The sequence below is a fragment of the Bacteroidota bacterium genome (assembly GCA_016722375.1).
Lineage (GTDB): Bacteria > Bacteroidota > Bacteroidia > Chitinophagales > LD1 > Bog-950.
The window spans coordinates 346029-403699 of record JADKJG010000002.1 but is presented as its reverse complement, the minus strand read 5'-3'; the positions used below and the strand labels follow the sequence as shown (position 1 = coordinate 403699).

The following is a 57671-nucleotide window of genomic DNA, read 5'->3' as shown; positions in this document are numbered from 1 at the left end:
ACGCATTTTCTCTTTCGGATAGCGCATGCCATTCCATCGGCTGCCATCAAGGAATACAGCTTCGATTTTCCAAACGTACACATCTTGTTGGCAATCCTTGCCCTGATATTTTCCGTCCCAGCCTTCGGCCGGTTCAAAATTTTCATCAAGCAAGTATGACTCCCAAAGCAATTCGCCCCATTTATTAAATATCTGGGCATGATATTCCCTCATTCCAACACCGGCAGGTTTCCACACTTTTACTAGGTCATTACCTGAATTGAAGTCCGGAGCAAAGGCATTGGGTACAAATAGTGTTTTCTTGATTACATCTATATTTTTATAGGCGGTGTCGCTGCATCCGTGAGGAGTGGAGGCTACCAACATCACATCAAACTGGTTCACATCAGGGAAAGTATGCGCCGGATTTTCTTCAGTCGAGGTAAATCCATCACTGAAATTCCAAAGGTATGAAGTGCTATGCAGTGAGGAGTTAGTGAAGTTTACGGTGCCGGTAGCAGGTTGTTGGTTTTCGTCTGTTTCATAATCAAAGTCGGCAACGGGACGGATATAAACCTTTACGGTATCGGCCATTGAGAGCGTATCGCCACAATCGCTATAAGAATAGGCACGGATAACGATGGTGTAAGTTCCGGCGTCTTCATAAAGATGAGCAACATTAGGTGATGTTCCCTGCACAGAAGTTCCATCACCAAAATCCCAAACAAAAAGTTTAGCGTTGGCTGCTGTCACGTTTACGCGAACATTAACAGGCTGACAACCACTGTAAGGAAGAATTTGAGCCGATTCTATAGTTGGAGAAGGATGAATGGAAACGGGCAATTGTGTGGTGTCGGAACAGTTGAAATTATTCGTGGCTATTAATGAGATTATATAAGCTCCTTCTGCGACATAGGTGGCTATAGGTTCAGGGAATGTAGAACTATTTCCATCGCCAAAATCCCATTGGTAACCTATGGCCCCTTTAGAAGTGTTTTTTAGTGTGAGGTATGCTGGCAAACCACATCCGAATTCAACCGGTATAGTAAAAGAAGCTTCAGGAAGAGGATAGATGGTAACACTACGTCTTACAGTATCGCTACAAGTTTGGGTGGAACCAACCAACATGACGCTGTAAGTTCCCGCAACTTGGTATGGATGCAGTGGACTAACAGCCGCAGACGAGGTATTATCTCCAAAATACCATTGATAAAACTCGGCACCGGAACTCAGGTTCTGAAAAGCCTTGTCTTGGGTATTCACACAGAGATTTTGCATCTCGAAGTTGACCTCCGGTCGATTAACAATCGTAACCGGTTGACAGATAGAGTCATAGCAACCGGAACTGGAGGTAGCAGTTAGACAGACGTTGTAAGTTCCTGCCATTCCATATTCATGAACTGGATTAATAGATAAAGAAGAGGCTCCATCACCGAAATTCCACTGATACTGACTGAGGAAAGATCCTGGGGGCGAAGTAGAGGAACTGGTGAAACTAATTTCAGTTTGAGCACAAAGGTTATTAGAGGGGATAAATGAAGCCACGGGCGAGGGACTAACGTAAATGGTTTGATAAATAGTATCCTGCGCACAACCTGCACCCTGTGCTGCATAGAGAGCTATTGTATGTGTACCTGCAGCAAAAGTATGGGAGACTGCTGATCCTGCTGGAGTCACTTTCCCTCCGCTGTTACATTGTTTATTCACCAAATCATAATCGAAACACCAACTGAGGAGGGCTCCATTAGATGATTGGTCTTGAAAGGTAACGGTTAAAGGCTCACAGCCGGTGCTGGGGCTTGAGGTGAAAAATGCGTTCACGCTACCCGGAGAAACCGTAACGGGGCGACGAATGGTGGTGTCTAAACAGGCCGAATGCACAATCATAGATACTTGGTAAGTCACTGGATCGCTGTTGTTGTTATAGAATGAATGTTGCACAGGTGACCAGATCGGCTTATTGAGTTTCGGATATATCACCGCATTGGATGTCCCATCGCCCCAATTGATTGTCAATGAGTCGGCGGTTGAAAAATGAGATGTTTTAGGAAGAATATAACTATTCAATGGAGAACAACCACCGGTGCCGGTAATGTCAAAATCAATCTGAGGTATTGGCCTGACTCCTATAGAATAGGAACTATTCGTTGTGCCACATCCCGAAATATTTGAGAGGATGGAAATAGAATATTGAATATACAGTATGCTCGACGCGGAGTCCGCAATGCTGTTGAAAAGAGTTTGAGCAGGAATCACTCCACTTCCTGAATGAATGGCTCCGGTAATATTATCAGGAACAAAGGCCTGCCATGTTACACTACTTCCAACAGATGTTGATGTGAGGTTAACCGGTGAAGTGCTTTGCCCGGAACAAATAGTTTGAGTGGCCGGAGGGGTTGTTAAAACAGCTTTAGGATTAACAATCACCAGATAGTTTGTGATAGAACCTTCGCATCCATTGACCGATGGAGTGATATGATAGATAACCGTATCTGCCGTTGTCTTATTGTTTTGAAGAATATGGGCCGGAATATTACCGGTGCCCGAAGCGATGTTGCCCAAAATATTGCTGTCATTTGATGAAGTCCAACTAAAAGAACCACCGGAAGGTGTAGATGACAGATAGATTATTGTTGTGGTATCTCCTGTGCAGATAATCTGCGGGGCGGGAAGCGACAGAGTTGGAATAGGATTAACTCGGATGGTAAAAGTTATTGGTATTCCTCCACAATTGCTGGAAGAAGAAGTAATGGAATAAAGAACAGTTGCAACAGCGTTCCCGTTGTTAACTAATCTTTGTGCCGGTATGATGGAGTCAGTTCCACTAGAAATAAATCCAGTAACACCGCCTGAGGAGGTAGCCGTCCAAGTATAAATCATCCCCGTTGTTGATGAAGAGAGCGTAACAGGATCTGTGCTGTCTCCGCTACAGATTGTTTGGCTATCTATATTAACGCTTACTACAGGAGGTGAATTAACTGTGATTTGCAAGACAACAGTATCAGCCGGACAAGGCCCCAGCGGATTATCTGTAATTAAATAAGCTAAGGCTATACCGGATGAAACAGAAGGCGTAAAGTTGGTATTCAGAGAATCGGGAGAAGCGAAGGTTCCGCTTGTGGAATGCCAGGTAGCATAAGCGGCAGACCCGGAAATACTACCGGTAATATTTATAGGCGTTCCCGCACAGGTACTAACCGGAGCAACGACCTGAGCCAAAGGAGCAGGATAAACAGATACCGTAACACTATTTGTATCAGAACAGCCCACCGCACCGACCGTTAACAGGTATGCTTGCATAATTACTCCATTCGTTGTGTTATTAATGGTTGCTACTGGATTAGAAATAGTTGAGTCGCTTAATCCAACTGTTGGAGCCCAGGTATAAGTATATCCGTTTTGTGACTGCGTCCCGATTTGAACAGAGGAGCCGCTGCATATAGCCACATCATTTCCTGCATTGGCTGTTGGTGGAGCGACCATCGTAAGGTTCATACTGTGAATCGCCGCCGGACAAGGCCCGGTGGGATCGTTGGTGGTTATGGTAAGTGTTGCCTGACCGGTCGTAAAGAGCGGTGTAAAAGAAGATACTATTGAAGATGAGTCTGAAAAGGTTCCAGCATTATTGGATGTCCAAGTGATGGATGAAGCGACCCCTCCGAAAGCTCCATTTAAAGAGATGCTTTGACCGCTACAGATGCTTACATCTGGCCCAGCGTTTACCGTAGCCGCCGGATATACGGTTATGACTACAGAGTCTGTGGAAGAACAATTGCCCGGATTTGATACGGTTAAATAGTAAGTCTGCGAAATAGGTGCTACTCCGTTGTTGATTATAGAAACCACCGGATTCGCAACCGAAGAGGAACTCAAACCGACAATAGGACTCCAGGAGTAGGTCAAACCGTTGAGCGGTGTTGATCCGATTTGTGTATTAGCGGCGGAACATATCTGCTGATCATTTCCCGCCATAGCCATAGGGATGGTATCTATGTTGACGGATTTATTGGTACTAACAATACCACATTCATTTTGTGCAGAAAGCGAAACTGCATATTGACCAGAAACGGGATAGTTAATCATTCCTGGATTTTGGCTCGTCGAACTTGCCGGAGTGCCGCCCGGAAAACTCCAAGTGTAGTCTGAAATGTTTCCGCCGCACGACAGCACGTTGGCTGTAGGTGCTACAGATTGTCCGAAACAGGTCGTTGGAGGAATCGTAATTCCTATTTGTGGCTTCGTCTTCACCACTACAGTTTTGATGGATGAATAGGTGCCGCAGACGTTTGTCGCGTTCAATTGTATGTTGTACGTCCCTTCGTTATTAAACCTGAGATACGTGGTGGAAGAATCCGGATTCGTTCCATTGAGGTATTCAAAATTTAGGCCGGAACCGGTGCAAGTGGAATTATTCTGGACAATAGACCATTCAAAACTTGGCACACTGCAACCTGGCGGAGGCGGGGTAATATTTACCACCGAATCAAACAAAGGCGCGCAACCGGTTAAAGTGGAAAGACTAAAAGCTGTTTCGGCGGGAGCAGAGACACAAACAAGTTTACCGGTGGTATCCGTGCTGCACTTATTCCCGGCAATAATCTGAAACTGATAATTACCTGCAGCAGTAAAAGAAACCGAAAGCGTATTGGACCCCGAAGTCCATAACGCCGGATTGAAATTATTATCAACATACCCATTGTCTTTTCCCATATTTCCGGAGGTAACCGTCCAACCGGTATCGGGTGTGATGCTCCAGATAATAGGGGTTTGTTGATTACAGGCGCTGTTGCCTGCTGCCATTCCATTCTGCGACGTATTGGTGAAGACGCTGGGCGAATTGACACAAACATTTCCATAAGAAAAATCTGCCTCTGGGCGAAGTGAAACATAAATTGGAACGACTGATCCCGCAGTCAGTCCACAGGGGTTTTCAATCGTTAAGGAGGCGGAGAATGAGTTGGGGAAATTAGTAATACCGTTGGAACTGGAGAACCCACAAGAAGATCGTTCAAAGTAGTGAGAAATACTGTCTGGTGGGGGATGATTAAAAATAAGCGGTGGAGTAGAATCACTGAATGCCACGGTATAGATAGTTCCCGCAGTATTATTTTGAAAGTTGTAAAGAGAAAAAGTAAGCCAGTCCGGTCCGCAGATGTCCGTATTTCCGGGCGAGGCAATTCCTCCCGCAGGGTTGCTGCCATAAAACACTTTATAAAAAGTGGTATCGGTACAACCGGTAATGTTGTTGCTCACGATATACACCAGATTGAAAATACCTCGTCTGTAAATATGGCTGACGTTCGTCCATCCGGTGCTGTTCACGTAGGGAGCAGAAGTATCGCCCCAAATTATTTTTGTGGTATAATCTGCTGAAGAAGCCGAGCCATTTACAAAACTAAACATCGCTGCTTGTTGTGCGGCGGCAGCACAGATGAAAAAAGTTAAGGCACCGTTGAATGTGGATGAATCTACTCCGGCACCCGGTTGAAGCAAAGCAGCAGTATTCTGTGGTATGCTGATTACTATTGTATGACTTTCCGTACAGCCATGATTTCCGGTGGCAGTAACGACAACGGTAAAGGAAGAAGGACCATTGCCAACGGAGTGGTAGCTGTGTGAAACGTTATTCCCGGTTCCAGATCCTCCATCTCCGAAACTCCATGTGAAACTTACACCGCTTTGAGCAGGAGTCGAAAAGTTAACCATCGTGCCCGAGCAGGAAGTATCCATGCTATAAGTAAAGACCGGCTCGGCAGGAGGGGAGTAGATAGAAACCTGAACCGTGTCATAAGAATTGCAACCGTTACCGGTAGAGTGCAGCATATATTTGGTGGCCACCGAAGGGCTGACCGTAATGTTCTTAGTGTTGGCTGTGAACCCGGCAGGGTTTGAAGTCCAGGAATAGCTGCCCGGATTGCCATTGTTTGAAACGGCCTTTAGAGTGACGCTTGCGCCTGGGCAAATACTTTTGTTAGAGCCGGCACTCACGGAACATTGCGAGAATACATTCTTCCCAAAAGGCAGAACGAAACTTAGTATGATTAATAAAATTGATTGACGTAAATGTTTTGTTTCCATAGTTGCTTGTTTCTTCCTATTTTATTTTACGTATTTCCCTTTGCTATTGTTGTTTGTATTTTACCATGTGGAGTAAGGCTTTTTACCTGTTGGTTTAGCAACAAAAACACCGCCCTTGTGTGATACAAGAAAGCCGATGAGATGTGCCGGAATAGAAAATGGAGCGAGGGAAATCAAAATGCCTCAAAAGGACATTTCATCACGTTTCGTTTGCGATAAGGGATAGATAATCCCAACGAAATTTCATAAGCACCTGCGGTTTGCATTCCCAATCCCATGTAGGGAAAATCAACCGAAACACCCACCGAATAGCCCAGCGCATTTTTGCTGGATGCAAAACTACCCCGGTGTGTGATGGCCAGAATAACGGCACTGGTGTTGATTTTACTTTCGCCGGTTATTGAATTCTTCAGGATGAAAGAAAAGCGATTATACAACCCAACACTTAAAGGAATCAATTCCTTTTTCGATTTGAATTTCATGTAGAAATCAATCCCTGCATTCACCTCAAAAAACTTTGCCTGATTTTCGAAAAGCACAGTCGGGCTGATGTAGAAATTCTCATCGCGCAGCGAAATAGTGCTTCGGTAACTCACCACATACTTTCGCGGCAGCTTAGTTTTATCGCCGTTGGAACCGGTGATAGAAATAGCCGGTCGCAACACGTGGCCCATCGAAAAACCAATTTCATTATACCATTTGCTTTTGGCCTGAAAATTATTTCGCAACAAAATTCCATAATCAAAATCCACATAGTGGCGGCTCGAAATAGTTGTCTGATCAAAAGAAGAGCCGCCCGTCAGGCCGTAGGTAGCGTTCAACTGGTCAGAAAAAACCAGGCGACTCCAATCCAGATGAATATTGTTGTAATACACTTTAAAACCGAGATAAATATTGAACCGATCCACGTGGTCGTTTCGGGTGCGAATGCCGGGCATGTGTTGCGAATAAGTAATGCCGACCGAGGTGGTGGTTAAAAAACCTTCCCCTTCGGTGCGTTGCACCACAAAGGCGCCGCCGCCGGCATTAAACTTGTTGTGAATAGACAAATAGGCATCGGCCATCACTGCATAAATTGAGAGTGGCCCAGGAACGCTCTTGCCCGGTACATTGGGCCACAGGTTTCGGTAGCTGGTTTTGACCCGCATTTCTTTTTTATATCCGGCATAAGCCGGGTTATAATAAAGCTGGTTGGCGTCATACTGCGAAAAGGCCGGGTCTTGTGCCTGCAAATCTGCAAGCGACGAGAGAAGGAAAAAAAGTATGGAGCAGCGTAGAAGTAGAACCATGTATGATAAGCGTACGCGATAATCCAATACATGGTTTCGATAAAAGTGGCAATCGGGGGCCGCACTTGTTTTATACAATTCAATCCGTAACAAAAAAACGCCCCGCATTTCTGCGGGGCGTTTGACGTACAAAGTTTGACCCGAAGGGTCTATTATGAAAAAATTTACGGCACCATCACATCCGAAACCACATTAGAAATAGGCCCCATGCCTGCGGCATTAAAGCCTACCATATACACTTTCGGAACTTTGAACTGCGGCAAATTAATCATCGTGCCCCGATGCTTAGTGGTGGTCATTACTACTATTTTGATTCCGCCTATTTCAATTTCTATCTGCCGGTCACCTATCACAGTCGGAACCGGAAGAACGCCGTCTCCGAAAACAGCAATGCTCAAAATCCCTTCTGAATTTGTCACCGTTTTTGTTCCAACTTCCAATGTTCCGTGAGCGCCTTTACTAGCAAACGCATCTACCACCATTTGAATCGGTTTGGTGTGTTTATCAAAATCCACTTTAGTAACCGCATGACCGCTCGACAACATAATCTCAGCATTTCCTTTTGCTATGTCTTCGACGTAATCTGCATTGTCGTCCATAATCTTAACCCATTCTGCCTCTCTTTCGTGCATGATGCGGATTTTGTCCTTGTCGCCGTCGCTGGCGGCCATCGCAGCCGCCTCCAAAGCATCGGTTGCCGTAGTTTTATCGGCTAGTGTGGGCAAAGGATCGAGGAAATTTACGTTTCCCGTTTCATGAACGATTACGTTACGGCTATAGACAAGCTTACCGGGAACGCCGAGTCCGTGGTAGCTTCTAAGTATTGCATTTCTTTTCATAGTTAGTTATATTTTATAGTGCAATAATAACTATTTTTTGGGAAATACAAACTTTTACAAAAATAATTTACCAATGATAATTTAGAAACTTAGACTAACAGAATATAGTTTTAAAATCAGCATGTTAGATTGTTTACTTAGTGCAACATAAATGATTATGTAAAAATAAATTGCCTTTTCTCACTTAAACAATTTTATAATCCTTCTGAAAGATTGAATTTCGGCTTCAAAACCGCTTGAAAACCAAAATATCAGGTTGGTCAGATCAAAAAATACTTTTCCGAGCTGAAAAATCTTTTTGGCAGAAATTTGGAGCTTTTGTCCGTTGATTTAGCGCGTTTCCGTTCCAAAAACTTTTTTTGGTGAGCGAAAAGGAGTTTTTGGCGGCTGAAAACTCTTTTCAGCGCTCAAAAAGATTTTTTGACCACTCAAAAGCGCTAAATTTTTCTCAAACGCACTTTTCAGCCCGGAAAAGTATTTTTCAGCTCGGGAAAGTATTTTTTAGCTAATCCACACTTTTTTTACGAACGCCACGCTCTTTTTTCAAGGGAAAAAGATTTTTTCTCGTACAAAAACTTTTTTTGAGGCGATAAACAAGCAACCCCTGATTAAATGCTGAGTTTTGAATGAGGAATGCTAATAGGAAATTCCACCTCGTCTTCGGTTTAAATAGGAACTGAGAGCGGCGGGGGGAAAGAATCTCTGTTTGACTTCACCAAATTTAAAGTAATGAGCCAGAACGCCGAGGATAAAAAGGAAGCGACTAAAAAACCAATTCACCACAACTGGCTCTTTTGGGTCGGGGTTGTTTTAATGGTAATTGCAATTTTTATTTACGTTTCTACCTTAGATTTAAGAATGTAGATCGCTTTTAATGCTGAGTTTTGAATGAGGAATGCTGAATGAAAATTCCTCCTCCATCTTTTTTTGCTCAAAGCACTTTTCGGTACGAAGGATTCCTGTGGAGGATAGCGTCTATTATTTTTCGCAGAGGGCGCAGAGCAGCAGGGAAAAAAAGAGAAGGGATTGTTTGATTAAAAAAACCGGGACTTTAGTTTATATTTGCAGTCTCTCCTTAGCCCGTCAAGGGCAATTGTTAGTGTGTCAAGGCCCCGCAGCAATGCGGGGCTTTTTTTTTGCTACCGGTAGATGTCTCCCCACAACGTTCGGAAGATGTTGTAGTTGCTTTGTAGTAAGCATATTAATACCATGTTCCAACAGCGTTCTCTGGAGAAATTTACCTTAAAAGGCATACTATATTTCACGCAGGGAGCGCAGAATGGCTGGGAACGCAGAGGAAATGCAAAAATAAAGACTCAATACGCTGCATCTCTGCGCTCTCTGCGTGAAATTTTTTGCATTATTTGAAAGGGCTAGCTGAACATAAACCACTGTAAACTAATCCTTTATAAAGTCTTCCGAACTTTGTGATGTCTCACTTACTGGAATTTTTTCATCGGCGAGGAGCGCGAAATTTTATTTAAAATCTATATTGCAATCAACATAAAGGCATCATGGAAGAAAATCGAAAGGAACCGAACCGAGTTATATGGTGGAGGTGTATTTTGAAAACGGTAGCGGCGCCTGGAAATGGCGGGTGAGATATGGGGAGCGCATTGTGGTGACTTCCTATGGTCTCGGCTATGAAGACCGCGATGAATGTCTGGCAGAAATAGCCAAACTGAAACAGACCTTGGGTGATTTTCTTGATAAGAATTCCTGATGGGTTCTTTTGTTTTTGGAAAAAGAAAAGCCGGTGGAGAAACTGGCAAACAAGTATGATTGGTTTTGAATGGAGGGGAGCTTGTATGCCCATCTTTAAACTTTATCTTTGATAACAAATAGAACACCATGAAATTAAGTCTGACCGCAGCGTTTAAGAAAGTAAAGCAAGGATATATAGCTTGGATAGAAGAAATTCCCGGGGTCAATACACAGGGAGCTACCAAGAAAGAAGCCACAGAAAATCTGGAGGAAGCGTTGCAAATGATATTGGAAGCTAATCGCGAGCTTTCGCGCAAATCGGAGAAGGGACAAACCCTGAGCCGCAAAAAATACGAACTGGCAGCATAAATGAAACGCAAAGATTTGCTAATCCATTTGAGTAAGCATGGTTGTTTGCTGATGCGCGAAGGAGGGAATCATAGCATCTATTATAATCCTTCAAAAAATAAAACGAGTTCCGTGCCTCGACATAATGAGGTAAACGATTTTCTTGCGCGGAAAATTTGTAAAGACCTCGAAATTCCTAAACCGTAGTTTTTTTAATTGGTGTTTCTACGCCGCCGGAATAATTATCCGGAAGGTAGTTCCCTTATTGGGTTCGGAATGTTTTACAAAAATCTTTCCGCTGTGATATTCTTCTACGATGCGTTTGGTGAGCGAAAGGCCGAGTCCCCATCCGCGCTTTTTGGTGGAGTAGCCGGGTTCAAAGATGGTGTTGAACTTGCTTTTGGGAATTCCTTTTCCGCTATCGGTTATATCCAGGATGATGTGGTTGTTCTCATGTGTAGTAACGATCGAAATAGTTCCTTCGCCATCCATCGCGTCTAAAGCGTTTTTCAAAAGATTCTCCAGCACCCAGTCGAACAGCGGACGGTTGATTAGGAACCGGCACGGGCCATCGCAAGAAAAGGTCATGGTTACCTTTCCGCTGGCACGACGACGCATGTATTTCACGTTTTCTTCCAGCGTTTCGCGCACACTCTCGGGCTGAAGTTGGGGAACCGAACCTATTTTTGAGAACCGTTCGGCCACTAAAGAAAGGCGCTTGATGTCGCCTTCTAACTCGTGGAGTATCTCCTGCTTGTTTTTCATTCCATCTTGCTCGCGCAGTACTTCTACCCAACCCTCGAGCGAAGAAATAGGGGTGCCTAATTGATGGGCGGTTTCTTTGGCCATGCCTACCCAGACCAGATTTTGTTCTGCTCTTCGCGCATTGTTGAAGGCGAGATAGGCGATGAGTAGAAACGTAGCGAAGATGGCGAGTTGTACATAGGGAAAGAAGCGCAGTTGGCGCAGCGTGGCCGAGTCGTCGTAGTAGATGTAGCGAAGCACTCCTTCTCCCAAATCGGCGACGACGGGGTCATGTACATTCTCCATGCTGTTGAGTGTTTTCTTTATTTCTACGCTGTTTTTCATTTTGGCAGAATCTATGTTGCCGAAGGCGAGGATGTTCAGCTTTTCGTCGGTTAGAATGACCGGTGCCGAGGCGGTATTGACCACTACTTCAGAAATAAATGTTTCGACCAGATCGTTCAGGGTAAGTTTGAGTTTGGCAAAAAGGTTCGAGTCTTTATAATAGATATAGTTCTTGCTGGTTTTATAGTTCACCACAATGGGCGGATACAATGAAAACTCTTTGCGGATGGAGGCGGGCAAATCGGAAAACTTTTTGGAGGTAGGAATTTCAATGTTGCGCGCATCAATAATGTTTCCATTGGCATCTACCAGGATAGCGGGGATGTCGTCGTTGGAGTTGATGATGTCAATAAAAAAGGTGAGCAGGTCGTTGTTCTCAATGGTGAGCATAAACTCGGTGGATCTGGCGTAAACGCTCAACTTCTTTCTTTCATCTGCAGCGAGCTTGGTGAACAAATCTTTAGTGTATCGCACCAACCGGGCCTTTCGCTCAATGGCCTGTGCCCATAGCCGGGCTTTGTATTGCTCTTCTGTCGCCATTTGGTTGGCGATGTGGCTGGTGTAAAGCACGGTGGAAATACCAATAAAACTACCGATAAGCAGTAGGATAAGTTTGAGGTTAGATTTGTTGGAATAGAAGTCCATAGCAGGTCAACTGAACGACCAAATTAGTTAATCGTTAATGGTATCAAAATCAAAGAACTCGGGCTTTTGATTTAGGTCGAAATATTTTTCTTCCTTTTTATGTTCGACATCATCTACCTTCTTTGAATTTTTATTAAAAAGCTGCCGAAGGTTTTCTTTTTCCTTTTTAAAATCATTCACTAATTTTTTTCTGGAAGAAGCCTTGTCGTATTTGAAAACCGGATGGCTGAGGTTTCCGGCAAGCGAGAGATAGATATTTACGCCTTCATAAGGGTCGTTTTCGATGTATTGAATATCGCGCCCTCGGCGGTTAAACTTTTGAGCCAGCAGTTTGTGCAGGTTAATCTTGAAATGGTAGTCCACGTCGTTATTAAAATAATGATAGCCGGAAATCATCAGGTTTAAGGCCGATGTTTTTAGCTCAAATTCAGGAATGTCTATCCGCTGGTCGGCTATTTTGATAGTATGAGATAAGTCGCCAAACCGGATGTCATTCAATTCGTCCACCCGAATGAAATTGGAGGCGGCCCGAATGGGTTCAAAATTAATCAGCCGTCCATTGTGGATGTTCAATTCTATAAGCGCAGTAAATGATTTTGGATCAAATTCGCTGTAATGATTCCAGGTGGCGTTTATGGAGGTGGAGGTGGTGAGATTGCCTTCGAGATGTTTATCGGTTAAAGTGGTCTGTCCAAAATTCTCACATTGTTTAAATATCTCGGTGATGTTTAGGTTGATGGCGCTGAGATCTGATTGAATGTTGAGTTTGTTGTCAGGAGTAAAACTGAATAATCCGCTGCCTTGCAATTCCCCTTTCATCGTTTGGGCGTTCAACTTGTTGATACGAAGTAGAGCCGGAGCCGCCTGGATGTTGCCTTGAATATTTTCAAAAACAGTTTTTCGGAAAAGAAATTTATCAATTTCAATATCAAGGTTTCCGCTCAGGTTGAAAATGTCCCGAACATTGACCGGCTTCCCTTTTGATTTATTCTTTTCATCGGAGGCGCTTTTGAATCCTTCAATAATTGAAGTGAGATCAAATAGTCGGGTATGAATTTTGCCATTGATGTTTAGCGTAGCAACCGATGACTTTTTCTGGTCGGCAAGAGTATAGATATAGGCTAGCAGATTTTTAATGTTGCCGTTAAAGAGGAAATCTGTTTTCAGAAACCTGATGGAAAAGTCCTTAGCCTCTATAGAATTGGAATTATAAGAAAGCTTTCCACTGATATTGTCGTAAACAATGCCTCGCGAGGATAAAGACACCTGCATCAAGGTAAAATCTCCGGAACCATTTAACGTGGAATGTTCAATGTCGGTGAAGTCGCGCTTTCTGCCTCGCAGTCTGAACTGATTAAACTTCACCGCACCATTGAAATCTTTTGCTGCCGATTCAGGGATAAAGGTGGAGAGTTCGGATAGGTGCATTACACCATTTGCATAAAAATCAAAATCAGGATCTGCCAGATTGCTAAGACGTAAGGTGAAATGAAATGGCAGGTTATTCAAGGTGCAATTGAAATTACTGATGGTCAGCCGGTCCTTGCCCGAAGCATCCATTTCATATTTAGCCGTTGCGTTGACCTTCTTGAGCAGTTTATTGTATTTGCCCAGTTTCAATTCGCTGTCTTTGAGGTCGGCATTTATATTCAAGGTGGGAGAGGAGGTAGGGCTAAAGATGCCCTTCACATCTGCCACAATGGAATATTGCCCACTTCCTTCGGCATGGACTAGGTTGGCTTTGTATTCGTCTGGAAGTAATTGGAACAATTTCAGAATGTCCTTTCCTTCGCTCAGCAACTGGATATTGATGTCCATGCCCTTTTGAAGCGAGGCAAAATATCCAGAGATGCTAAACCGATTGTCGTCTATTTCTATCACTCCCTTCTTGAAATGAAATTTATTTTCTGCTTTATCTACCGCTAAAAGCATTTCTACTCCTACATTTTTATTAACCAGAAAATCTTCCTTGCCGGTGTTAATGCGGTACACCAGTAAATTGGCATTGGTGTTTAGCTCAAACTGCTTCTGATTGAAGTTGCCATTCAGTTCGGCATCTTTAACTTTTAGTACTACATTTATAGAACGAGATTTGTCGAGATAAACCAGGCCTATATCCTTTATTTCCGCTTTCCGGAGGCTCAGGGCAAGTTTGGTTTTAGTTGTGGTGTCTTCTTTGAGTATTTCAAAATTGTTTTTACCGCTTTCGTCGGTATATAAGTTTATCTCTCCTCCTTGAAGTAAAACTTTCGAAAACTCAACCTCTTCTTCAAACAGACTGAGGATATTGCAGATGAAAGAAAATTCCTTTACCCTAAGAAGATGGGTATCTTTTCTAAGTCTATCACCAATCAATACATCAGAGAAGGTGAATGAGGCATTAGGAAAATGTTGAAACAGAGAGAGCTTCATCCCTCCACGAACTTCAACCGGAACAGTAACCTGACGATTGAGCTCACTAACAATCTGTTGCTTGATTTTGTTTTCGACAATGAAAGGCACGAGTAAAGCAGCGAGCAAGAAAAAAACTATAATGCCGGTGAAGGTGAAGAATATAATGCGTGCGGGGCGGTTCATGTTGTATTAACGCGATTTGTAGTTTGCTATTTTATTTTCGTTTAGCCTTATACCGGTTGAATTCGGATAATTGAAATTCACGGAAAAGTTAACTTTACTGACTATTATTATAACCCTTATGTTTAAAAGACTCATTTTAATTACCGCTCTATTTGTTGGCTTTCAACACCCGATTGTAGCTCAAATAGATGAAACCATACTACCCAAAACGTCCACATGGAAGGCTTCACTATTCAGCAAATTGGACGAAGTGCTGTTGCCTGCTTTTTCAAACGCTCTTGCCGGTCAACGTGATGAGGCGGATGTTAAGAAGGGGAAGGCTCCCAAATTTGCCCGCTCTCAACCCGTAAACATCAATCCATATAATGCCGGATCATGGACGGAACTGCCGGATGGAGGCGGTGTTTGGCGAATGCAAATCACCTCCGCTGGTGCTCTGGGACTGGTTCCGGTTTTTGAAAAATTATATCTCCCTGCTGGAGCCAGTTTGCATATTTATATGCCTTCCGGCGAAGAAACCATTGGGGCGTTTACTCATGCAAATACTCCTGAGCCTAGAGGGTTATGCACCGGACTAATTCATGGAGAAAGCTGTATCGTTGAATATTATGAACCGGCAGAACATCGTGGGGAAGGAATCCTTCAGTTGCAAAGTATTGGTCATGCCTACCGATGGGTACAACCTCTAAGGCGCGGAATTTCTCCGGGCAAAAGCGATACCTGTGAAGTGAACGTAAACTGTTCGGAAGGGGCTAACTGGCAAGACCAGAAACGTTCAGTGGTATTGATATTGATAGTAGATAATGAAGGCGAAGGATATTGTAGCGGTAGTTTGTTGAATAACGCGAAAGATGACTGTACGCCGTATGTTTTGTCGGCACAGCATTGTGGTGAATTCTCGAAGGCAGCTGACTATAACAATTGGGTGTTCTATTTTAACTATGAAGCAGCTACCTGTACGGACTCATCAGGGTCGCTTAACCATTTTATTAATGGCTGTACTAAATTGGCAGATAGCGACGATGACGGCGGCGACTATGGTTCAGATTTTTTATTGATGCGCCTTTCAAATTCTATTCCGCCTTCTTTTAATGCCTTCCTATCCGGATGGGATAGGAGCGGTGCCATACCCGATTCTACGGTTTGTATTCATCACCCACAAGGCGATGTCAAAAAAATATACACGTCCTCCACATCTCCTAAAATTGTTTCTTGGGTTGATATTGTGGATAGCACGCATTGGGATGTAACCTGGTCCGTTACGGCTCATGGACATGGCATCACCGAAGAAGCTTCATCGGGTTCGCCTCTTTTTAACCAGCAAGGTCATATTATAGGTAGTTTATCTGGCGGCGATTCTTACTGCGATGAGCCTTTACAGTCAGATCAATTTGGCCGGTTTTACTTTCATTGGGACATGAACGACGTTTCCGACAGTGTTCAATTAAAACCCTGGCTGGATCCCGATAGCACCGGGATACTTATGCTGGATGGAAGGAATGCATCTTGTATTACCGCAATTGCCGAAATACACAAGCCGTCCTTTACTTTCGAGTTGTTTCCTAATCCCACATCAGGTGCCGTACAACTGGTGTTTGATGAAGCAAATTTGAAAACTATACGGGTCTTTGATTTGTTCGGACAGGAAATATCTGAAGCCAATTACTCCAGCAAGGTCGTTAAACTAGATTTAACTACCCTAAATAGAGGTATCTATTTGGTGGAGGCCCGAAGCTCTCTGGGAACAAGTGTAAAAAGAATTACCCTGAATTGATATGCGCTTAGTTTTGATTTTCTCGTGTTTGATCTTGCTTGCTTCAGCTTGTAAAACAAGTAAGAAAGCACAGATTAGTAGCGAACAAACCACCGAGCAGATTACTGATGAATCTTTCAGGAAAGTGATTCGTGACAGGGAAATCTATGCAAGTATTACAGAAACAGTACCTCTGGACAGTGCATATATCAGTCGTGATACTTTGCACATTCATACGGTGAAGATGAATGGATGTGATGCAGAAGAGTTCAAGCTAATCTGGAATGGAGCTTTGTTGAAATCACTTCCTGCGCAGACCAATGTGAAACTTTTTCATCGTCTAGAACCGGCTTGTCGAGAACAACACAGTTTTCACCTTACTTTTAACGTGGCTCCTTTGCGCATGAGACACGATACCGCGTTAGTGAGCAATGGTTCCTCGTCTTTCCAACATGCTCTATTACTGCGAATTTATGGATGGAAAGCGCCGATTAGGTATGAGTATTGAGGTTTGTATTTTGTTCTTAGTTTCGATTTTGTAAAGCTGATAGAATATGTATCTGAAAATTATAGTTCGGTACTCAGTGCTGCTCAGTCTGTTGATGTTGCTGTGGCTGTCACTGGAATATATGGTAGGTCTGCACGACCGATTTATTGCCTATCAACCATACGTTACGTTGTTAGCGGTGGGCATTTCTATATTTTGCATTCATCGGGCGCTAATAGAAGTGCAGAAGGAAGCACTTCACCGTTTAACGTTTCGACAGGCATTTGTAATAGGCTTTATCATTACTTTGATTTCGGCAGTTCTGGCTATACCTGTTCAGATCATCTTTCACCAGTTGATTAATCCAGATTTTTTCCAGAACATGAAGGAGTATTCGGTGAAACACGCTATTGAGCTAAATGAAGATGTAGAAAGAGCAAAATTGCAGGCGGAAAGTTATTTTAATCTCACCTCATACCTCCTGCAATCCGTGTTGGGTACTTTGGTTAGCGGCACAGTTATTTCATTGGTGTTGGCTTGGTGGAAGAGTAGGAAGCGTAGATAGGGAGGAGATGCTGAGTGGTTTAAAAAGCATTTAACGCTCAATCTTATATATTTACCTCAAACCTAAAACCACCTGTGAAAACATTCTCATCGGGCAACTCCTCTGGCCTAACAGCCACCCTTATTCTCGGCTCCCTATTTTTTATTTTCGGATTCATCACTTGGCTGAATGGCACGCTGATTCAATATCTGCGTATTGCCTGTGAACTCACCACTTTCGAATCGCTCTTTGTTGCCTTTGCTTTTTACATCTCCTACTTTGTCATGGCTTTGCCTTCGTCTTGGCTGTTGCGCAAAACAGGATTCAAAAAAGGAATGATGCTGGGCTTGCTGGTGATGGCAGTGGGCGCTTTGCTATTTATTCCAGCCGCTATGACACGCACCTATGGCTTGTTTCTCACCGGACTATTTGTAATCGGCACCGGTCTTTCAATCTTGCAAACTGCTTCCAATCCTTATGTAACTATTGTCGGCCCTATTGAAAGTGCGGCTATGCGAATCAGCATCATGGGGATTTTCAATAAAGCCGCCGGAGTGTTGGCCCCTATAATTCTCGGCGCGATTGTATTATCTGACGCAGATGTCTTGGTCAAAGAATTGCAAACGATGAACATTGTCGAGAAAACAGCGCGATTAGATGAATTAGCGCAGCGGGTAATTCTACCATACTCCCTCATGGCTGCTGCCTTAACCGTTTTAGGAATTGCCATTCGGTTTTCGCCACTGCCCGAAATTGAAGAAGGGAAAGACGAAAACGCTTCGATAAGCGACAAGACTTCCGTATTGCAGTTTCCTCATTTAATGTTGGGTGTGGCCGCCTTGTTTCTATATGTGGGGGTAGAAGTGCTGGCCGGCGATACGATTGGTAGTTACGGACAATCGCAGGGCATACAACTATCGGAAACGAAAAACTTTACCGCCTATACATTGATCGCCATGCTGGTTGGTTATGTAATCGGCATTTTCACCATTCCGCGCTTTATCACGCAAGCCAAAGCCTTGGCTTATTCTTCCATTGTGGGCATCCTATTTAGCATAATGGCTATTCAGACAGAAGGCTATGTTTCGGTTTTGTTTATTGCCCTGCTGGGTTTGGCAAACGCCCTGATGTGGCCCGCTATCTGGCCGCTTGCCATAGAAGGTTTGGGGAAATTTACCAAGACCGGTTCTGCTTTATTGATTATGGCCATCGCCGGAGGAGCCTTGCTGCCGCTGGCTTATGGAAGAATGGCAGATATAGATTTTATCGGTGCCAGAGAAGCCTATTGGATCTTGGTCCCCTGCTATTTATTTATTCTTTATTACAGCGTTTATGGCCATAAACTGCGAAGTTGGAAACGCTAAACGACATCATCTATGAACAGCTTTATCATCAGAAATGCACAAGTAATTAATGAAGGAAAGATTTTTTCCGGCGATGTTTTAATCCGAGGAAATCGAATTGAAAGAATAGACACTTCCTTTGATGTGAAATTTAAAGTGGCGGAAATAGATGCTACTGGTTTGTATCTCATGCCCGGTATTATTGATGATCAGGTTCATTTTCGAGAGCCGGGTTTAACGCACAAGGCCACGATTTATTCAGAGTCACGAGCCGGAGTGGCCGGTGGGGTTACTTCGTTCATGGAAATGCCCAACACTAATCCTCCCGCCACGACCATTGCTTTGTTGGAAGACAAATACACCATCGCTTCCAATACATCATTAGCCAACTATTCTTTTTTCATGGGCACTAACCTGCGGAACTTGGATGAGTTGATGAAGGTGGACAAGACAAAAGTTTGCGGCATTAAGATTTTTATGGGTTCTTCTACCGGTGATATGTTGGTAGATGATCCGGATATTCTGGATAAAATATTCAGCGCTTGTAATGATATATTGATTGCTACCCATTGCGAAGATGACCGGCTGGTGAAAGAAAGAACCGAAGAATACAAAAAGGAATACGGCGAAAACATTCCCTTTGAATGCCATGCCGAAATCAGGAACGAAACGGTTTGTCTTAATTCATCTGCCTTTGCGGTGAATTTGGCCAAGAAGCATAATTCCCGCTTGCATGTTCTTCATATTTCCACCGCCGAAGAATTGAATCTTTTCAGAAACGATATTCCTCTGAAAGACAAAAGAATTACTGCCGAAGTATGTGTCCATCACCTGTGGTTTGATAAGAGTGATTATGCCTCATTAGGCAGCAAAATCAAGTGCAACCCGGCTATCAAAGAAGCGCGGCATAAGGCCGCTCTGTTTCAAGCTATGCTGGATGATCGCTTAGACATCATCGCGACCGACCATGCGCCACATACGATGGAGGAAAAGAACAATACTTATCTGAAAGCACCTTCCGGTTTGCCTTTGATTCAACATGCACTCAACATGATGTTAGAGTTTTATCATGACGGAAAAATTTCGTTGGAGAAGATTGCAGACAAAATGTGTCACAAACCGGCTGAATGTTTTCAAATCAAAGACCGCGGCTATGTGCGCGAAGGATATTACGCCGATCTGGCGCTGATTGACATCCACAAAACATGGAAGGTGAATCAGGAAAACATACTCTACAAATGTAAATGGAGCCCATTTGAAGGAAAAGAATTCAGGGGCAAAGTGGAAAAGACTTTTGTGAATGGCAACTTAGTTTACGACCAAGGACTATTTACTGAATCCATAAAAGGAGAAAGGTTAGCGTTTGACCGCAAATAGACCGTAGGAGTTTGTCATTCCTGCATTTTAGCTCTGTAAGACCGATACCTTTAGCGGTATATATCTTGCCTTTGCATTAAGTTCCGTAGAAACGCCCGTTTCAAAACAAACCATTCCCTCTTTGGTGATTTGCCAATAAGTTAAGCTGCAATTACGTTCAAAACATGATTATTTCTCTGGCTAAAGCCAAGCCGGTTTTGCACTAAACCTTCCGCCATGAATGGCCGTTTATAACACCACGCTTCATCGTGGTGAGCATCCGGCTCTTGCTAAATGGCTTTAGCCATGACTATAGCTGTGGAGAAATTAGGATCAAACACTTATTAGGATGAACCTTGGATACAGAAAGTTTCATACTAAATATATGACTCCGGATGAGTGGAACACGCAACACCCATATCCTCAAAGCGCAACAAAAAAATGCCAAGTGCAGAACCCCTAATCTCAGCCAGAAGGTCTTCCACTATTAAACAGATATGAATTATACCTGCTGAGAAATCTATTAAGATTCCTGCGAAACTCATTATGATATGTGAGATATGGATTAAGGTCTATGAGAAACCAATTATAGTGCGTGAGAAATGAATTATGATGTGTGAGAAACCATTTATGACCTGCGAGAAATGTATTATGATCTGTCAAAAATCATATAATACCATCATTAATGTTCAGAAACATCTATTTTTAACAAATAAACATGGCTGTTTTATCTAAATCCATCATAAATAGTTAGAAGAGACCGGCTCCCCGCCTTATTTAGCCAAAATAGGAAACTTTGGCCTGCATTTCGATTTTCGTCGTCGGGTGGTTTTAAAAGATACATACGTTATAACGCCCATCCATTTTTTTAACGAAAAATTTCTTTTTATAAAAATTATTTTTCTACTTCGCAGTACTAAACATCGGTACATAAATACAAACACAAAAATCATTTCATCCTTAAACCTTTCATCCCATGTCACAATCCGAATCCGCCAAAGCAAGATATCGTTGTACACAAGCCGCTCTCTACAGCGGATGTGAAATTGTAGGCGATAACCTTGACAACAACGAAAGTCTTTTCTCCGCCCTAAAAGGGAAATACGCCGGTGGCGCTGTCTCCAATGCGCTTCGCGCCGCCATCACCGCCGCCCGCGCCCTGCCCGACGAAGATGCGCGTGGCGAAGCCTCCGAAATTCTTCGCATCGAACTCAAGGCGCTAAACGACAAGTGCCTCCTCAACTGGCAAACCCTCAAACGGTATATAGAGGACGAACTTTCTTTTTCTAAACTCACCTGGAAGCCGCGCCTCGAAGCCGCCGGTTTCAACAACTATAACAAAGCCGGTAATGGCAACTGGGAATTCACCATCACCATGAACGACGCGGCCATGCTCTTTATGACCGAAAACACGGCTACCCTCGATGCCGGTGGACAAAACATGCCCGGTGCTTTCCCCGGACAATATGCCACTGATGCCTTGGCTTATGAAGATAAATATGAGGCCTTCATGGATGCCCGCGAAACCGGTTCGGCTACGCAAGCCAAAATCTTGGCCAACAACGCCGCCTATGCTATCGCCATCGAAGTCTGTAAAGACGGAGACATTATTGGCAAAAATGATTTTGAAATCGCCAAACTCTTTACTTGGGCAGCCATTCAGCGTAACATCAACCCGCCGGGTTCTGCCGCTATCACCATACAAGTCACTAACAGCACCGACAATACACCGGTTGCCAATGCCTCTATCCGTCTCCATTCTGAAGACGAAGACATAATTGACACAAACCTCGCCACCGACGCCGAAGGAGTGGCAACGGCATCAAACATAGACCCTACGCGCTATGAAGTGACCATCACCGCCACCGGCTGCCATACCCGAATAACACTAAAAGACATCAACACCGGCACCCACGCTAGGTTAAAGATGCGACTGGTACCGGTGGTCGTTGAACCGTAAAACAAAACACCAAGAATAGTTCCAACGGAACTTGATGGCACTGAACTTGATGACTACTTTAATTAGGGTTTTCAATTGTCAAGGGCATGGATTCCCCTTTGTATTTTTGGCTTTATGAAATACACAATGGAAGATTGCTTCTTCCGATTCTCAAATTGATTTTAATGGAATCGAAATCGCAATGACACCGCTGTTTTATGGAGGACTGAACTCCTTCAGGCTTAAGCTACTTGCCTAAGCCTTTGCAAGATTACAGCTTACAGCAACTCCTTTAACGAAAGATGCCCTATCAATTTTGATTGATAGGGCATCAGACAATTTATGTAACTAGTATTAATTCTGCTCTTCAGAACCTTCCCATCCAATCTGGATGCGTCCACAATGTTCGCAAGTAATGATTCGTTTGCGTTGACGGATTTCTAATTGTCTTTGTGGTGGAATCTTAGCATAGCAACCGCCGCAAGCATCGCGAAGAACCGCAACGACAGCCAGTCCGTTGTTATAAGCGCCCCGGATACGATGATATGCTTTTAAAAGGCGCTCTTCCACCTTTTTTGCGTGTTTGTCCGATTCTTTTTGAAGTACTTTCTCTTCGATATCAGTTTCTTCAATAATCTTATCCAGCTCTTTTTTCTTTTTCTTTAGGTGCTTTTCCCGATCTGCAATCAACTTTTCGGTTTCATCTAATCCGGCCTGTTTTGCATCTATACGAGCAGTTGCATCAGTGATTTTCTTATCACACAACTGCATCTCTAGTCGCTGAAGTTCGATCTCTTTCGACAGTGCATCGTACTCCCGATTGTTTTTCACATTGTCTTGTTGTTTCTCATAACGAGAAATCAACTCCTTGGCAAGTGCCTTGGCATTCTTCCGGTTTTTGATCTCTTCGTCCAGTTCTTTCACCTCCTCCTTCATATTTCCCAAGCGGGTATGTAGGCCTTCGATTTCGTCATCCATTTCCTTTACCTCAATCGGCAATTCTCCTTTCAGGATGCGGATTTTATCAATTTTGGTGTCAATTTGTTGTAGTTCCCATAGTTGGACGAGTTTTTCGTCCATGGTAAGATCTTTTGTTGCTGTCATTGTTATAAGTAATTGATTGGATTTGTATTTGTTTCGGAAATCAGGGCGGCAAATCTAGGAAAATTATCCAAAATTCTTTGGGTGAGGAGTTCTTTTGTAAATTGTTCACTTTCGTAATGTCCAATGTCCGCCACAACGATTTTGTTTTCCGCATCAAAAAAGTCATGATATTTGAAATCGGCAGTGATAAAAACATCTGCGTTGGCGGCAATGGCTTGATTTAACAGAAACCTTCCCGAACCGCCGCAGACAGCCACTTTTTCTATCGGCTTTTTCCTCAATTCCGTATAGCGTATCACCTTAGTTTTTAATTGCTTCTTCACCATTTTCAAAAAGGACATTTCATCCATTGGTTTTTTTAGGCTTCCCACCATTCCACTTCCCACTTTGGAAAAAGAGTTCTCAAGCGCAACAATATCATAAGCCACTTCTTCATAAGGATGAGCTTGTATTAAGGCATTAATGACCGCTTGCTCTAAATGCGCAGGGAAAATGGCTTCAAATTTTATTTCCTCCACCTTTTCCAACACTCCCTTTTTGCCTACTGCCGGGTTACTTGAGTTGTTGCCGCGAAAAGTTCCGCTGCCAGAGGAATTGAAAGATGTTTCGCTGTAGTTGCCGATATGCCCGGCCCCGGCGTTGAATATTGCCCGACTCACCTGTTCATGATGCTGAACGGGAATGAAGGTGAATATCTTTTTCAGCAGATTCTTTTTCGGCAATAGAATGCGGCAATCTCGCAGGTCAAGTTGTTCGCAGATTTTCGCATTCACTCCTTCTAATACGTTGTCAAGGTTTGTATGGATGGCGTAGATGGCTATGTCGTTTTTAATGGCATTGATGATTACCCGCTCCACATAATTTGTCCCATTCAACTTCTTTATACCGCTGAAAATAATGGGATGGTGGGCAATAATTAACTGGCATTTTTCTCGGATAGCCTCCTGAACCACATCTTCAGTTACATCCAGTGTTACTAAAGCCTTTTTCACCGAGGCATTTTTGTCTCCCACAATCAGCCCACTGTTATCATAGCTTTCCTGAAAATGCAGGGGGGCTATGAGTTCCAGAAAATCTGTGATGTCCTTTATCTTCATACATTTGATTTTAAACCGTAAAATATCAATACCGTTTCAAAAATACTTCTTTATCCTTTTGCTCTTGTTTTCGGCCTGATTACCGGTTTTAGAAATTTTCTCTACGACAAGAAATATTTCAAATCGTTGCGTTTTGATTTTCCGGTCATCTCTGTAGGGAACCTGTCTATGGGTGGCACGGGCAAGACTCCTCATATTGAATATCTGATCTTTCAGTTACAATATCTTTATAAAGTTGCCACTCTAAGTCGTGGATACGGCAGAAAAGGGCATGGTTTTGTATTGGCAGATGCCCATACACCCGCTTCCCAGATTGGTGATGAACCCCGGCAGTTCAAATTGAAGTACCCCGAAACAATCGTGGCCGTTTGCGAAGACCGCGTATTAGGGATTCCCTCCATTCTGAACAGCCATCCCGAAACGGAGGTTATTTTGCTCGATGATGCCTTTCAACATCGAGGGGTGCGTGCGGGCCTTTCAATTTTAATCACTGAATATGCTAACCTTTTTACTCGCGACCATCTATTTCCAGTGGGCTGGCTGCGCGAATCCAAAAAGAATTATCGCCGTGCAGATATGATTATTGTTTCCAAATGCCCTTCGGAATTATCGGTGATAGAAAGAGATAGCCTGATTCGGGAACTAAAGCCCTTACCTTACCAAAGGATTTATTTTTCCACTCTTGAATATGGGACAGTCTATTCTTTTTTCGAGCTTGGAAACAAAATTCAGGTGTCAAAAGATACAGATGTCTTACTTGTTTGCGGTATTGCCCGCTTCGATGCTTTGAAAGGCCATCTTGATAATTTGGCGCGCAAAGTATATGTCCGCGATTATAAGGACCACCATAGTTTTGATCAATATGATTTGGAAGCCATTCGCGAAACCTTCCACAATTTAGGTGAAGTCAAGAAGGTATTGGTCACCACAGAAAAGGATGCAGCGCGATTCGAAGAACACGGGGCTTGGTTTTTGAAGAATAAATTGGAAATCTTTGTGCAGCCGATTGCAGTCCGATTTTTATTTAGCGATGGGGAAAGATTCACCGATGATGTACTTCAATTTATCACTTCTACCAAACAAAAAAACTGATTTATCTGAACCATGAAAAACCTATTGCAAGCTATTCAGGAAACAACTGATTTCCTAAAATCCAAAATCATAGGCGAATACCATTATGGGGTTATTCTTGGTTCTGGTCTAGGAAAGTTGACTAAAGAAATTTCAGTCCATCAACAGATTGCCTATTCTGACATTCCGCATTTTCCGGTCTCCACGGTGGTAGGCCACAAAGGCAGCCTGATATTTGGCGAACTGGGAGGAAAGCGGGTCGTTGCGATGAGTGGCCGCTTTCATTATTACGAAGGATACTCGATGGAAGAGGTGACTTTTCCGGTTCGGGTAATGAAATTTCTGGGTGTAAAGACTCTGTTGATTTCTAATGCTTCGGGTGGTATGAACGCAGATTTTGAAGTGGGCGACCTGATGATTATCACCGATCATATATACCTACAGCCCGAACATCCTTTGCGTGGAAAAAATTACGATGAACTCGGTCCGCGCTTTCCCAATATGAATGATGCCTATAACCCGGAACTAGTAAAAATGGGGTTGAAGATTGCTTTGGATAATGACATTCGTTGCCATACCGGAATATATGCCGGTGTGCAAGGCCCTACCTTTGAAACCCCTGCTGAATACCAAATGTTTGCTCGAATGGGAGCCGATGCGGTCGGAATGTCCACCACTCCCGAAACGGTAGTAGCTCGCCACATGAACCTGCAAGTCTTTGCTATTTCAGTAATCAGCGATATGGGGTATCCACCAGAGAAAGCCGATCATGTATCTCATGAGTTTGTATTGAAGAAGGCTGCCGCTGCGGAACCGCACATGACGAAGATTATTGTCGAATTGCTGAAGAGTATTTGAATGGAATGTTGGAATGGAGGAAAGTCGGGGAGGGCGCACAGTCGTTTGAATAATTGTAAATGCAGATGGCACTTCCGTTATTTATTACCCTCATTATTCTGTTTCTTTTCTTTGTTCTGGTTCATTCCTCTCGCCGCATCTTCTGTATCTGAAGACTCTGTCCAAGCCTCGAAACCTGTTTCTAAAAACGATACATGGTATATCGCTGCTGAGCCAGATCGGCTTTACAGAATAGATTCTACTATCTATAATCTGGAGGAATATAATTTTGTTCAGCGCTGGGGAAAAGAATATCTGAACACCGGCAACACCGGGACTGCTGCCTATCCCATTGTCTTTGACCACAATACATCCGTAGGATTTAACGCCGGATTCAACCAATTTAATCTTTATCGTTACCACATAGATTCTATTCGCTACTATCGGGTAATTCGGCCTTATGCAGAATTGTCTATGATTCTGGGTTTGAACAACGAACAATTATTTCAAGGGAGGTTTGCCCACCAGGTGAAGAACATTTTATTTTACGGCGTGGATTTCACTCGTATTTTTTCACGTGGCGCTTATCAAAACCAAAGAGCGAATGACAACGGCTTTAATTTCTATGCTATTTATAATTCTAAAAATAAGCATTGGAATGTTCAGGCTGATTTTATCCTAAACAATAACAAAGTACAGGAAAACGGAGGAGTACGCGCCGACCCTTTCAATGGCTCCTATTTTCAGAAAAAATTAGTGCCGGTGACGGTGGAAAAGGCCGAAAACAATTATCGTCAGATTGACTTTCACTTAAAGAGTTCGTATAATGTTGGCAAGAGATACTACGAACGAAAAAACGATACTACTGAAGTTAAAACCATACTTCCCATTTTCAAAATATCTCATCATTTAAACATTGAGCAGCAGACCTATCGTTTTCTGGATGCCAGTCCTGATCCTGATTATTATGCATCTTTCTTTAACCAAGATACAGTAAGCAATCGTCTTCAATACCTCAAAACAGGGAACACCATCATGCTCGATTTGCAGCCTCGAAAACTCACCTCGGATTCGACCTTTATCGAAAAAGACTTCATCGCCCATGCCGAAGCAGGATATGATTACTATTTTGTTAAAAATAACTATGCCTATGACTAGTTTGGCAATCTCTACGTAACGGGTTATATCCGAAACAATTTTTCCGCTCGATCTAAATTAATTTACAAAGGGGCCGCTACCTATTTCATCTATGGCTGGAATCGAAATGACCTTCTGATAGACGCCCTTGCCGGCTATGACTTCGGCAAGGTAGGTATGCTCACCGGAAATTTCTCTTACCAATTGAAAGAAGCGCCTTTCATCTACGAAAGCTTCCATTACTTTCCCCAATCCTGGACTTATGATCTACCCAAAACAAAAATCATGACCATAGGAGGGAAGTATCAGAATATTCCCTACGGTATTACGGCTGATGTAAATTACCACGTAGCAGACCACCTGCCAGTCTATCCGGGTAAGGCCTCTCCTTATGTCACCACCGGTGTTGAAAATATCTTTGTATTTCATGCCGCCAACCGGCATAGCGTCGTGGGCTTACATTTTGATAATGACGTATGGTACACCTATACCACCACTAACGGCTATGTACGCCAAACCTATCCTCGACTCGTTACTCGCAGTAGCATCTATTATGAAAACCGCCTCTTCAAAAAGGCTCTTTGGTTTTCGCTCGGTGTAGATTTGCGCTACCGCTACCCGAACAATGCCCCCTACTACGACCCATTCCTAGGTGCGTTCTATCCCACCTACACTACAAATAAATCTAGTCCTATACTCGACATCTTTCTCAACGTAAAAATCAAAACAGTGCGCATTTTTCTCAAAGTGGACAACCTCACCTCAGCACTCGGAGGCAAAGGCTACTACAGCGCCTATCAATATCCCGCTGCCGATGTGTCATTCAAGGGGGGAGTGCGGTGGCGATTTTATGAATAGTTTTATTCGAAATAATCAAATGATTGCTCTGGTTTTGAATAAACTTGAGCAGAAAAGATTGGAACGTAAAGCCTGCCTTCAATCCCGATTCTTCCAAAATATTTTGGAAGAATCGGGATTGAGGGCGCGCCCAAATTATCGAGCTTTGATTGGGCTTGGACAGCCACAAATTTTAGTAAGCATAGTCTTTTCAAATAGTATATTCGCATCCTAAATTCATAAAACTAAAGAATTATTATGCTAGATAACTTTTACCGCAGAATCAATTTCGGTCTGAAATTGCAGTCATTTATTGTTGTGCTGGTTTTCACTTTTGGATTGGTGGGGAGGCTGTCTTCTCAGAATACGTTGGCTTTGGCTATTGGTGGAGATAATAATGATCAAGCGTTTGCGGTGGTGCAGACGAGTGATGGAGGGTATGTGATGGCGGGGCAGGTGGATTCTGCAGGTGTGGCCACGACGCGCGATGCGATTATTACGAAGATAAGTAGTACGGGGGTGACTCAATGGACGAGAATTGTAGGAGGCGCCGCCGAGGACTATGTTCATTCTCTTGTTAAAACTTTTGATGGGGGATTTATCGCTGCGGGCTATACGAATTCTTTTGGCGGCGCGGGAGATATTTATGTGATTAAATTGGACAGTTTCGGCGTGGTGGATTGGACGCGCGCAGTGGGAACAAGTGTAGTTGATAAAGGGGAGCAGATTATTCAGACGGCAGATAGCGGTTATGCGATTGCGGGAACGACCAATTCGGGCGGAAGCGGGGATATGTATATAGTGAAGCTGAAAAGGGACGGAAGTTTTGATTGGGATAGCAAGGTAGGGCAACTTGGAGGAAAGGCCGATATTGGCTTCTCGATTGCCGAAGCGCATGGTGGCGGGTATGTGATCTGTGGTAATACCTATTATTATACGGGAGTGGTGGCTTCTTCTTCCACTGATTTTTATGCGGCTAAAGTGAGTGCGGCGGGGGCTTTTGTGTGGGGTTCTGTGATCCGCGATCCTTTTCAGGGAATATATGGAAATGATAATGGAAAGAGTATTGTGAAGACGAATGACGGAGGCTATGCGATGACGGGTGAGTTTGCTATGAAGAATACTTCGAACGCTTTTAACTGGAAGTATGGTTTGGTGAAATTGAATGGTAATGGCGGTCTGGTGTTTACTCGTGCTTTTGGTTCGCCGACGAACGATAATAATGCACGTCGTTTAATTCAAACAAATGATGAGGGCTTTGCTATAATAGGAGGGATGAGCCATCCTACGCTTGGATTGAGGGAACAGTATTTGGCAAAGTTTGATAGCAATGGTGATTATGAATGGAACCGGACTTTTGGTACCACGCTTTATGGAAATTGGCTTGGGACGCCGCGTACTTATCCGGACGGAAACGAGGGGTATGGTATTGTTCAGACGAGCGACAGTGGCTATGCGGTGGTAGGCTATCTAAATGATAACGATGTTTCGAACGGAACGGAGGATCAGGAAATTCATTTTGTGAAATTTGATGCGAACATTAATAACTGTCATACAGTTTCATCCATCGGCGGACAGATTCCGGTGGGAGGAACACTGGCCTCGATAGGCAGCTCGGCTGCGGCAGGCGGGGCTTCGCGCAGCGTAGCTGATACGCGCAGTACGGAGGTTTGGCATGTGATTGATTTTTGCTTGGTGGGCATCAATGCCAATATCACCACACAAAATATTCCCTGCGTAGGTCAATGTACCGGAACGGCAGCAGCACATCCAAGCGGAGGAAGCGCGCCTTATAATTTTACTTGGAGTACTATTCCTACTCAAAATTCGGATTCCATTTTCGGACTTTGTGCGGGTGATTATACGCTGACCATTACAGATGCGAACGCGGCATCGGCTACCTTTTCTGTGACTATTAGTGCTTCTTCCACGGCGGTTGCTTCGGTGAGCATTAGTGCGTCTTCGACGGCAGTTTGTCCGGGCACTATGGTTGATTTTACCGCGACTGCGATCAATGGCGGGACTACACCTTCCTATCAATGGTTGGTGAACGGTTCGGCGGTAGGGACTAACAGCCCTAATTATTCTAATTCAAACTTAAATGACGGCGACACGGTGCGTTGTGTGATGACTTCAAATTTGGCCTGTGCCACCAATTCGCCTGCCACTTCTAACCCAATCGTAATGACGGTATCGTCTTCGCTGATTGCCTCGGTAGCGGTGATGGCTTCTGCCAATCCTATCTGTCCCGGCGAACCGGTAACCTTTACAGCTACCCCTGCGGGCGGCGGAAATACACCCACCTTCGAGTGGAAGATTAACAGCACTGTGGTAGGAACCAACAGCGCCACATTCAGCAGCAGCACGCTGAATAATAACGACACAGTTATTTGTACCATGACTTCTTCTTTGCCTTGTGTCGCCGGTTCGCCTGCTACCTCTGCAAAGGTTATCATGTCGGTAGGTACCAGCGTAGATGCAGGATTCATTGCCGCCGCGCCGGATAGTGTTTGTTCTGGTGACATCAGTCTCTTGAGCATCACCGGAGGTTCGGGAGGTACTGGTCAGTGGCAACAGTCTTCTACGTTCAATAACTTCACCAACATTGTAGGCGCTACTCAAAATACCTACTCTACTATTTCATTAACCCAAAACATGTTCTACCGTTATTATGTAGGAGCGGGCAATTGCAGCGACACGACACCCATTGTTGAGATTGTAGTGAAACCACTGCCTGCGGCACCGGCTCTTGCTACCAACGACACGTTGATCTGCGGCAGTGATTCTAGCCAGATATGTGCGCCAAATACCTTTGATACTTATCTGTGGAGCAACGGATCAACGACCAACTGTACTTATGCCAAATTTGCCGGAGCTTATTGGGTCAGCGTGACGGCTACGAATGGTTGCACTACGATTTCGGGACGAAAAAATATTTCTGTTTATCCGGCGACTTCTGTTTCGATCGTACGGCAAGGCGATACGCTTTCTTCATTCAATGCCGTTTCTTACCAATGGTTTAAGGACGGAAGTCCGATTGCGGGGGCTACTTCTCCGGTCTATGTCGCTAATCAACCGGGCAGTTATACGGTTCAGATTGTGGATGTGAATGGATGTTATTCTATGTCCACCGGTATCCTGATTACCGGTATTAATGATTTGGCTGCACAGGGAGATTTTAAAATCTATCCAAACCCGGCATCAGACCTATTGCAAATGGAAATGGCTACAGAATGGATAGGCAGTCAATATGAAATGTATGAGGCCACCGGTAAGTTGGTTTTAAAGGATATGGCTCTAAGCAAAAATACGAGGCTTGATATTTCAAAACTTGCATCGGGTATGTATCTGATTAAACTGAATGGCTACGCACGTAAATTCGTGAAGCAATAAAACCTTTGAACTATGAAAAAGCCATCTCTTTTTTTCCGGTCTCTTCTTTTAGTTTCGTTCTTCCTATTGGTTGCTCGTACAGAAACCAAGGCGCAGGATAGCCGTAGTTGGGCTACCTATTTGGGAGGAGTAAATGATGATTACGCTTATGCGGTAGCTACCGATGCCTCGGGCAATGTTTATTTAACGGGCTATACGGTGAGCACAAACGGGATAGCCACTCCGGGAAGCCACAAAGAGACTTATAATCAAGGAGCGCCGGATGTTTTTCTTATCAAGTTCGATTCATTAGGTAATCGCCTTTGGGGAACTTACTATGGCGGAACCGGCGATGACCAGGCAAAAGGAATTGCTGTTGATCAAAACACCGGCGACGTGTATATAGCCGGTGTCACTCAAAGCAGCAGTGGCATAGCATCGGGTGGGTTTGACAACCTTATAAATGAAGGAGCTACTGATAAAACCGATGCTTTTTTGGTAAAGTTCAATTCGAGTGGGGTCGTGCAGTGGGGAACCTATTATGGAGGTGCAGGGATAGATGAAGGCCATAGCGTTGCAGTAGATGCTTTGGGAAATGTCTATCTGGCAGGGCAGACCAGTAGTGCTACTACGACTCAAATTGGCTCCGGAGGTCATCAAAACTCTTTAGGCGGCAGTACGGATGCTTTTCTCGTCAAGTTCGATGCCAATGGCAATCGTCGTTGGGGAACCTATTATGGCGGTGCCGATTATGAAAGAGGGCGGGGAGTCACGGTCGGCGATTCCTTCCATGTCTATCTGGCAGGCTTCACGCCAAGCACTACCGGAATTGCTTCGCTGGGCGCGTACAAAACTGTGCCGGATGGCGCAGATGCTTTTGTTGCCAAGTTTGATTCGGCGGGCACCCGTTTGTGGGGAACTTATTTTGGAGGAAACGGAACGGATGAATGTCATTCGGTAGCTGTGGATAAATCAGGACATGTTTATCTGGCGGGAGTTACGCTCAGCACCTCTGGCTTTGCTACCCCTGGTGCATTTCAAACCACTTATCAGAGCAACAACACCAGCACTTTCGGCGATGCTTATCTGGCAAAGTTTGACGACAACGGGACCTCGCTTCAGTGGGCTACCTATTATGGTGGAGCTAATAATGAATTGATAGCAAAAGTGGCGGTTGATGCAGCAGAGGATATATATCTGGCAGGACAAACTGACAGTAAAGGTCTTTCATCCGGTGGATTTCAAAACACCATTGGCGGAGGCACAGATGCTTTTCTTGCCAAGTTTGCTCCCGATGGCACCACCCGCTATTCTGCTACCTACTATGGAGGAACCCTTGGAGAATGTGCCAATAGCGTCAGCTTGGCTCCTGATAATTTCGGCAATGTTTATATGGCGGGAGAAACTTCCAGTAGTGCTGGCATCGCCTCTGGCGGCTATCAAAATACTTTTGGCGGTGCAAACTTTGATGCCTTCCTCGTAAAATTTGGTGCAGCACCGGCGGCCTGTACCGGTGTGGCTATTTCGTCAAATCCCAAAGACTCTGCTGTTTGTTCCGGCGCTCGCGCAACGTTCAAGGTGTCGGCAACCGGCAGCCCTTCGCCTACCTATCAGTGGAAAAGAAATGGGGCGAATATAAACGGCGCAACAGCGAACTCTTACACCATCCAAGTAGCAGCCATCACCGATACCGGAAGCTATACCGTGATGGTTAAAAACGATTGCGACTCTACGACCTCTACCGGTGCGAGATTAACCGTGAATGAGGCCTTAATTCCCCATATCGGGACTCCGGACTCCATCCTTTGTTTTGGAGATTCTACTCAACTATGTACCCAGACTGTATTCATTACTTATGAATGGAACAACGGCGAAACCAGTCAATGCTTTTATGTCGGTTCATCCGGTGCCTATTCGGTTAGCACTACTGATGCAAACGGATGCAGTGCGGTTTCGGGTTCTTTAAACATAACCGTAAACCCTCTTCCCACTGTCAGCATCACGGTTACCAACGATACCTTGCAAGCCACCGCAGCTTCCACCTACCAATGGTATTTGGAAGGGAATCTGATTGGCGGTGCCATCAACCAAATCTATATCGCAACACAAAATGGATACTATACTGTTGAAATAAGCGATGCAAACGGATGTAGCGCCACTTCAGCCAATTTTTATTACGATATCTCCGCTACGCAGGAACTTGAAAATACATCAGGCCTTGTATTGGTGCCCAATCCTGTATCCTCTGATAGAGTTCAATTAATTCTGTCTTCATCGGTTGCAGATAAGAGATTTACCGTTTATAATGAATTGGGACAAATCGTCCATTCGGGTGTATTGAACGGAACAAAAACGTGGATTGATATTGCTCAATTCAACTCTGGCCTCTATTTCATAAAAGCCGCAGGGCAAACCGCCAAACTCGTCAAACAATAAGCGAAGTTTAGCAAGGGCATTAAGTGGGTGCTTTGGGCTGGGACTATGTTGGTGGGTTGATAGATGCAGAACGAATAAATAATTCTATAGAAGGTGGAACGGAATATGAACTATCCCGTCCCCTTCTTCTTTTTCTTACATTTTCTTCCTAATTTCATTTTTAAAATTTATCCCCATGAATATGGATTTTGAAGAACTGGATGCCGAAATGATGAAGGAGAAATACTATCGTCAGTTTGTAAAGATTTTGCTTACGCCAGCCTTGATAAAATTTGTTAGATTGTCTGAGCGCGATGTTTACATATTGACGCAGGCATGGCATCGCGGAGCGTGTTTGGAATCTATCGCCAAGGATTTAGACCTAACCGTTGCAACTATCAAGCGGTTATTGGATAGAATGTTGTATAAAATCCAGTATGCGTTGGCTCACTTTGCCAGCCATGTTGATACCACAACAAAAGAAGCAGAGGCTTTAGAAAAATTGAAAAGAGAGGAGCCGCATAAAGATGAAGGGGAAAAATTATTGTTGCGGCCTTTGGAAGATTTCAACATATCTGTGCGCGCTTTTAATGGGTTGAAGGCTATGAAAATTGAAACGCTGGCTCAGTTAGTTCCCTATAGTGTTGTAGATTTAATGGCAATAAATAACTTCGGTAAAAAGTCTGTTATTGAAATCCAAGAACTCCTTATTAGCTTCGGATTAAGTTTGGCGAAAAGACCGAATAAATCTGATCCCGGTTTATTCCATCGCCCCATTCGACATTTCAGTCTTTCATCCCTAACATTATCTATTCTTAGAAAATATGAAATCGAGACTTTGGAAGATATCTGTCAGCTAAGCAGAAGAGATGTGCTGAATATGCGCGGTAGTAGTAAGAGGATTTTGAAAAACATCGAGTGGGTTCTTTCTAATTATGATTTGAAGCTAAAGGAAGAGCGCAATGACCCTACAACTGATGCTGAATAACTTTTTCCCTTAAAATATTTTCTTACCGGTACCGGTCAACTCTTCAACCGAACCGTCAGGCGGGAATGCACGCCGGTTTTAATTCTTTTTTTACCCGAAACCGTTGCTCGTCCTTCGAGAGAGACCTGCCAGAGATAGAGAGTGTGCGGTATTTTTTTTAGCACAATCACTCCGGTTTTATCTGCTGTTATCTTTCTCGATTTGCTGGTCTTTTTGTTGGTCCACACGAAGAGGGCACCGCTTGCCGGGGTGTCAGATTCGGCGAGCAAAATCTTGACGATGAGTGTGGAATCCTTGGGCGGCGTGACGAGCCTTTTCAATATGGCCCAAACGAACAGTTGGGCTATTGCCGGGTTTTTTCTGAAACAGGCTTGAGCATCGGCACAGAGTTTCATGGCGCGTTTGCGAAACAAATCATTGTTGGCATTTATTTTTTGAACCGTGGCTTGGGTAGTTTGGCGGGCAGGCATAAAGAGATTGTATTTCTGTAGCCAGGCCTGATAGTCGGCGTTGTAGAGCGCGGGGAAACCGGCGGGCATATTTTCGCCACCCATTTCGAGCGCGGCGCTGTGGTTCGTCATAAATTTTATCGCATCCAAGTGCATGGTCTTGGCGTCCTCCCAATTGAAATTGACGGCAAGCGAATAATATTTACTGCCGGCAGCCTCGAACTTCGGCTTGAGTTCGTATTCGGGATAGGCACTGCTGATGTAGCGTTTCAAATCCTGCCAGCGATTCAAACAGGTTTCGTGAAGCGGGAGCATTTCGAGCCTCAATGTTTCTGACATTTCGCCCCGCTGTTGGCGGTCGGGCAGCGCCTCCGCAGCTTCTATTTCGGCCTCAAAATCATTGCCCCAGGCGATCGTATATTTGCCCATGAAGGCAGCAAGCTGGCTTTGCTTGGCGCGATAGTTTGTCAATAACAAATGCAGGGTGGCATAGAGATCAGCCTGGGAAATGTCATATAGTTTTTCTGGAATTTTAGTCATGATAGAGGATGAGTATTGATTGAAAATAGACTATAAAATCAAATTTCTATAAAAATATTTATTTTATATGAAGATGTAAATAGAATAACGACAAATATATTGAATAGTTAGGTAACTATAATTATTTAAACGGGAAATTTAATTAACTAAAAGTAAACATAAAATGATAATAAGGAAAATATAAATCTTAAAGAGGAAAGGATAAATAATAGTGGATTAGATATAAATCATTGTGTGCTAACTATAATTGATTAGTATTCACCTATAAATAATAGAAAATAGAGCCAATTTGATTTCCATGAGAAGAGATTTGATATAAGGAATGGTGTATTCTATATTAGTTGGAGCCTGATTTTGAAAGCTCTTCCTCGGTATTTAATTCAACCAATCCACGTCAAAGTTCTTGGCTATTTTTCATACAAAAGATGCCAGCGGTTAACTATCAAAGTGTCACCTATTCATAATCTACTTCTCCGCCACCTCTACCGACGAGCCGCTGCTGGGTTCAAAGCGGTAATAGAAATTGAGCCAGGCCAGCAAAGTCATAAAGGCCGAGGCGATGATAGGCAGGCGGAAGTCGAAGGAAACGATGACGCCTGCAATCAGCGGAGGAATGGTGAAGGCGATTGAGGCAATGGATTGCTGAATGCCTAGAATCTCACCCTGTGTTTCGCTGGAAGCTAAGGAAGAAACAATACTGGTTTGGTTGGGTTGGGTCAACCCTTGGAAGATGGCGATGAAGGGATTGATGAGCAACAAAACCCACCAATGGTCGGGCAAGAGCATGACGAGGATAGCAATGGATAGGCCAGCCAGCGAAATCCGGATTACTTTGTCCGGAGCAAAACGACTGGCATATTTACGTACGATGATTCCCTGCGTGATGGCGATCCAGAGGCCGATATAGCCAAACATCATGCCGATGCCCCTTTCCTCAAAATGAAATTTTTTGATGAGATATACTTGATTGAACTGCATGAAGAAACTGAACCCAAATGCTTGAAGAAAAATGGTGAGTAGAATGACGCGCATATTCACCAATCCAAATGCTTTTCGGAGGTTGTGGAAGCCAGCCATTAGAGAGATTTTTCCCGGAGAGTTGGGTTTGAATGTTTCGGGAAATTGTTTTTGGACGTAATAGATATTGACTAAGGTCAACAAGGCAGTGAACCAAAGAGGAGTGGAGTAATCAAAAAGATGGCAGACATCTTTGCTCGATAAAATGCCACCCAAAAATGGGCCCAGAATAAAGCCGAGGCCAAAGGCCGTTCCAATCAATCCAAAGTTCTTTGCCTTTTCTTCCGGCTTAGAAATATCGGCCAATGCGGCAGTAACGATGGAAATATTTCCACCCATGAAGCCCGGTATGGCGCGCGCAAAGAACAGTAACCAAAGAATTTGTGCGTGAATAGAAACAGCGAACAATACATAACCGATAAAGGTTCCGACTAAAGAGATTTGAAGAATCTTCTTTCGGCCAAATTTATCTGCAAGTGTTCCGAGAATAGGCGCACCGAAAAATTGAAAGAAGGGAAAAGTGGCGGTGAGGATGCCGTAGAGCATGTTGCGCGTTACCTCACTCACTTCGGGGGGAATCATACCATGTTTGTTCTCGATGATAAGGGGGGCGAACACGGGTATCATAATGCCGATGCCCAAAAGGTCTATGAATACAGTGATAAATACAGCCGTGAGGGGGCTTATCTTCCTTTTCTCGATCACCGCGCGAAGAAAATTAAATAAATGGTCTGCAAATAGATATTAGATGAACAGGCACCGGTTGGCTTCAATCCTTTCACAGACATTTGCATTTCGCGAAAATTTATATCTTTATTCTACTAAAAAGCAATTATGAATTACAAAACATTGACTGCTTCCCTGATATGGATTTCAGTTTTATTGATTTTGATTGTCAGTTCTTGTTCCAAGAGCACGTCAATAACCGGTATTGACGCGCAGATGTACAACATCGCCAAAGACACTACTGGATTTAAGTGGTATAAAAATAGTGATAGTTTGTTGGCTACCAGTACAGGCAGTGGACATGCTTTCAGTTATTTCAGAGCCCGATTTAATGTGGTGGCGGCTTTATCATTGGATGCCCAAGGCAAGGTGAATACAAGTACAACTTTTCAGGATGGTGCGATGGTTGTTGGTGAATATTATGATGCCAATAAGGTTTTTCAGCGCTATGCTATTCAATATAAACAGACGGGCAATGAAGATGCCGATGCCAAGGGTTGGATTTGGGGAGATATCAATGCCGATAAAACGGTGGCAGAACCTGCCTCAAATAAAGGAACGGGATGTATTAGTTGCCACGGACAGGCAAACAACATTGACTACACCCTGATGAATCTCAAGTTTCCTTAGAGGAATATCTTCAAGTTGTTTTTTGGTTTTATAATGCCTTTTTGTTGGAATGGATAGGAAGTGAAGCAGGACTAACCCAGTTTAACTCCTCTTAAAAATTCCTGCACCGACATTCTCTTTTTTCCCTCCACTTGACATTCCTTTATATCCAGATAACCACCCGTACAGTATAGATGGAGAAACGATTTGCCATCTGTACTGTATGAACCGGAACTTTTGCCTGATACCTTTTCATAGACTGGAATTGCTTTAAATATTTTAAAGTTCTTCCCGTCCAGCAAGGTAAATGCTGCCGGATAAGGGCTAAGTCCACGGATGAAGTTATGAATGTCTTTTGCTGAATTGTTCCAATCAATCTTACAAGTCTCTTTAAAAATCTTTGGCGCAGATTTTAACTCCGTAGAGTCCTCTTGTGGAATCTGCGGGTAATTGTCTTCTGCAATGGCATCCACTGTTTTGCGAAGCACCTTTGCACCCAAGTGCATCAATCGCTCATAAAGCTCGCCAACGTTTTCGTTTTCCCCAATAGGAATACTTTCCTTAAAAATAATTTGGCCGGTATCAATCTCCTGTTGAATAAAAAAGGTGGTAACGCCGGTTTCCTTTTCACCATTAATAATCGCCCAGTTGATGGGTGCTGCTCCTCTATATTGGGGAAGTAAAGACGCATGAAGATTAATCGTTCCTATGGGGGGCATATTCCAAACTACTTCCGGCAACATCCTGAAGGCCACTACCACAAACAAATCAGCATTCAATGTTTTTAACTCGGCGAGGAAGGATTCATTCTTTAGTTTCTCTGGCTGAAGAATCATCAATCCTTTCTGTTTTGCTAATTGCTTCACCTTGCTTTCTGTGAGTTGCATACCACGTCCTGCAGGCTTATCAGGTGCGGTAATTACTACCACCACTTCATGACTTGATTCCAACAAAGCTTCTAGCATAGGGACTGCAAACTCGGGCGTACCCATAAAAACAATTTTCAGTTTCTTCATGTTCACTAAAAGTCTTTGTAGAGAAGGTATTTTTTCCTTTTCTCCTTAAAATTCAAAAGTTCGGCTTGATAAGATTCTTTGATGCGTGCTTCCTCTTTGCCTTCGATAATTAATTTGCGAATCATATCGTTGCCGCAAAGTTTGTCGAAGAAGTTATTTTTCAAAAAGAAATTGTCTTTATCAGAATAGAGTCCGTACATCTGTAATACATAATGAAACAGAAATTCATTTTGCACTAAAGCCTTGGTATTTCTTAAATCATAACCATAACACTTCTCATTCAGTAAGGGCGGAGACTTAGCGCCCGGCTTACTGATTGGTTCAAATTCATAGGCTCCATCAAACTTTGTTTTTGGTGAACCGAATATCTGGAAAGGCGCATCTGTTCCTCTGCCTACACTGACATTCGTTCCCTCAAAGAAGCAGAGCGAAGGATAGAGCGCAATGGATAAGTCATTAGGAAGATTGGGGGAGGGTTTCACTGGCAAGGAATAGCGCATTTTGTGTTCATAATTTTCGCAAGGGATGATTGTTATCCGACATTGCTGGCCATTCTCCAACCATTTTTCTCCATTGACCATCTTGGCATATTCTCCTACCGTCAAGCCATGAACCACCGGAACCGGATCAACTCCGACAAAGGACTGAAATGCTTTTTTCAATACAGGGCCATCTACATACCATCCGTTGGGATTGGGACGATCAAGCACTAATAATTCTTTGTTGTTTTCAGCACAGGCTTCCATTAAATAGTGAAGCGAAGAAATGAACGTATAGAATCGAACTCCTACATCTTGAATATCAAAAATAACGACATCTATTCCCTTCAGGTCTTCGGCAGAAGGTTTCTTTTTGTTTCCGTACAACGAAATAACCGGTATTTGGGTTTTAGCATCTATACTGTCCTTCACCTGCTCTCCGGCATCGGCTCCTCCGCGAAAGCCGTGTTCCGGTGCGAATATCTTTTTGATAGCAACATGATGGGAGAGGAGCACATCCACCAAATGATCTTTACCTATCAAAGAAGTTTGATTCACCAGCAGCGCTAAGTTCTTTCCTTTGATAAGCGGCAGATATTCATTCAGTCTTTCAGCGCCGCAAATAATTGTTGTATGATTTGGAATATCTGTACTTATAGGAATACTCTTCTCTTTTGGTTGCGCTTGGCAAGATGGTACCCAGAAGAATAGAAAAGCTAATCCGATTGACTGAAATAGTTTCATGTATTTGTGTTTGATTTATTGATTCGTTGGTTCATATCCCTGTAAGAATAGCCAAAACATATCTTTGCCCGAAAATAGAAATCCCGTCCATTGAATATAGAATTATTCATTGTCCGCAAGATAGCGTTCAGCAGCCGAAAGAACTTTTCTGCTTTCATCATCCGTATTGCGGTGATGGCAGTAGCACTCAGTTTGGCCACTATGATAGTGGCCACCTCCTTGGTCAACGGGTTTCAGAAAGAGATACGGAACAAGGTGCTGAGTTTTTGGTCACACCTTGAAATTGTTCCATTCAGCCTCACCAAATCGTTGAACGACGAGGGTATTTATCTCTATCAGGATTTTTATGTGAACAAGAACTTGATTCCCGAAGCGCGACACATACAAGCAATCGCCCTCAAAGGAGGTTTGCTGAAAACCAACGATGAATTTGAAGGCATTGTTCTGAAAGGTGTCGGTAAGGATTTCGACTGGGGCAATCTAAAGCCATATTTGAAAGAGGGAGACTCCATACAAACCGGTACGGAAGAATCGCAGAAAGAGATTCTGATTTCAAAAGCCACGGCGAACCGCTTGCGGTTGAATGTTTCGGACAAGGTCACCGTATCCTTTATGGGGCAAAGTATTCGCAGCAGGCCATTCAGGATAAAAGGAATCTATGAAACCGGCTTGGAAGAATTCGATAAGCGATATGCCATTGTTGACATCGGTTTGATTCAGGAACTCAATCATTGGGGGCCGGATACAGTGGGGGGCTTTGAGGTTTTTCTTCAACAAAAGAATTTGTTCAAAAGCCGCGAGAAGGCTTATGCACTGATGATGTTTGGTGGAATCATGAATGATGAAACCATTCAGGAGTTCCGAAGAGACCCTTTGGAAGAGATAGGCGAGCGAGTCTATTCTCGAATCAACAATCCCAAACTGGATGTGCAGACCATCAAAAGCATCATGCCCGGTATATTCGACTGGCTCGATTTGCAAACGATGAATGAACTCATCATTCTCACGCTGATGATTATTGTAGCTGCTATCAATATGATTACCGCCTTGCTCATCCTGATTTTGGAACGCACCAACATGATTGGCATTCTGAAAGCCCTCGGTTCAGCCAATGGCTCCATTCGCAAAATCTTTATTTACTACAGCACCATGATTGTAGGCCTTGGTCTATTTCTTGGAAATGTTTTAGGTATCGGTATTTGTTTGGCACAGCATCATTTCCACCTCATTAAACTGCCGCAGGAATCCTACTATCTTTCTTATGCGCCGGTGGACATCAACTGGTGGTGGATTCTTTTTCTCAACCTCGGTACCGTGACCGTCACGCTATTGCTATTACTCATTCCTTCGGCCTTGGTTGCCAAAATATCACCGGTCAAGGCGATTCGGTTTGAATAAGCCAATGCTCGGATATGTATGTTGCGCACAGAGACACGGAGCTAACAGCCGAGAGGTATAATCTCCGTGCCTGCCTCCGTGCGAAATGTATTTTAACTACTCCACACCACCAACAATCATTCCCACCGCAAAGAGGATAGAAAAGATAAAGGTGCCAATGGCCAATTGCTTCAGCAAGGGGTCGAATTCTTTTGGTTCGAAGATGTCTCGAACGCTTAGCAGGTGACGACGAAACAAGGGAACCGTAATCACGAACAAAAACTGCATGGTGGAATTGAAGTTGAGAATTACAAAAGCTATGGACGCAATGAAACCCAGAATAATCAACAACCGGTGGTAGGCTTTTGCTTTCTCCAAACCTATTTTCACTACCAGGGTTCTTTTTCCCACCTTTTCATCGCTGAGGTGGTCGCGCATGTTGTTCAGGTTCAGCACCCCCGTGGCAAAGGCACCAAGGGCAAAAGAGGGGAGGAGCAAGGAGTAATTGAATTGATGTGCCAGAAGAAAATAGCTTCCCCCAACACCTACAAATCCAAAAAACAACAAGACAAACACATCGCCCAAGCCGCTGTAACCATAAGCGTTCTTCCCCACCGTATATTTTATAGCGGCAGCAATAGCAGCCAAGCCAAGAAACAAGAAGAAAAGACCATAACCGAAATGGAGTTCGTGGGTGGCTTCATATATCAAATAGAATCCGGCGGCAAGCGAAAAGAGAGAACAAAATACTATCCCTGTTTTAATTTCGCTGGCGGTCAATAGCCCGGCCTGCACGGCGCGTTTAGGGCCCACGCGCTCATCGTTATCTGTCCCTTTTTCGCTGTCGCCATAATCATTGGCCAAGTTTGAAAGAACCTGCAAGGCCAGCGTGGTGAGCAGGCAAAGAGCAAAGACGGTGTAATTAAATTGATTGCGCACGGCAACAAAAGCCAACGAAGAACCGGTGATGATAGATGAAAAAGCAAGCGGAAGGGTTCTGAGCCGAAAGGCATGGAGCCAGGCCTGAAGTTTATTCACTTTAAATCAACCGAGGCGTTTATTTCCTTTTTGCTTTTCAGAAGCACCGGTCTTGGAATTCGCTTTCCCATTCTGGAAATAATGCCCGGTTTCATAAAGGTAGCCCAAAATCAGTTCTACCACTCTTTTGATTTTCGGGGTAGGCAACATCACCTCGAAATTGTCTTGTAGCTTTTTAATCACAAAGCCCTTCAACTCTTCATCAAAGATCTCCTGACCGGCACATTCGTCCCATTTTTCGATAAAAGCATTGAGTATAGTATAGGCTTGATCTTCGGAAATATGAAATTCAATGTGCTTATACACATATTTCACCGTGTCGAAATAATCGGGTTTATCTAAAACCGGAGGATTCCATTTGTCCAACACACTTTTCATGCAAGCGCCAAAATAAGAATTTCTCCAGAACAGCTTTTAGCCAAGGAAAGAACCGATTTCAAGATAGGAGGAGGGATAGTCTATAAATATGGAATCGGCGGAGCGCGAAGGGGCGGCGCTACCCTTCCAACTCTTCATATATGCTGAGTTTACTTTTCAGCAAAGCCATTTCTCTTTTCATACTTTCTATCTTTTGCAAAAGATGAATCACCACATCAAGGCCTTCGGTGTTTATCTGTAGGTCGTGATGCAGCCGCATTATCTTTTCTGCTTCCGCCAGTTGGCTCACCGCAATAAATTCCGCTTCATCCTGCTGCACTATTTCTATTAAACCATAAGCCTGCAAAGAACTAATGAACGATACTTCCACGCTATACTGTTGGCAAAATATTTCGACCGGTATGTAATCTTGTGTTTCCATCGCTGCTTTTATTTGGAGAGTTTAGCCAATTCAGAAAATAGTTCCGTTTGTTTATCCGTCAGGTGGATAGGTATTTTGATGTTATAATTGATATACAAATCACCGAATTGACCCTCTTTATTATATACGGGGAAACCTTTCCCCTTCACGCGCACCTTTGTTCCGTTCTGTGTTTCGGGCGCCACCTTCAGTTTGATTTTTCCACCCATAGTATCGAGCGTTATTTCGCCACCCAAAACGGCGGTATAAAGATCGGTTTCGACGGTGGTGTAGAGATCATTTCCCACTCTTTTGAAAGGGGGCGTGTCGGACACAGAAAACGTAATATACAAATCGCCATCGGGTCCGCCATTAACGCCTTTCGCTCCTTGGCCGCGCAGTCTTATAACCTGTCCGTTCTCGACACCTGCCGAAATGGTAATGCGAATCTGTTTGCCATTGATGGTAAAAGTCTGCTTATGGGTTTGGTAAGCCTCATTTAAAGTAAGATTCAATGAAGCATTATAATCCTGCCCCCTGTATTTTGCCTGTCGGCCTCCAGAAGCTCTGCCGCCGAACATAGAGGCAAAGAAGTCAGAAAAATCTTCTCCGCCAAAGTCGCCCGAAAAATGCTGTCCGCCAGAATCTGCCGCACTTTGTTGCTGCGACTGCCTGTATTTTTCATACTCCGCGCCATGCTCCCAGTCTTTCCCATATTGGTCATACTTTTTCCTTTTGTCGGGGTCGCTCAATACCTCGTTGGCTTCATTTATTTTTTGGAACCGTCTATGGGCTTCCTTATCATCGGGATTCAAATCGGGATGATGCTTCTTGGCTAAACCGCGATAAGCCTTTTTTATTTCTGCTGCCGTAGCATTTTTTTCTACGCCCAGCACTTTATAATAATCAATAAACTCCATGATACAGGTTGTGGTGATTTAAGTACTCAAAATAGCAATATTGAACTGCGAGATAGCGCCCCGCAAACAAAAATAGCCTAAAGACCGCTTCTTTAGCCAAGCGCCAAAATACGAATATCTCTATTACATCTTTTAGTCGCCAAAAGGACCTTTTCAAAATGGCTTAGGAGGTTGTCAATATATATGGAATGGACAGAGCGTTTCTCCATAAAATAAAAAAAAATTATTTAGGACAACAGGTAGTCCAAGGACTGAAGTTCCCGTTTCCTTCTCTACTAATTGTTGCCACGCGGAAGGAAAACAATTCATCAGAAGTTAGATGCCTTTTATAATTATCGCATAAATTTAGTTCAAAAGCAGCCTATTTTCAAGGATTCCTACATGACATTCCTGGGTTTATACATGACATTTTATGGATTTTGCATTATTTTCAGGAAATTCAACATGGTATTACATCAATTCCATGTTAAACTCGATTCATTCGTATGTGTATTTCAATGAATTGAATGTGAACTGTTGCGATTTCGATTATTAACGAGTCTGTTCTATTCCGAGTGGTTGAATTAACTCTTCACCATCATCGGATGGGGTTTGTCCCAAGGTTCTTCTCACATTGCCCATCAATAAACAAATAATTATTGGAGTAATGCATTGAAGCAATCTTGTGGCTTAAAAGTACCATCTGTTTATTATATCCGAAGTAGTCATCGTTTGCTACGCTTTATTTCTTTGGAGTAGAAAGTTGGCCAAAGCAGTTGACAGGATAGCAATACAATACTATCTTCGCACTATAAAATTTTCCAATTCATTGCGAATGAAAGGAACCTTTGCGTTACTACTGCTTCTATTGTTTGGCTGTATTCAAAAATCAGAAGCACAGTGTACGGTCGTGATATTGGGAAACAGTTCTACCTGTTCCGGGCAAAGCACTCGACTTATAGCGAAAGTAACGGGAGGTAACCCAACGAGTTTCACTTGGACTTCTACTCCGGCAGGGGTATATACTAATAACGACACCATTTTTGTATCGCCTACTGTCGCGACTAATTATGTAGTGACGGTGAGCGGCAACGGCTGTAGCGCGAATGATGCTTTTAGTATGGCTATATTGCCTTTGCCACCGGTTCCCAGTTTCACTTTTGGGCCGGATAGTGTTTGTTCGGGAGCGCCGGTCAGTTTCAGCGCTTCGCCTACTGGAGGTGGCGTAACTTTCTCTTGGAATTTTGGCGATGGCAGAACGGGGACGGGCGCGAACGTCAGCCATAAATTTTATTCCTATGGAAATGGAAGCGGCTCTTTCAATGTAACGCTGACCATTAAAGGGGCTAATGGATGCACCAGATCGGTGACGCAGACGGTGAAGGTGATTCAGCGGCCACATGCAGTTCTTACTCCTGCCGCCGGAACGGACACGCTGACTTTTGATGGGTTTGTGACCTTCTATAAGTGTATCACAAACCAACAAACATCGGCGGTGTTTAATTTTAGAAATGCGGCGGTTCCGGCCGGTGGAGTGAATTATACGATACTGTGGGGAGATACCGGTGTTCCGTTTATTACCAGTACACCCTGGGCTACTATCGCCCATACTTATGGGTTGGGGATTTTTACGATTACCTATATCGTGAGTAACCCAACTTCCGGCTGTTCAGATACTACCTATTACAAAGCGTTTTTTGGCAGTAACCCAGCGGGAGGAATAGCTACATTGGGTAGCACTACCATTTGCGGACCGGCTTCGCTGGCTTTTATTTTAACCAATTATCAGTCAAACCCTCCGGGCACGCTCTATACGATTACCTTCAATGATAGCTCTACGTCTTTGACGTTTCCGCACCCTCCACCCGACACTATTTTCCATTTATTTGACCGTACTTCCTGCGGAACAACCAGTTCTAACGGTATCAGTAATTTTGGAAATGCCTTTGGAGCGTTTCTTATTGTGACCAATCCTTGTGGCGTGACGTCGGGTTCTGTGTTGCCCATTTATGTTTCTATGTCGCCCAAAGCCAATTTTGTGGTTTCAAATAATTTTACTGCCTGTGTCAATACCGATGCTACCATCATCAATACATCTATCAATGGACAAGCGGTTAGTAATGGAAGTTGCAATTCTACCACCTACTTACTATGGAATGTTTCTCCGCCGACCGGATGGACTTTGACCGGTGGTTCTATGGGAAGTGATAACGGATATATAGGAAACAATTATGACCCTACGGGATGGAGTACCGGTTCATCGGGATTAAATGTTCGATTCACCACCATCGGAACATATCAGATGCGTTTGGTGGTGGCGAATAATTGCGGTAAGCCGGATACGATTATTAAGAACGTTTGTGTGTCGGGGCCACCAACGCCGTCTTTCACTTTGCCCTCGAATATTGGTTGCGCGCCTTATGTCGTTATCCCGAACAACACCACCCCCAGCACCGGTAGTTGTAGTTCGATTAATTATATCTGGAATCCGGCCTTTCTTTCGGCAACCTGTCTGCCTGATTCATTAACTTATTTTGAATTTGTAAACGGTACGACTAACCAATCTGCCTCGCCGCGATTGCGATTGAATAATCAAGGGCTGTATCAACTTAGTTTGACCGCGCAGAATGTTTGTGGCAGTTTCACTACACCAGCGCAAAACATCACGGTAAAAGATCGCCCGGAATTATCAGTAGATATTCCTGCGGGAATTTGTGGGGGCGACCACTTTACCGCATCTTCTTCGGCCTTGGCATGTGGCTCTACTATTTCGGGCTACTCATGGACATTTCAGGGAGGCACTCCGGCTACGGCATCAGTACAGAATCCGGGGAACATCAGTATGACTACGCCGGGTTTTCATTTGGTTTCGGTGTCGGCAACGAGTGAATGTGGCGTAATGAGGATAGACACTTCAATTGTAGTAGATACTATTCCGCAAGCTAAACCGGGAGCGGACACTTCGGTGTGTGGTGGCCTGCCCATCCGCATCGGGGCGACATTGATTCCGGGCTATATTTATGCTTGGTCACCATCACTCGGCTTAGATGACACTACGGTTTCTGCACCTACTGCAAACCTTACGAACAATTCTGACACGGTCTTTCGCCAAACCTATATGCTTATAGCCGGCGTTACCGGTTGCAAAGACACGGCCAGCGTGGTGGTATCCATTTATCCCCCAGCATTGGCTAATGCAGGAGGAGCATATAGTGTGTGTTCAGGAGATTCGGTCGTCTTAAATGGTAGTATATCAGGAGGAGCAACTTCTGCTTTGTGGACATCGCTTGATGGAATATTTAGACCCACAGATTCTCTCACCACTCATTTCACTCCTTCTATTATAAGCGGTAGTACGACAGTTACTTTAACATCAAATGATCCGGCTGGCCCATGTCCGGCGGTAGTGGCTAATAGCTCGGTAACTATCAATGACTTGCCACTGGTTTCTAATAGTCCTTTGTCGCAGACCGTTTGTAGTGGTGCTGTTTCGCAAACGGTTATTTTGACTTCGAGTATTCCAGGTACTACCTATACATGGACAGCCTCCTCATCGGATGGGGTTACCGGATTTATTGCCAACGGAACTACCGACTCTATTCCATCTCAGTTTTTCACCAATTCATCTGATTCTTCTGGTCATGTTGTATATGTCATTACTCCCTCTTTTGGAAATTGTACCGGTCCAGTAGCCAATTATGTATTTACTATTTCTCCGGTGCCGGATGTAATACTTCCTGCACCGCAAACTATATGTAGTGGCGCTTCTTTCAATATGGTTAGCCTAACTTCCAGCACGATCGGAACTACTTTTCGTGGACATCAGCCACTGGAAATAATCTTACTGGGAACACCCTTTCTGGAAACGGAGATATTCCGGGTCAGACTTTAACCAATGCTGGTAGTGATACTGGCACGGTTCTATATACGGTCACTCCATTAGCCAATGGCTGCCCCGGCACTGTGGCTATTTATCCGGTGATTGTTAATCCGGTACCGGATGTAATTTTCTCTCCGGCGCCACAAAATATCTGCTCTGGGCAAACATCACAACTGGTAACGCTTTCTTCTTCGACCCCTAATGTCACCATTCAATGGACGGCAATTATCCCCAATAGTATCAGTAACGACAGCACAGGAACAGTTACCATAGCGCCTCAAACCTTGGTAAACACCACCAATCAACCACTTACGATTACATACAGCGCCCAAGCCACCACTTCAGGAGCGACCCTTTGTCCTGGGATTCCGGTTGATTATTCTATATCGGTTATCCCTATTCCTGAAATTGACTTTAACTTATCTATCAATAATGGCTGCACTCCTTTAATCGTCACCTTTGAACCTGTGATACAGAAAATGGGCGTACCGGATTCGATTACATTCAGTTGGGATGATGGCTCGGCAAGTACCGTTATCTATCAAACCAAACGGCCCCGATATGGAATACAACGCGCCATACTTTCTATAACAACAGTAATCAGCCCGATACCTTTTTCGTGGCTCTGGTAGCTAAGAATCAATGTATTGATACGGCAGTGATTAAACCAGTAATGCTATCTCCTAACTTGATCAATGCCTTTTTCACGGCCTTGCCTACTACCGGTTGTGAGCCATTATCGGTCACTCTTCAAGACCTATCTACCGGGGCGGTGGGATTGAGTTGGTGTTTTGATTTTGACCAAACAACCAATGCCTGTATTGGGGGAAGCGCCGTGAATATAGCGGGAGCAGGATTCCAACAGACCTTCGCGGCGGGCATCCATACTATAGCACTCTATGCCACGAATGGCTATGGATGCGCCCGCGATACAGCCTTTCAAACCATTAATGTTAGTCCAGCACCTGTGGCAGATTTTGTTTCGGCTTCTGGTCTTTGTGCAGAAGTACCTGTTGCTTTTACCGACCAGACTATAGCCCCCAGTGGGTCATTTGTTTCCGCATACCGCTGGCAATTTGGCGACGGTGATTCTGCAATAATCAGAGACCCGGTTCATACTTATCCTACGGTTGGAAATTATTCTGTTTGCTTAGAAGTGGTTTCCGCTTTCGGTTGTTACGACTCTATATGCAAGGAGGTGGTTATCTTGAGTAAACCTGAAGTTGGTTTTAGTTCTTTTGATACTTGTCTGAACACTCCGCCGATAGCTTTCACCAATCTTTCCAACGGCGCTACCTTCTATGATTGGAGTTTTGGTGATGGGAATACTTCAGCGCTGCCATCTCCGGTTCATTCATATTCTAACTCTGGTACTTTCACAGTTCAACTCATAGGTTTTACACAATCATGCAGTGATACGGCCCAGCATAATGTGACTATCTATCCTGTTCCCAAGCCCTCGTTCAATCTGCCTTCTGTTTATAGTTGCGGAGTTCCTTCTTCTATTGTTTTAAATAACACAACTACTGGCGCCAACAACTTTGCATGGGATTTTGATAACAACGCTACTTCTACACTTACGAATCCTATAGCTATATATTCATCAAGCGGCCAGTATAACATCACCTTGACGGCCTCTAACAGTTTTGGCTGTTTTGATACGGCGAAAAGACTTATTGACATTTATCCCTTCCCTGATATTCATTCGGTAGAGGTACAGCCCTCTTCTGGTTGCGACCCGGTAAATGCTTTGTTTACAGTCAATGCAAGTAATGCGAATCAATTTGTCTGGGATTTTAGTGACGGAAGTTCTTTCACCACCCTTTCGTCCACGATTTCTCACCGATTCGATGGGCCGGGCTATTACTCCGTTTTGCTTAAAGTCTATTCATTCAATGATTGTGGAGATACATTGTTCATGCAAGATACGGTACATGTTTATGTCATTCCGACAGCAAGATTCGGATATGCCATGAATGATAATGTTGAACCTTATAACGGCACAGTAGTTTTCACCAACCAATCTGAGAATGCTTCCAATTATTTCTGGGATTTCGGTGATGGCAGTAATTCTAATGTAACCAGTCCATCTCACATCTTTCCATCAGTAAACCAATTTGAAGTGATGTTAATTTCCTCTTCGGCTTATGGGTGTTCGGATACAATGATTAAGCGTATTGACATTATCAAAAAATCATTGTTTGTTCCTAATATACTCGCACCAGATTTCTCTGCAGGCAACGATATGATCCGTAGGTGGAAGCTTGTTGGCTCGGGATTGAAAGAATACCGAGCGCAGATTTTTAATCAGTGGGGTGAACTGCTTTGGGAATCATCAGCGATTGATGCAGATTTTAATGTTGCTGAAGGATGGGATGGAACCTATCGAGGCCAGATCTGCCAGCAAGATGTATATGTGTGGAAGATTGAAGCTGTATTTCTAGACGGCACTCGTTGGGAAGGTATGAACTATGAAAAGGGTGCTCCGAGAAAAACCATCGGCACGGTTACTTTAGTTCGATAAAAGGATGTTTAGCACTTCTCAATCACTACGGCACTGGCACCACCACCACCGTTACAGATTCCCGCACTACCATATTTCCCTTTCTTATTCGTAAGGACAGAAATAAGTGTACAAATGATTCGTGCACCACTGGCACCGACCGGATGACCTAAGGCCACTGCACCGCCATAGACATTCACCTTTGCGGGGTCTAGTCCCATTAGTTTGGTATTAACCATCGTTACGTTGCTGAAAGCTTCGTTGATCTCAAAATATTCGATGTCCTTGATTGTTAATCCCGCTTTTGCTGCTGCTTTAGGCATAGCGAGCGCGGGTGAGGTTGTGAAATCATCTGGGGCTTGTTCTGCGTCGGCATAGCCAATCAATTTTGCAAGAGGTTTAATACCTAATTCCTTTACTTTCTGTCCGCTCATCAAAACTACTGCTGCTGCACCATCATTTATCTTTGAGGCATTCACGGCTGTCACAGTTCCATCTTTGCCGAAGGCTGGCTTCAAAGTTGCCACCTTTTCAGGACGTAGCTTTTTATAATCTTCATCTTCTTTCACAAAAGTAGATTCGCCGCGACCAGCAATTTCTACATCAAACAACTCCTCCTTAAAGGAACTATTTTTATAAGCCTCGGCTACCCGTCTGTATGATTCTATAGCAAAAGCATCCTGATCTTCCCGGCTGAAGTTGTATTTCTTAGCACAACGGTCGCCACTGTTACCCATCATCTCTTTTGAATAAGGGTCTTGCAGCGCATCGCGAACGATACCATCTACTATTTCTGCATTTCCATAGCGATATCCGTTTCTGCCATTAGCCATCATATATGGTGCGTTAGTCATGCTCTCCATTCCTCCAGCGACAACAATATGCTTATCGCCTAACATAATGGACTGGGCTCCGAGGATTATTGCTTTCATTCCTGAAGCACAAACCTTATTTACCGTAGTACAAGTAGCATTTACATGAATCCCTGCACCAAGCGCCGCTTGACGTGCCGGAGCCTGCCCTACGTTTGCCTGAATTACATTCCCCATAATCACCTCTTCTACATCGTTGCCAGTAATTCCCGCGCGTTCCATCGCTTTTTTAATAGCCTGCGTTCCCAATTGTACCGCTGAAACGCCGGATAGTGAACCACTTAAACTTCCGATGGGGGTTCTTGCCATGCTTACTATATATACTTCATTCATGCTCTTGGTTTTTGCGCCGCAAAGGTATGAAAATAGCTGTAGAAAAATATGGAGTGGCGCAATTGGTTCATTGAATAAAGTATCTAAACGCTTTACTAAATTGCAGCCGTGAACATCGAACAAAACAAGTCGCTGAAATCTTTCAACACTTTTGGCATTGAAGCAAGTGCAAAATACTTCACTGAAGTTGGCTCTGTAGAAAGTTTTAGTGAACTGTTTCACCATTCAATATTTCAAACCGAGAAGAAGATGATACTCGGTGGGGGCAGTAACATATTGTTCACGGGAGATTTTGACGGGTTAGTCATTCATAATGCCATTATGGGTTTGCAAGTAATTAGCGAAGGTGAAACGCAGGTATTAGTGAAAGCCGGTGCAGGTGAACTTTGGCACAAGTTGGTGCTTTGGTGTATTCAAAACGGATATGCCGGCTTAGAAAATCTATCACTCATCCCAGGGTTGGTTGGTGCCGGCCCTATGCAAAACATAGGAGCTTATGGAGTGGAGATTAAAGATGTATTTTATGAACTCGAAGCCATCAGCATGAAAACCGGCGAACTCGTTAGGTTTTCGTTAGCTGATTGCCAGTTCGGATACCGAGAAAGTGCTTTTAAGAATAAATACAAGAATGATTTTTTCATCACATCGGTAACACTCCGACTGGCTAAAATCAATTCGCCCAGATCTACTTATACTTTTCGAGTGGACTATGGCGACATCAAGGCCACCTTGGCCGAAATGAACATTCAAAATCTTTCGTTGGAAGCGGTGAGCCATGCGGTGTGTAAAATTCGCAACCACAAGCTACCCAATCCTAAAGAACTGGGCAATGCAGGTAGTTTCTTTAAAAATCCTACCATTTCAAAAGCTGCCTTTGATGAATTGATTGCCAAAAACCCGTTGATACCCAACTATCCTTTGGCAGATGGATCGGTAAAAATACCGGCAGGATGGCTAATTGAACAATGTGCATGGAAAGGTAAAGTGGTAGGCCATACCGGCTCGCACAAAATGCAAGCATTAGTATTAGTTAACTATGGCGGTGCTACCGGTGCTGAAGTATGGCAACTGGCACAAGACATCCGCCAATCAGTAAAGGATAAGTTCGGAATCGAAATTTCGACAGAAGTAAATGTTGTGTAAAGTATCTGTGAACTATAGAAGAATACACAGAATAGGAGAGTAGCAAGACCACTCCGCCAAATGGAAGGAGCCTTTTAGTGTCCTTAGGACTCCCCCTATATCCTTTATAATAAAAAACGCCCTGCTCGAAAACTTGAGCAGGGCGTTTTCTCGATACCAAAAGGAATCGAGTTTTCAAAGATTAATATTCAATGACCGAAAAATTTCGGTGGGCAAAGGGATCACTAACGATATTATTTGTAAGTGTACGACCAGCACCAGCTGCATATGCCCACTGACCTTTTATAGTAGTTGGAGTTCCGGGAGTTACCGGAACAGTTACTGTCATACTAGCACCCCATGCGGTATTGTTTCCCGATAGATCATTACCCCCTACCGTGAATGCGCATGCCTGACCATTGGTGAAAACACCATTGACCAATACACGAAGGTTCATAAATTGGGCAGAGGTAACAGACCCAGAATAGTCACCAGATGCAGAAAAGAGTACCAACGCATTTGAACCAGTTGGAGTAAACGTAACTGTCATCTCTGGCATATCAGTATAGCTTGCCGGATTAACAGATGGAATAGCTGCATTTGTTGTTCCACGGGCAGAATAAACATTGCCACCTCCGCCACCACCTGGTCCCGTTGCACCGGCAGGACCAGTAGGGCCGGTAGTACCTACTCCTGTAGGGCCAGTAGGGCCCGTTGCGCCACCTCCTGATCCACCAGTGCCTGTTGCACCAGTTGGACCTGTAGCACCAACTCCGGTTGGCCCTGTAGGGCCAGTTGCACCTATTGAACCAGCAGCACCTACCGAGCCGGTTGGTCCTGGAGGGCCACTTAAACTATTTGCAGCAAATAGGGCGAATGGTACACTCATCAACTGAGTGGTACCCATGTCGGCATAGGTTGAACCTCCTGTAGGGTCAACCAAAACCTGAAGAAATTTAGGACCATTAGTCCAATCCACTACTGCCAAATTTCCGTTCTTGCCAATCGGATGACTTACTAAACCAAAATCATTGGTTGTAAGAGTGGCATCTTCCTGAAAAACAGAAGCACCGCCAGCGGTCAGGTTATGGATAATAAATCTCATGGAAACGTTACTCCCTCCGGCTAAAGGTTTGCCTTGGGCATCACGAACCACGGCTTGATAATTCATCATTTGAGGAGCCTGCCCAAAGGCAAACGTAAAACCTAATAAGGTTAAAGCCAACATTAGCGCTTTCGCTTTCTGGTAAAATTGTTTTTTCATGTAGTTAAGATTTTGTACTATAAATTTATGAACACGAAGAAAGAAAAAAGATTCTAAATCCATAAAACAAGTGTAATTCATTTATTGTATCACCGATAATGTCATGTGGTTTCCATCCACACTTGGATCAACCACCGCATCTAAAATCCCTACTAATCCGTTTCTGTTTGCTTGAACTTTAATGGAGTAAGATGCTCCGGGGGTTAAACCAGTCATCAATTTAGAAAAAGCGGCACTCCACGTTGTGGTATATCCTCCTGAAAACACACCATCATCCGAATAGGAACAGACTCTTTCCATAGTAGCACCAAGGGATGTGGAGGTGGTAGAATTAAAAATTCTAAAGGTCACATAAGAAACGGATTGCGTATTTCCATATCCGGAAGAAGTAAACATAACCAACGCCGTACTATTGTTGGCTACAAAGGACAAGGACATACCTGTAACATCACTAAATGTAGTGGTAGAAATAGTGTAGGGAGCCATTAATGAAACGCTGGAAAAGTTTACACCACCGCCGCTACCTGTAGGGCCGGTTGCTCCAGTCACTCCCACACCCGTTGGACCTGTAATGCCTAAACCGGTTGGCCCTGTTTCACCAATCGCACCGGTTGGCCCAACATTTCCTTGAGGGCCAGTCAATCCCGTAGCTCCAGTATTTCCATTAGCCCCAGTTGAACCTTGAAGACCAGTGGATCCTGTTGCTCCCATAACGCCTGGTACTCCGTTTGAACCTGTTGCCCCCTGTGCACCAGTAGGCCCTACAGTTCCAGTTGCTCCAATAGCTCCGGCATTTCCATTCACGCCAGTCGGTCCCGGAAGGCCAGTTGCGCCGGTTATTCCCTGTAGCCCGCTGGGTCCGGTAGGGCCATTGTTTCCAATAGGACCAGTGGCACCGAACCCTGTAGGACCGATTTCACCTGTTGGGCCAATGGAGCCAGCTACCCCCGGCGCTCCTGTGGGGCCTACAGGACCACTTAAACTATTGGCCGCAAAAAGAGCAAAGGGAACGCTGAGTAATTGAGAAGTGCCCATATCTTTATAATTGCTTTCTCCATCAGGATCTACCCAAACCTGCAAAAACTTATCACCGTTTCCCCAGTTCACGGTTGCCAGATTTCCGTTGCTGCCAATGGCATAAGAGATGAGTCCAAACGGATTGGTTGTGGCTGAAGCATTTTCCTGAAATATTACCGGGCCACTTGCCGAGTCGTTCCGAATTTGAAATCGAAGCGATACCAACGTATTATTGGGGAGTGCAACTCCTGCTGCGTCTCTAATTACCGCTTGATAATTTAGTTTTTGAGGTGCTTGACCCTTTATGGAACAAGCAATAAACAACACGAGTGAGAAGGAGAGTAGTAGTCTTTTCATAATTCAACATTTTGTATAACGAATGTAGCTATTTAAAAACAAAAATGGGCTGAACTTCCGAAGAAGTTAGCCCATTTCCAAGTAACTGAGTTGCGCCTATAACTGAGTGATCACGAGGGTTCGATGGCTGAAATCTTTTTGAGAAGCACAATTATTAAGTACAATGCTGGCTAAGAAGCCTTCAGTGTACCATTCAATAGAAACGGTATTAGGTACATTTGGATTTACTGACAGCGGCAAATTAAGAATAACGTTCCATGCGGAAGCAACCTTTAGGTTTCCCATAGAATCTGAATCCAAGTCGGTAGCAATGGTCTGTGTTCCACCTACCACCACACCATTTATCAAGCAGCGAAATGCTACAAATTGCTGAGGAAAAGCACTGATTACAACATCTCCAGCAGCCGAAAAGGTAAGCAGTACTGTACCTGCCGTAGGGGTAAAAGTGGTACTCATAAAGTTGGCCCAGATCATGGTATTGCTCAGCGAAGCATCTGTTGTTCCGGTAGCATACGTCAATATACCGCTACCGCCTCCACCTGTACCAGCAGGTCCGGTTGGTCCGGTGCTACCGGTCATGCCAATTCCTGTTGGGCCGGTTGGGCCTACAGCCCCCGTAGGTCCCGGAACGCCTGTTGGGCCCACCGGACCGCTTAAACTATTCGCCGCAAATAAGGCATAAGGCACGCTTAATAATTGAGTGGTTCCCATATCCGTATAATTACTGCCTCCATTGGGATCCGCCCAAACCTGAAGATACTTGCTTCCGTTGCTCCAATTTACGATAGCCAGATTTCCATTAGATCCGATAGAATACGTAATCAACCCATGTTGATTGGTCATCGAAGAACCGTTCTCCTGAAAAACTGTTGGCCCGGTGGCCGAATCGGAATGAATCTGGAACCGGAGCGAAACGGTTGTGTTACCTGCCAGAGCCAATCCTGATGCATCGCGCACTATAGCTTGATAATTCATCAATTGCGGCGCTTGAGCTTGAGTAACCAATCCGGCAATTATCAGTGCTATGGCACCTAGAAACTGTTTCACTTTGTTCGTCATTTTTTTTGTTTGTAATGGTATAATAGGGCTCGAAGTTATATAATATTGAAGGACGACAAAAGGCCTTTTATATATCCTGTTCAGGCTTGGGGGCGGGTATCATTTGTTACCGATTCATAAAATAAGGTTGTCCCAAATATATTTTTGCACCTTTGCTGGTGCGTCTAAACGGCTCACTATGAAAATGATAGCTACCTTACTTATTATGTTCTCTTTATCCAATCCATCGGATGCCCAGAGTACCGTCTATGATTTCAAAATGAAAGATATTGACGGGACAGAAGTATCACTCAATCAATTTAAAGGGAAGGTGATTTTAATGGTTAATGTGGCGAGTTATTGCGGAAATACACCCCAGTATGCAGACATACAGGCCTTGTATCAAAAGTATAAGGATAAAGGTTTGGTTGTGATGGGCTTTCCGGCCAATAATTTTATGGGACAAGAACCCAAAGACAATAAGGCGATCAAAGAATTTTGTTCTACTAAATACGCAGTCACTTTCCCTATGTTTTCCAAAATATCTGTGAAAGGAGAGGACATAGCGCCCCTCTATTCTTATCTCACCCAAAAATCAAAAAACGGGGTATTCGATGCCAAAGTTACCTGGAACTTTCAGAAATTTCTCGTAGTAAAAATGGTAAGGTAGTTGCTTCTTTCGCACCCAAGAAATCGGTGACCGATGAAGATGTGGTTAAGGCTATTGAAAAGGAATTGGCCAAATAATTCCTTCTTCTATTTCTTCTTTGCAGAAGTAGTTTTCC

Annotated in this window: 41 protein-coding genes and 2 pseudogenes (2 of these 43 cut by a window edge); 23 read left to right on the top strand and 20 right to left on the bottom strand. The window is 43.9% G+C overall.

Annotated features, from left to right (window positions below; translation table 11 throughout):
* The 3 genes from IPP77_03620 to IPP77_03610 form a co-directional block, all read right to left on the bottom strand.
* On the bottom strand, window positions 1-6057 hold the 5' portion of the coding sequence (locus tag IPP77_03620; GenBank protein MBL0308785.1) for a PKD domain-containing protein. It extends 33 nt beyond the left edge of the window; 6057 of the gene's 6090 nt are visible here — the first part of the coding sequence; its start codon is at window positions 6055-6057; the stop codon falls past the left edge of the window.
* A gap of 173 nt (window positions 6058-6230) precedes the next feature.
* Window positions 6231-7346, bottom strand: coding sequence for a PorP/SprF family type IX secretion system membrane protein (locus IPP77_03615; GenBank protein MBL0308784.1), 1116 nt, complete (start codon window positions 7344-7346; stop codon window positions 6231-6233).
* 164 nt (window positions 7347-7510) lie between these two features.
* Entirely contained in the window at window positions 7511-8185 is a 675-nt protein-coding gene (locus IPP77_03610) for a hypothetical protein (GenBank protein ID MBL0308783.1), read from the bottom strand.
* A gap of 1558 nt (window positions 8186-9743) precedes the next feature.
* Here IPP77_03610 and IPP77_03605 point away from each other — a divergent pair.
* From IPP77_03605 to IPP77_03595, 3 genes are all read left to right on the top strand, one after another.
* Window positions 9744-9908: a hypothetical protein gene (locus IPP77_03605; protein MBL0308782.1), complete on the top strand. Its 165-nt coding sequence runs from the start codon at window positions 9744-9746 to the stop codon at window positions 9906-9908.
* Window positions 9909-10036: 128 nt separating this feature from the next.
* Complete coding sequence (locus IPP77_03600) at window positions 10037-10258, top strand: type II toxin-antitoxin system HicB family antitoxin (protein ID MBL0308781.1); 222 nt, start codon at window positions 10037-10039, stop codon at window positions 10256-10258.
* Window positions 10259-10444 (top strand): type II toxin-antitoxin system HicA family toxin, encoded by a 186-nt coding sequence (locus IPP77_03595; GenBank protein MBL0308780.1) that lies wholly within the window; start codon window positions 10259-10261, stop codon window positions 10442-10444.
* 18 nt (window positions 10445-10462) lie between these two features.
* On the opposite strand, the gene IPP77_03590 is transcribed toward IPP77_03595, so the two are convergent.
* On the bottom strand, window positions 10463-11971 hold the full coding sequence (locus IPP77_03590; protein ID MBL0308779.1) for a HAMP domain-containing histidine kinase: 1509 nt from the start codon (window positions 11969-11971) through the stop codon (window positions 10463-10465).
* Window positions 11972-11998: 27 nt separating this feature from the next.
* On the bottom strand, window positions 11999-14548 hold the full coding sequence (locus IPP77_03585) for an AsmA family protein (protein MBL0308778.1): 2550 nt from the start codon (window positions 14546-14548) through the stop codon (window positions 11999-12001).
* Between the two features lie 118 nt (window positions 14549-14666).
* On the opposite strand from IPP77_03585, the gene IPP77_03580 reads away from it, so the two are divergent.
* The 6 genes from IPP77_03580 to IPP77_03555 all read left to right on the top strand — a co-directional run bounded on the left by IPP77_03580 (window position 14667) and on the right by IPP77_03555 (window position 21991).
* Window positions 14667-16322, top strand: a complete 1656-nt coding sequence (locus tag IPP77_03580; GenBank protein ID MBL0308777.1) for a T9SS type A sorting domain-containing protein — start codon at window positions 14667-14669, stop codon at window positions 16320-16322.
* Window position 16323: 1 nt separating this feature from the next.
* On the top strand, window positions 16324-16809 hold the full coding sequence (locus IPP77_03575; GenBank protein ID MBL0308776.1) for a hypothetical protein: 486 nt from the start codon (window positions 16324-16326) through the stop codon (window positions 16807-16809).
* A gap of 46 nt (window positions 16810-16855) precedes the next feature.
* The gene (locus tag IPP77_03570) at window positions 16856-17353 is read left to right on the top strand and encodes a DUF4199 domain-containing protein (protein MBL0308775.1); all 498 of its coding nucleotides are present in this window, start codon (window positions 16856-16858) and stop codon (window positions 17351-17353) included.
* Window positions 17354-17427: 74 nt separating this feature from the next.
* Window positions 17428-18696, top strand: coding sequence for a sugar MFS transporter (locus IPP77_03565; GenBank protein MBL0308774.1), 1269 nt, complete (start codon window positions 17428-17430; stop codon window positions 18694-18696).
* Between the two features lie 12 nt (window positions 18697-18708).
* Window positions 18709-20052, top strand: coding sequence for a dihydroorotase (locus IPP77_03560; GenBank protein ID MBL0308773.1), 1344 nt, complete (start codon window positions 18709-18711; stop codon window positions 20050-20052).
* A gap of 955 nt (window positions 20053-21007) precedes the next feature.
* The gene (locus IPP77_03555) at window positions 21008-21991 is read left to right on the top strand and encodes a carboxypeptidase regulatory-like domain-containing protein (protein ID MBL0308772.1); all 984 of its coding nucleotides are present in this window, start codon (window positions 21008-21010) and stop codon (window positions 21989-21991) included.
* Window positions 21992-22324: 333 nt separating this feature from the next.
* Here IPP77_03555 and IPP77_03550 read toward each other — a convergent pair whose 3' ends face one another.
* Together IPP77_03550 and IPP77_03545 are read right to left on the bottom strand one after the other, a co-directional pair.
* Window positions 22325-23074 (bottom strand): hypothetical protein, encoded by a 750-nt coding sequence (locus tag IPP77_03550; GenBank protein ID MBL0308771.1) that lies wholly within the window; start codon window positions 23072-23074, stop codon window positions 22325-22327.
* A 2-nt stretch (window positions 23075-23076) separates the two neighbouring features.
* Entirely contained in the window at window positions 23077-24171 is a 1095-nt protein-coding gene (locus tag IPP77_03545) for a Nif3-like dinuclear metal center hexameric protein (GenBank protein ID MBL0308770.1), read from the bottom strand.
* 24 nt (window positions 24172-24195) lie between these two features.
* Here IPP77_03545 and lpxK point away from each other — a divergent pair, with 24 nt between their 5' ends.
* The 7 genes from lpxK (at window position 24196) to IPP77_03510 (ending at window position 34828) form a co-directional block, all read left to right on the top strand.
* Window positions 24196-25263, top strand: coding sequence for a tetraacyldisaccharide 4'-kinase (gene lpxK, locus IPP77_03540; GenBank protein MBL0308769.1), 1068 nt, complete (start codon window positions 24196-24198; stop codon window positions 25261-25263).
* A gap of 12 nt (window positions 25264-25275) precedes the next feature.
* Window positions 25276-26100, top strand: a complete 825-nt coding sequence (locus tag IPP77_03535; GenBank protein MBL0308768.1) for a purine-nucleoside phosphorylase — start codon at window positions 25276-25278, stop codon at window positions 26098-26100.
* A gap of 111 nt (window positions 26101-26211) precedes the next feature.
* A complete protein-coding gene (locus IPP77_03530; protein ID MBL0308767.1) occupies window positions 26212-27237 on the top strand; it encodes a hypothetical protein in 1026 nt (341 codons plus the stop codon).
* Window positions 27238-27264: 27 nt separating this feature from the next.
* Window positions 27265-28074: a hypothetical protein gene (locus IPP77_03525; GenBank protein MBL0308766.1), complete on the top strand. Its 810-nt coding sequence runs from the start codon at window positions 27265-27267 to the stop codon at window positions 28072-28074.
* Window positions 28075-28311: 237 nt separating this feature from the next.
* On the top strand, window positions 28312-31446 hold the full coding sequence (locus IPP77_03520) for a T9SS type A sorting domain-containing protein (GenBank protein MBL0308765.1): 3135 nt from the start codon (window positions 28312-28314) through the stop codon (window positions 31444-31446).
* A 12-nt stretch (window positions 31447-31458) separates the two neighbouring features.
* Window positions 31459-33861 (top strand): SBBP repeat-containing protein, encoded by a 2403-nt coding sequence (locus IPP77_03515; GenBank protein ID MBL0308764.1) that lies wholly within the window; start codon window positions 31459-31461, stop codon window positions 33859-33861.
* A gap of 181 nt (window positions 33862-34042) precedes the next feature.
* A complete protein-coding gene (locus IPP77_03510; protein MBL0308763.1) occupies window positions 34043-34828 on the top strand; it encodes a hypothetical protein in 786 nt (261 codons plus the stop codon).
* Window positions 34829-34863: 35 nt separating this feature from the next.
* Here IPP77_03510 and IPP77_03505 read toward each other — a convergent pair whose 3' ends face one another.
* On the bottom strand, window positions 34864-35817 hold the full coding sequence (locus IPP77_03505; GenBank protein ID MBL0308762.1) for a hypothetical protein: 954 nt from the start codon (window positions 35815-35817) through the stop codon (window positions 34864-34866).
* A gap of 465 nt (window positions 35818-36282) precedes the next feature.
* On the bottom strand, window positions 36283-37539 hold the full coding sequence (locus IPP77_03500) for an MFS transporter (protein ID MBL0308761.1): 1257 nt from the start codon (window positions 37537-37539) through the stop codon (window positions 36283-36285).
* Window positions 37540-37668: 129 nt separating this feature from the next.
* On the opposite strand from IPP77_03500, the gene IPP77_03495 reads away from it, so the two are divergent.
* Window positions 37669-38190 (top strand): cytochrome P460 family protein, encoded by a 522-nt coding sequence (locus IPP77_03495; protein MBL0308760.1) that lies wholly within the window; start codon window positions 37669-37671, stop codon window positions 38188-38190.
* Window positions 38191-38261: 71 nt separating this feature from the next.
* Here the strand turns inward: IPP77_03495 and IPP77_03490 are convergent, their stop codons facing one another.
* Window positions 38262-39161 carry a methionyl-tRNA formyltransferase gene (locus IPP77_03490; protein MBL0308759.1) on the bottom strand — a complete coding sequence of 300 codons (900 nt, stop codon included), beginning with the start codon at window positions 39159-39161 and terminating at the stop codon, window positions 38262-38264.
* Window positions 39162-39190: 29 nt separating this feature from the next.
* Window positions 39191-40408: a DUF1343 domain-containing protein gene (locus tag IPP77_03485; GenBank protein ID MBL0308758.1), complete on the bottom strand. Its 1218-nt coding sequence runs from the start codon at window positions 40406-40408 to the stop codon at window positions 39191-39193.
* A 90-nt stretch (window positions 40409-40498) separates the two neighbouring features.
* On the opposite strand from IPP77_03485, the gene IPP77_03480 reads away from it, so the two are divergent.
* Entirely contained in the window at window positions 40499-41806 is a 1308-nt protein-coding gene (locus IPP77_03480) for an ABC transporter permease (GenBank protein MBL0308757.1), read from the top strand.
* A gap of 96 nt (window positions 41807-41902) precedes the next feature.
* Here IPP77_03480 and IPP77_03475 read toward each other — a convergent pair whose 3' ends face one another.
* From IPP77_03475 to IPP77_03460, 4 genes are all read right to left on the bottom strand, one after another.
* Window positions 41903-42823 (bottom strand): 1,4-dihydroxy-2-naphthoate polyprenyltransferase, encoded by a 921-nt coding sequence (locus IPP77_03475; GenBank protein MBL0308756.1) that lies wholly within the window; start codon window positions 42821-42823, stop codon window positions 41903-41905.
* Window positions 42824-42829: 6 nt separating this feature from the next.
* Window positions 42830-43201 (bottom strand): hypothetical protein, encoded by a 372-nt coding sequence (locus tag IPP77_03470; protein MBL0308755.1) that lies wholly within the window; start codon window positions 43199-43201, stop codon window positions 42830-42832.
* A gap of 118 nt (window positions 43202-43319) precedes the next feature.
* Window positions 43320-43622, bottom strand: coding sequence for a chaperone modulator CbpM (locus IPP77_03465; GenBank protein MBL0308754.1), 303 nt, complete (start codon window positions 43620-43622; stop codon window positions 43320-43322).
* 8 nt (window positions 43623-43630) lie between these two features.
* Window positions 43631-44521, bottom strand: a complete 891-nt coding sequence (locus tag IPP77_03460) for a J domain-containing protein (GenBank protein MBL0308753.1) — start codon at window positions 44519-44521, stop codon at window positions 43631-43633.
* 814 nt (window positions 44522-45335) lie between these two features.
* On the opposite strand from IPP77_03460, the gene IPP77_03455 reads away from it, so the two are divergent.
* The 3 genes from IPP77_03455 (at window position 45336) to IPP77_03445 (ending at window position 50904) form a co-directional block, all read left to right on the top strand.
* Window positions 45336-48392 (top strand): PKD domain-containing protein, encoded by a 3057-nt coding sequence (locus IPP77_03455; protein MBL0308752.1) that lies wholly within the window; start codon window positions 45336-45338, stop codon window positions 48390-48392.
* Window positions 48393-48463: 71 nt separating this feature from the next.
* The gene (locus tag IPP77_03450) at window positions 48464-49012 is read left to right on the top strand and encodes a hypothetical protein (protein ID MBL0308751.1); all 549 of its coding nucleotides are present in this window, start codon (window positions 48464-48466) and stop codon (window positions 49010-49012) included.
* Entirely contained in the window at window positions 49000-50904 is a 1905-nt protein-coding gene (locus IPP77_03445; protein ID MBL0308750.1) for a PKD domain-containing protein, read from the top strand. Before IPP77_03450 ends, IPP77_03445 begins: the two co-directional genes overlap by 13 nt.
* A gap of 8 nt (window positions 50905-50912) precedes the next feature.
* Here IPP77_03445 and IPP77_03440 read toward each other — a convergent pair whose 3' ends face one another.
* Window positions 50913-52088: an acetyl-CoA C-acyltransferase gene (locus IPP77_03440; protein MBL0308749.1), complete on the bottom strand. Its 1176-nt coding sequence runs from the start codon at window positions 52086-52088 to the stop codon at window positions 50913-50915.
* Between the two features lie 108 nt (window positions 52089-52196).
* Between IPP77_03440 and murB the strand changes: the two genes are divergently transcribed.
* Window positions 52197-53231 (top strand): UDP-N-acetylmuramate dehydrogenase, encoded by a 1035-nt coding sequence (murB, locus tag IPP77_03435; GenBank protein MBL0308748.1) that lies wholly within the window; start codon window positions 52197-52199, stop codon window positions 53229-53231.
* Between the two features lie 619 nt (window positions 53232-53850).
* Here murB and IPP77_03430 read toward each other — a convergent pair.
* The 3 genes and pseudogenes from IPP77_03430 to IPP77_03420 all read right to left on the bottom strand — a co-directional run bounded on the left by IPP77_03430 (window position 53851) and on the right by IPP77_03420 (window position 56907).
* Window positions 53851-54063: pseudogene (locus IPP77_03430) on the bottom strand (hypothetical protein).
* A gap of 492 nt (window positions 54064-54555) precedes the next feature.
* The gene (locus tag IPP77_03425) at window positions 54556-55848 is read right to left on the bottom strand and encodes a collagen-like protein (protein MBL0308747.1); all 1293 of its coding nucleotides are present in this window, start codon (window positions 55846-55848) and stop codon (window positions 54556-54558) included.
* Window positions 55849-55944: 96 nt separating this feature from the next.
* Complete coding sequence (locus IPP77_03420; GenBank protein ID MBL0308746.1) at window positions 55945-56907, bottom strand: collagen-like protein; 963 nt, start codon at window positions 56905-56907, stop codon at window positions 55945-55947.
* Window positions 56908-57085: 178 nt separating this feature from the next.
* On the opposite strand from IPP77_03420, the pseudogene IPP77_03415 reads away from it, so the two are divergent.
* Window positions 57086-57633: pseudogene (locus tag IPP77_03415) on the top strand (glutathione peroxidase).
* A gap of 9 nt (window positions 57634-57642) precedes the next feature.
* Here the strand turns inward: IPP77_03415 and IPP77_03410 are convergent.
* Window positions 57643-57671 carry the 3' end of a hypothetical protein gene (locus IPP77_03410; protein MBL0308745.1) on the bottom strand. 178 nt of this gene lie beyond the right edge of the window, so 29 of the gene's 207 nt are visible here — the last part of the coding sequence; the start codon falls outside the window, past its right edge; it ends in the stop codon at window positions 57643-57645.

Coding starts and splice junctions, on each gene's coding strand:
- IPP77_03615 (MBL0308784.1), bottom strand. CDS start 7,346: ATGGTTCTACTTCTACGCTGCTCCATACTTTTTTTCCTTCTCTCGTCG.
- IPP77_03610 (MBL0308783.1), bottom strand. CDS start 8,185: ATGAAAAGAAATGCAATACTTAGAAGCTACCACGGACTCGGCGTTCCC.
- IPP77_03600 (MBL0308781.1), top strand. CDS start 10,037: ATGAAATTAAGTCTGACCGCAGCGTTTAAGAAAGTAAAGCAAGGATAT.
- IPP77_03595 (MBL0308780.1), top strand. CDS start 10,259: ATGAAACGCAAAGATTTGCTAATCCATTTGAGTAAGCATGGTTGTTTG.
- IPP77_03590 (MBL0308779.1), bottom strand. CDS start 11,971: ATGGACTTCTATTCCAACAAATCTAACCTCAAACTTATCCTACTGCTT.
- IPP77_03585 (MBL0308778.1), bottom strand. CDS start 14,548: ATGAACCGCCCCGCACGCATTATATTCTTCACCTTCACCGGCATTATA.
- IPP77_03580 (MBL0308777.1), top strand. CDS start 14,667: ATGTTTAAAAGACTCATTTTAATTACCGCTCTATTTGTTGGCTTTCAA.
- IPP77_03575 (MBL0308776.1), top strand. CDS start 16,324: ATGCGCTTAGTTTTGATTTTCTCGTGTTTGATCTTGCTTGCTTCAGCT.
- IPP77_03570 (MBL0308775.1), top strand. CDS start 16,856: ATGTATCTGAAAATTATAGTTCGGTACTCAGTGCTGCTCAGTCTGTTG.
- IPP77_03560 (MBL0308773.1), top strand. CDS start 18,709: ATGAACAGCTTTATCATCAGAAATGCACAAGTAATTAATGAAGGAAAG.
- IPP77_03555 (MBL0308772.1), top strand. CDS start 21,008: ATGTCACAATCCGAATCCGCCAAAGCAAGATATCGTTGTACACAAGCC.
- IPP77_03550 (MBL0308771.1), bottom strand. CDS start 23,074: ATGACAGCAACAAAAGATCTTACCATGGACGAAAAACTCGTCCAACTA.
- IPP77_03545 (MBL0308770.1), bottom strand. CDS start 24,171: ATGAAGATAAAGGACATCACAGATTTTCTGGAACTCATAGCCCCCCTG.
- IPP77_03535 (MBL0308768.1), top strand. CDS start 25,276: ATGAAAAACCTATTGCAAGCTATTCAGGAAACAACTGATTTCCTAAAA.
- IPP77_03520 (MBL0308765.1), top strand. CDS start 28,312: ATGCTAGATAACTTTTACCGCAGAATCAATTTCGGTCTGAAATTGCAG.
- IPP77_03515 (MBL0308764.1), top strand. CDS start 31,459: ATGAAAAAGCCATCTCTTTTTTTCCGGTCTCTTCTTTTAGTTTCGTTC.
- IPP77_03510 (MBL0308763.1), top strand. CDS start 34,043: ATGGATTTTGAAGAACTGGATGCCGAAATGATGAAGGAGAAATACTAT.
- IPP77_03505 (MBL0308762.1), bottom strand. CDS start 35,817: ATGACTAAAATTCCAGAAAAACTATATGACATTTCCCAGGCTGATCTC.
- IPP77_03495 (MBL0308760.1), top strand. CDS start 37,669: ATGAATTACAAAACATTGACTGCTTCCCTGATATGGATTTCAGTTTTA.
- IPP77_03490 (MBL0308759.1), bottom strand. CDS start 39,161: ATGGGTACGCCCGAGTTTGCAGTCCCTATGCTAGAAGCTTTGTTGGAA.
- IPP77_03485 (MBL0308758.1), bottom strand. CDS start 40,408: ATGAAACTATTTCAGTCAATCGGATTAGCTTTTCTATTCTTCTGGGTA.
- IPP77_03470 (MBL0308755.1), bottom strand. CDS start 43,201: ATGAAAAGTGTGTTGGACAAATGGAATCCTCCGGTTTTAGATAAACCC.
- IPP77_03465 (MBL0308754.1), bottom strand. CDS start 43,622: ATGGAAACACAAGATTACATACCGGTCGAAATATTTTGCCAACAGTAT.
- IPP77_03460 (MBL0308753.1), bottom strand. CDS start 44,521: ATGGAGTTTATTGATTATTATAAAGTGCTGGGCGTAGAAAAAAATGCT.
- IPP77_03455 (MBL0308752.1), top strand. CDS start 45,336: ATGAAAGGAACCTTTGCGTTACTACTGCTTCTATTGTTTGGCTGTATT.
- IPP77_03440 (MBL0308749.1), bottom strand. CDS start 52,088: ATGAATGAAGTATATATAGTAAGCATGGCAAGAACCCCCATCGGAAGT.
- IPP77_03425 (MBL0308747.1), bottom strand. CDS start 55,848: ATGAAAAGACTACTACTCTCCTTCTCACTCGTGTTGTTTATTGCTTGT.
- IPP77_03420 (MBL0308746.1), bottom strand. CDS start 56,907: ATGACGAACAAAGTGAAACAGTTTCTAGGTGCCATAGCACTGATAATT.